We start from the raw sequence: 57,671 nt of genomic DNA, 5'->3' as shown, positions 1-57,671 counted from the left end.
TGCTCAATACGCAACCTTTGAAGGCTTGAAAAAGGCGGACCAGCGTCTGAACTACACCGTGACGGCAGCCAAGTCGGTGGCGGTCAATGCCATGGTGGATGCCCTGGCAGCCGATGTTCTGACTGACGAGCAAGACGTCATTAAAACCGTGGTCGCGGATCTGGTCAGTGCCCAGACTCGCAAGCAGGATGAATTGCTGCTGGCGCTGAAAGACATCGATGCGGGCGGTACGCTACTTGCTGATGGCGATGCACTTTATAACTCAGACCTGAGTTATCTGGTTGACGACGATAACGACGGTGACTTCTTCCGTTTGGTTGATACGCTGGATGCCAATAGCTTTATTCTTGACCAGACGATCATTGACGCCATTGACGTACAGTCTGGCTGGGACAGCAGCGAACACCAAGATGAGGTGGTGTTGATCCTGCAAGCGATGCTGGATGAATCCGGTGAAGTCTCAGTCGATTACAGCAACAATACTGGTGAAGGCGAAAACCGAGATGTGTTTGGCGATGCATTTTCCGACGTCGTACTGCGCGATGGTTATGAAACCGGACTGGACCTTTGGAACGACTTGCCAGGAACGATACGGTACAAAATACTCGAATTGCTTATTGATGACCTTACTGACTATGAGAGAGCGGTAGAGTATGTAGGTCTTTCGAATTCAGTCAATGGTGATGCAGTCGGTTTATATCAAGCGTTTGTTGAGCAAGCTCGTGATGCCAGTGGCAAAGAGACGCCGACTATTCTTGTCATGACATCATCTTCAGCAAACAGTTACGCCGCTGCCGATTATTATCAGGGTGTGTTCGAACAGGCGGGAGCCGAAGCCCGCTGGTTACCACTTGACCGTGCCTACCGCAAGGCACGCGATGAAGCCCAGTGCGACTGGCTGGCCGCCTACCACAGCGATTATGCGTCAGCGGCCCATCTGGATCTTCTCTATCCGGATTACTTCGAGTCACACATGACCGCTTGTGAACAGGGGCTGGCAAGTGAAATCGAAGCAGCTGATGGCATTTTCATCAATGGTGGTGATCAGGTTCGCAGCTTTGATGCACTGGTGACTTTCGATGGCGCCGTCCGCCAGGAAAGTGCAGAGCTGACTCAGATCCTGGCGCGCCAAGCCGCCGGTGATCTGATTATTGGCGGTACCTCAGCTGGTGCGGCTGTTCAGGGGGGTGGTAAACTGCTCAATGCTGAACCCGTGAATCCGATGATTACGGCAGGCTCGGCCTACGATTCGCTGGTAAATGGTTACGACAGCAGTAATCACGAACCTACGGGTGGTATGGGCACCTTTCCCTGGGGTGTGACTGACACGCATTTTTCGGAGCGCGCTCGCGAAACCCGCCTAATCCGACTGGTCGAGGAAGCCAATGTTCGGTTTGGGTTCGGTGTGGATGAGACCACAGCCTTGAATGTAGCCGAGCACAATGAAGAAGGTACTCACCGTGTTGTAATGCAGGTAACGGGTGCTGGTGGTGTCTATATCATCGACGCTGCTGAACTGGTGGCGACTGCCGATGCTCCGTTCGAGGCAAACAATGTCATTACTCACTACCTGACCGAAGGGGACCGGTTTGTCTGGTATCCGCAATCAGAAACGTATGACATCGAGTTTGCGGAAACGGGTACGGAGCTGACCCTGGATCAGACGCCGGCAGTCGGTGCCACCAACAACGATGTCTTGTATGAAGACAATTATCGGACCTGGGTTCGCAATACTCTGGTTGCTGGTGAGGCGAGTGCCACGGGAACCTCTTTTGTAGAAGATGATCCGCAATACACCCTGACAATCTCTGCCGATGTCAGCACAGTGGCGGTGCAGAAAGGTGATCAGGTGTCATATCAGAATCTGACGCTGGATATTGCCCACGACTGATTAGTCCAACGCTGACTTGAAAGCCGGGGCAACCCGGCTTTTTTTATGGGGTTGTAAACGCTAGGCGTTTACCCCGGTAAACCACGGAACGCCAAGCTCCGTAACGTCTATACGCCAAATGGATGATCTTTGTTTGGCGCTTTGTTCAAGACATTTGTTACAAAATCCGTATAATTCGCTGCGGTTGGCTTAACTGTTGGCGCTGCGGGTTAGCATACACTCGCTTTAATCCGTCGCCATGGTGGGCTCCCACGGTTTCAGGAAGTGGTTTGTTACTGAATGACGCTTGTACAAACCGATGTTCGCGGGTGTACCGCACATCGTAAAAGTGTCGCAAACGGCTTTCCAATGCTTACTTTTCAGCGGGCGAATATCCTAATGACTGCAATCACTACAGACGTTGTGTTAGTTGGTGCCGGCGCCATGAGCGCTACCCTGGGAATGATGTTGAAACAGCTGGATCCCAGTTTCGAGATCCTGATGCTGGAGAAGCAAAACAGCGTCGCGCAGGAAAGCAGTGATGGCTGGAATAATGCGGGCACGGGTCATGCCGCCTATTGCGAGCTAAATTACACGCCGGTCAAGGCCGATGGCAGCATCGACACCTCCAAGGCGTTCAACATCAATTCTGCCTTTGAAGTGAGTCTGCAGTTCTGGTCTTATCTGGTGGAGCAGGGCGCCTTGCCGGAACCGGCCCGGTTTATTAACACCGCGCCGCATAAAAGCTTCGTCTGGGGTGACGACAATGTTGCCTTCCTGAAAAAGCGCTATGAAACGCTGAAAGCCCATCACCTGTTCAAAGACATGGAATTTACCGACGACCCGGAGGTGTTGCGCCAGTGGATGCCGCTGATCATGCAGGATCGCGATCCGCACCAAAAAGTGGCAGGAACCCGCGTTCGGTATGGTTCTGATGTCGATTTTGGGGCACTGACCCGGCATTTGGTGAGCAATCTGGAGCAACAGCAAGGCTTCGAATTGAAGCTGTCCCACGAAGTGGTCGACCTGAACCAGAAAGACAATGGTCGCTGGGCCATTACCCTGAAAGACACTAAAACCGGCTCGATACAGGCCGTGGATGCCCGCTTTGTGTTTTTGGGTGCCGGTGGCGGTGCCTTGCCCCTGCTGCAGAAATCGGGTGTACCGGAAGGACACGGCTATGGAGGTTTTCCGGTCAGTGGTCAGTGGCTGGTATGCCGCAAGCCCGAGGTCGTTAAGCAACACCACGCCAAGGTGTATGGCAAAGCGCCTCTGGGTGCGCCGCCAATGTCCGTTCCGCACCTGGATACCCGTATCATCGATGGTAAAGAAGCGCTGTTGTTCGGCCCCTTTGCCGGGTTCACCACCAAGTTTCTGAAACAGGGGTCTTTCCTTGACCTGGTCAAATCGGTCCGGCCCAACAACCTGAAACCCATGGTGATTGCGGGCCTGGGTAATATGGACCTGACCCGCTACCTGATCAGCGAAGTGATGCAGTCGCACAAATCCCGGGTCGATGCCTTGCGCAAGTTCTACCCCAATGCGCGGGACGAAGACTGGGAGCTGGCCATCGCCGGTCAGCGTGTTCAGATCATCAAGAAAGACCCTGTCGTCGGGGGCAAGCTGGAGTTCGGGACCGAGGTGATCTCCACCGCCGATGGCAGCCTGGCGGCTCTGTTGGGGGCCTCCCCGGGCGCATCCACAGCGGCGCAGACTATGATCAACATCATTGAAACCTGCTTTGCAGAGCGCATGAGCGATGCGGGCTGGCAGCAGAAGATGAAGACGATGGTGCCTTCCTACGGCAAGTCGCTGATTAACGACGCCGACTTGCTGGCAGAGGTACGTCAGCGCACCCTGGAAACCCTGAAACTGCATCCTTGATATGTCTAATAAACCCAGCCTGCCTGTAGCAGGCCGGGTTAACTTCCTTGTGAATAACTCAAATTTCGGAGTTCGGGGCGGCTAAGTGGCATTGGCCCGCAGCGGCTACCGGGGTTGCCCCTGTGGGGTCGGTGTGGATCCGTCCATGGAGCCTAGACCGCAGCATCCCTGCTGCGGACTACCCCACAGGGGCAACCCCGGCACCCGCCGCTTGTCACCTCAGCGAACTCCGAAACTTGAGTTATCAAATAATCCTCCCTCCTGGCACGGCATCTGCTAAGTTAAATTCTGACCGAACGGTCCAGAGGTGCTTGCGCGTGTAAAGTCTGCGAAAATCGCCGCTGTTACAAAACACCACAGTGGTTACACACCATGACCGCTGTTACGGAAAACCATAAAAACAAGGCGACTGACCATTTGGCTGCGTTCGTACGGACGCCCGTTTGGGTTGCCTATAATAGGAATCATCATGCTGGAACAATTCTTCAAGCTGAAAGAACTCGGAACCGATGTTCGCACCGAAGTGCTTGCGGGTATTTCTACTTTCCTGACCATGGCGTACATCATCGCCGTGAACCCGGGCATCCTGTCGGCGACGGGCATGCCGTTCGACGCTGTGTTTGTGGCTACCTGTATTGCCGCTGCCCTGGGCACCGGCATCATGGGTTTGCTGGCTAACTACCCGGTGGCACTGGCCCCGGGCATGGGTCTCAACGCCTTCTTCACCTTTGGTGTTGTGATGGGCATGGGCGTTAGCTGGGAAGTGGCGCTGGGCTGTGTGTTCTGGTCCGGTATCCTGTTTGTGCTGCTCAGTGCCTTCAAAGTACGGGAGTGGATCATCAACGCCATTCCCGGGTCGATGAAAACCGGCATTGCCGTTGGTATTGGTTTGTTCCTGGCCATTATTGGCTTGCAGGGTGCGGGCGTGGTGGTCAACAACGACGCCACTCTGGTTGGCCCGGGCGATCTGAGCTCACCGCAGGTGATTCTGGCGTTTCTGGGTTTTGCACTGATCACAGCCTTGCACCACCGGGGCGTTACCGGCAGCGTCATCATAGGTATTCTGGCCACCACGGTTGCCGGCTTCTTTTTCGGTCTGGTTGAATACAACGGCCTGGTTTCGATGCCGACGGGCCTCAGTGCCACCTTCTTCCAGCTGGATATTCTTGGCGCCCTGGAACTGAGCCTGATCGCCGTCATTCTGGCGTTCCTGTTTGTGGATGTGTTTGATACCTCGGGCACGCTGGTGGCCGTTGCCAAAGAAGGCAAACTGCTTGACAAAGACGGCAAGCTGCCGCGGCTGGGCAAGGCACTGATGGCAGACAGTACGGCCTCTGTTGCGGGTTCATTGCTGGGTACCTCGACCACCACCAGTTACATTGAGAGTGGTGCCGGCATCGCTGCCGGTGGTCGTTCTGGCCTGACTGCGCTGACCGTGTCTGTACTGTTTCTGCTGGCGCTGTTCTTCTCGCCCCTGGCCCAAATGATCCCATCCTACGCGACGGCCTCGGCCCTGCTGTTCGTAGCGGTGCTGATGATTTCATCGATTTCCAGTGTTGACTGGAAAGACCTGACCGAAGCTGCTCCAGTCGTGGTGACAGCCGTCATGATGCCGCTGACTTATTCCATTGCAGAAGGTATCGCGGCCGGTTTCATCACTTATGCTGTGGTCAAAGTATTCGCCGGCAAGGCGAAAGACGTGAACATTAGCGTTTACATCATTGCCGGTGCTGCCTTGCTGAAGTACGTCTTCCTGTAACGGCCTGGCGGGCTGAGCTCGCCAGAAGCATCGCGAAAACAAAACGGGGCCGCTACAATGGCCCCGTTTTTTATGTGAAGTGGAATCGTCAGTGCTAAATAACTCTGTACAGAACACCGAAAATCAGGCCGGGTTGTTTGACCCAAAAGCTTACATTCGCACCGTGCCGGACTGGCCGAAGCCTGGGGTGCAGTTTCGTGACATCACCACGCTGTTGTCTGACGCTCGGGTGTTTCGTCAGCTGATCGATGCCTTCGTACACCGGTATTTCGATTATAAAATCGATGCCGTGGTTGGTATTGATGCCCGTGGTTTCATTCTGGGTGCGCCACTGGCCTATCAGCTTAATACCGCCTTTGTGCCGGTACGCAAGCAGGGAAAACTGCCGTTTGACACTCTGGAAGAAGCCTATGAGCTGGAATATGGCCAGGCGGTATTGCAAATTCATGCTGATGCACTTAAGCCGGGCCAGCGTGTGCTGGTGATCGATGACCTCATTGCCACCGGTGGCACTCTGGTTGCGGCCTGTTCGCTGGTACAGCGGCTGGGGGCCGAGGTGGTTGAATGCAGCGCCATTGTCGATCTGCCCGACCTCGGTGGCAGCCAGACGCTGAGGCGTACCGGTTATACGGTTCGTGCTCTGTGCGAGTTTGAGGGCGACTAAAGCGGTATAACCCATTCAACCAGTATGTGGGTAGACTGATTCTTTCCGGGGCGTCTCGGTTCCGGTATCCGCAGCAGACAGGCAGGGGGCAACCATGACCATTTATCGAGCATTACGAATACATCTCACCGATGAAGGGGTGACTCGCGCCATTGAAGATCGGGCAATGAGCGAACTGCCCGATCACGATGTCCTGATACGGGTGCACTGGTCGTCGCTGAACTACAAGGATGCGCTGTCTGCAAACGGCCACAAGGGCGTGAGCCGCTACTACCCCCATACGCCCGGCATCGATGCTGCAGGGGTCGTTGAACGCGACCGGTCCGGTCAGTTTCAGCCGGGGACTGAAGTCGCCGTCATCGGTTTTGATCTGGGCATGAACACCCAGGGTGGCTTTGCCGACTACGTCTGTGTGCCGGCCGACTGGGTGGTGACTCTGCCAACCGGTCTGAGCATGGCTGACAGCATGCGGCTCGGTACTGCCGGGGTAACTGCGGCCTATTGCCTTGAAAAACTGATTGAAACCGGTGTCCGTGCCGACGACGGGCCCATACTGGTTACTGGCGCAACGGGTGGTGTCGGCAGCCTGGCGGTGCATTTACTCTCGACACTGGGCTATAAGGTGACTGCCGTTACGGGCAAGACTGATGCCCACGATTGGCTGCGACAGCTGGGTGCAACCGACATACTGCCCCGGGAAGCCCTCAGCGAACCGGACCCGAAGGCTTTGCGACCGGCTCAGTTCGCCGGTGCCATCGATACTATCGGGGAACACACTCTGGTCAATATTCTCAAGAGCTTGCGTTTTGGCGGGTCAGTAGCGGCTTGTGGCATTGTGGGTGGCACGGCGCTTCCCGCCGATATATTCCCGTTTATTCTGCGAGGCGTGAACTTGCTGGGTGTCGCCAGTGCCGATGCGCCACTCGATGCTCGCACCCGGGTGCTGGCCAAGTATGCCGGTCTGTGGAAGCTGCCGCTGCTAAGCTCGATGTGTGACACCCTGACGCTCGATGAACTGGGGCCCCGTATCGACGCCATGTTGTCCGGCAAGATTCAGCGTCGCGCGCTGATCCGCATTGCCCAGGACTGACCCGGTGGTGCAAACGGATTCAACAGCATCGGGCTGGACCCTGGACCCCGACGTCGCCCTGACTGACCCGGGCTGGCGGGCAGCGCTTGCCCCCATTCTCGCCGAGCCGCAACAGCGCACTCTGGTTCAATGGCTTAACCGGCGTGCGGCACAGGGTGCACAGCTGTATCCCCCCGCCGAGTCTGTGTTCAGAGCGCTCAATGCCACCCCGGTCGAGCAGGTCAAGGTCGTCATTCTGGGGCAAGACCCATACCACGGCCCAGGCCAGGCACAAGGGCTGAGCTTTTCAGTCCCTACCGGGGTTCGGTTTCCACCCAGCTTGCGCAATATCTTCAAGGAGCTGGGCAGTGATGTACCGTTCAGTCCGCCTGACATCGGCGATCTGACGCCCTGGACGCAACAGGGCGTATTGCTGCTGAATGCGGTACTGACGGTTGAGCAGGGCCAGGCCAATGCTCACAAGGGAAAAGGCTGGGAAGCCGTTACCGATGCGGTGATTGATCACATTAACCGGAATCGGAACGACGTGGTGTTTATGTTGTGGGGCAGCTACGCCCAGAAGAAAGGTCAAATGATTGACCGTCAGCGTCACTGTGTTCTGACGGCTCCACATCCATCGCCTTTGTCAGCACATCGGGGCTGGTTTGGATCCGGGCACTTTTCGAAGGCAAATGCCTATTTACGTGGCACCCGTCAAACACCCGTCGACTGGCAGCTTCAGACGACGGTTTACGTCTGACTTGCACGGGTAAAAGCCCACCTGCAGCTTTGCTATCCAACTGTAAATTCTCAAAAAAATCCGCTATTTGCCTGCCATTGCACGGCGTCTGGACTAACCTTAAGAAGGTAAGAAGACAGAAACCTCCGGCTCGAAATGCATTCAGCCCGGGTTCATCTTTCTTCGCCTGTTCATTGCAAAAAACGGAGTACGCCGGGTGGCCGGTACCTCATCTTAACCTGTCTGGTTTCATACACTGGCGCGTACTTTGCAGCTAGGAAACCGGTGGATTGATAAACACTGAAGCATGATAGACATCGCTCATGGAAAGAGCCTAATTGATAGCGTTTTAGGGGGTCGTTCATGGATATTTTCAAGCACTTTCAGTCACGTTACGAAGCCAGGTTGCTGGAGGAGTATTCCCTCGAAGAGTACCTCAGTCTATGCAAAGAGGACCCGATGGCGTACTCATCGGCACCCGAGCGCATGCTCGCCGCCATTGGCGAGCCTCAGGTCATCGATACCGCCAAAGACTCGAGGCTGAGCCGCATTTTCTCCAATAAAATCATCCGGCGGTACCCGGCCTTTGAAGAATTCTATGGCATGGAAGAGCCGATCGAACAGATCGTTTCCTATTTCCGTCACGCTGCTCAGGGGCTGGAAGAGAAGAAACAGATTCTTTATTTGCTGGGCCCGGTGGGCGGGGGCAAATCGTCGCTGGCTGAGCGCTTGAAGCAATTGATTGAGACAGTCCCGTTCTATGCTATCAAAGGCTCTCCGGTGTACGAGAGCCCGCTCAGTCTGTTCGACCCGGATGAAGATGGCGCTATTCTCGAAGAGCGGTACGGCATCCCCAACCGGTATCTGCGGTCTATCATGTCGCCCTGGGCGGTTAAGCGCCTTCATGAGTATGGGGGCGACATCAGTCAGTTCCGGGTGGTGAAATTGTTTCCATCCATAACCGATCAGGTGGCGGTTGCGAAGACTGAACCGGGTGATGAGAACAACCAGGACATTTCAGCACTGGTCGGTAAAGTCGATATCCGCATGCTTGAGGATTTCCCCCAGAACGACCCGGACGCCTACAGCTTCTCTGGCGCCCTGTGTAAAGCAAACCAGGGCCTGATGGAATTTGTCGAGATGTTCAAGGCGCCGATTAAGGTGCTGCACCCGCTGCTCACCGCCACCCAGGAAGGTAACTACAACGCCACTGAAGGCATGAGTGCCATTCCCTTCTCGGGTACGGTGCTGGCGCACAGTAACGAATCGGAGTGGAAAGCGTTTCGTAACAACAAGAACAACGAAGCCTTTCTGGACCGGGTGTTCATCGTTAAGGTGCCGTATTGCACCCGGGTCACCGAAGAAATCAATATCTATCGCAAGCTGATCGAAAACAGTTCACTGGCGGAATCACCCTGTGCACCGGACACCCTGAAAATGCTGGCCCAATTTTCGGTGCTGTCACGACTCAAGGAACCCGAGAACTCCAACGTCTATTCGAAAATGCGCGTCTACGACGGCGAAAACCTGAAAGACACAGACCCCAAGGCCAAAACCATTCAGGAGTACAAAGATTCCGCCGGTGTCGACGAAGGCATGGACGGTCTCTCGACCCGGTTCGCGTTCAAGATATTGTCGAAGGTGTTCAACTTCGACGCCACCGAGGTGGCTGCCAACCCGGTGCATCTGCTCTACGTGCTGGAAGATCAGATTGAGCAGCAGCAGTTCCCTCAGGAAGTGCATGATCGCTATCTGGCGCACCTGAAAGAATACCTGGCGCCACGCTATGTGGATTTTATCGGCAAGGAAATTCAGACTGCCTACCTCGAAAGCTATTCCGAATACGGCCAGAATATATTTGACCGTTACGTCACCTATGCTGATTTCTGGATACAGGATCAGGAGTTCCGCGACCCGGAAACCGGTGAGATTCTGGACCGGGCGGCGCTGAACGAAGAACTGGAAAAGATCGAGAAACCTGCAGGCATCTCCAACCCCAAAGACTTCCGCAACGAGATCGTCAATTTTGTGTTGCGCGCCCGTGCCAACAACGAGGGTCGCAATCCGAGCTGGCAGAGCTATGAGAAGCTGCGTGCAGTCATCGAGAAGAAGATGTTCTCGAACACCGAAGATCTGCTGCCGGTGATTTCCTATTCGGCCAAGTCATCGACCGATGACGAGAAGAAACATCAGGATTTTGTGCGGCGCATGGTCAACCGTGGCTACACCGAGAAGCAGGTACGTCTGCTGAGCGAATGGTATTTGAGAGTGCGCAAGTCGTCCTGATCGTTATCGAACCGGCTGGCCAGCAGACAACACCCTTGCCCGCCAGCCGGCCAACCCGGTCAGCCCGACACACAGAGGTCACAGTATGATGAATTCCTACGTGATTGACCGTCGGTTAAATGGAAAGAACAAGAGTGCGGTTAATCGTCGGCGGTTCCTGGAACGGTATCGCAAGCACATCAAAAAGGCGGTGAACGAAGCGGTGAACAAGCGCTCAATCACCGACATGGAACACGGCGAATCCATTTCCATTCCCTCGGAAGACATTTCCGAGCCGGTCTTCGGCCATGGCCGGGGCGGCAAGCGCAACATCATCAACCCGGGTAACAAGGAATTCCGTTCCGGTGACCGTATTCGCAAGCCACAGGGCGGCGGCGGTGGCCAGGGGCAGGGTAGTGGAGAGGCTGGCAACAGCGGGGAAGGGCTGGATGACTTCACCTTCAACATCACCCAGGATGAATTTCTCGAGTTCCTGTTTGAAGATCTGGAATTGCCCAATCTGGTGCGCAAAGAACTCAAGGAAATGAGCGATCATGTCTATCGCCATGCCGGTTTTACCAGCCAGGGTGTGCCCAACCGCATAAATATTGTCCGCTCATTACGCAACGCCCATGCCCGGCGTATTGCCCTCAGCGGTAAATCCCGGCGTCGGCTGAAAGCGCTCAAAGCACTGGTTGAGCAAGAGATGGAGAAAGAGGAAGTTTTGCGCGATGGCCACTCTTTGCTGGCCTGGCAGGAGGAAATTGAACGACTGGATCAAAAGATCCGCCGAATGCCCTTTATCGATGATTTTGACCTGCGCTTTAACCGCAACGAACGGGTGCCGGTGCCCAGTAATGCCGCCGTCATGTTCTGCCTGATGGACGTCTCCGGCTCCATGACTCAGAACACCAAAGACATGGCCAAGCGCTTCTTTTTGCTGCTTTACCTGTTTCTGCGGCGCAATTACGAGAAAATTGAAGTCGTCTTTATCCGGCATCACACCAGTGCCAAGGAAGTGGACGAGGAGGAGTTTTTCTACTCCCGTGAAACCGGCGGTACCATTGTCTCCAGTGCGTTGAAAATGATGGGCGAGGTGATAAACGACCGCTACCCGTCCAATGCCTGGAACATCTACGCGGCCCAGGCATCCGATGGCGACAACTGGAATGACGATTCGCCCCAGTGCCGTGAGCTGTTGGCCAAGGCGATCATGCCGCTGGTGCAATACTACTCCTATATCGAAATCACACCGCGAGACCACCAGGCGCTCTGGCATGCCTATGAAGATGTTCAGGCCGCGTTTCCGGAACAATTTGCGATGGAGCAGATTATTGATCCGTCCGATATCTATCCGGTCTTCCGCCAGTTGTTTCAGAGGAAAACCACATGACACAGAAGCCTATATCGACCGGCAGTGAATGGACTTTCCCGCTGATACAGGAATACGATCAGGTGATCAGCCAGATCGCCCAGGAATACCGGCTCGATACCTACCCCAACCAGATCGAGATCATCAGCTCGGAACAGATGATGGATGCCTATTCATCCATTGGTATGCCACTGGGCTATCACCACTGGTCTTATGGCAAGCAGTTCCTGCAGACCCAGCAGAATTATCAGCGTGGCTTTATGGGCCTGGCCTATGAGATCGTGATCAATTCCAGCCCGTGCATCGCCTATCTAATGGAAGAGAACACCATGCCCATGCAGGCACTGGTGATTGCCCATGCCTGCTATGGCCACAATTCGTTTTTCAAAAATAACTACCTGTTCAAAACCTGGACAGATGCGACCGCCATCATCGATTACCTGGTCTTCGCCAAACAGTACGTGACCCAGTGCGAAGAACGCTACGGCGTGCGTGAGGTCGAGCGGATACTGGATTCCTGCCATGCACTGCAGAACTATGGCGTTGACCGCTACAAGCGGCCATCCCCGATTTCAGCAGCCGAAGAGCTCTCCCGCCAGGAAGAGCGCGAGGCCTATCAGCAACAGCAAGTGAACCTGCTGTGGCGCACCATACCGGTACCGGAGGGCAAGGAAACCCAGCAGGAGCGTCGCACCTTCCCGTCGGAGCCTCAGGAAAATATCCTGTACTTCATTGAAAAGAATGCCCCCTTGCTGGAACCCTGGCAACGTGAGCTGGTGCGCATTGTGCGCAAACTGGCCCAGTATTTTTACCCCCAGCGCCAGACACAGGTGATGAACGAGGGCTGGGCCAGCTTTTGGCACTACACCCTGATGAACGAGATGTACAATCGGGGGTACATCACCGAAGGTTTCATGATGGAGTTTCTGGCCAGTCATTCCGCCGTGGTGTACCAGCCGCCCTATGATTCAAAATACTATTCCGGGCTGAACCCTTACACCCTGGGCTTTAACATCTACCGGGATCTCAAACGCATTTGTGAACACCCGACCGATGAAGACCGCGAGTGGTTTCCGGATCTGGCGGGGAAGGACTGGCTCGATACGTTGCACTTTGCCATGGAGAACTTCAAGGACGAGAGCTTCATTCAGCAGTTCCTGTCACCCAAGGTCATGCGCGATATGCATCTGTTTGCGGTCTACGACGATGAAGACGAGAGCGAGTACGAGATCAGCGCGATCCACGACGAGCAAGGGTATCGCAAACTGCGGGCGATGCTGGCAGAACAGTACAACCTGAGCATGCGCGAGCCCAACATCCAGGTCGTGGATGTTAATTTGCGCGGTGACCGTTCGCTGACACTGCGCCACACCCGGCACAATAACGTACCGCTCGACAAAGACGCCGATAAGGTGCTCAAGCACGTACACCGGCTGTGGGGCTTCGACGTACACCTGGAATCGTGCCAGGGCGATGACGTACGCCAGCGGTTGCACATGCCACCCAGGGAGATGACGCCAGAGCAGGCTCTGGAGGAAGGCCTGAAGTATGTGTAGCACTAAGGCCATTGTGCACCGGCAGTGGCCTGAGTATGATTCCAGCAACCTGATTAACACGCTCACCCAGTGAGTGGAGGCGACAAACAAGCAGCGTAATACTCTGAAAATCAAACCACCGAGCCCTGGTGGTCTACGTCAAGTGTGATATGACGCCAGGGCCTTGTTCGACACCTACTGTGAAGAACAACAGGGTTGCCGCGGAAACGCGTCAGCCTCCCGACTTGGAAAGGTGATGCATGTTAGAAGACGCGATGGGCCGCCGGTTCTATTACCTGCGGCTTTCGGTAACCGATGTGTGCAACTTTCGTTGCACCTACTGCCTGCCGGATGGCTATCAGGGCAAACCTGATCAGTCTTTCCTGACGTTGCCCGAAATCCGCCAGACGCTGACGGCCTTTGCGGCCCTTGGCACTGAAAAGGTCCGTATTACGGGCGGCGAGCCGGGCCTGCGCCGTGATCTGCCGGAGATCATCAGCGCAGCTGCCCAAACGCCGGGTATCCGGACCGTGGCGCTCACGACCAACGGCTACCGGTTGGCGGAACGTATTGCCCGCTGGCGCCAGGCCGGGTTAAACCAGTTGAATGTCTCCATCGATAGCCTGAACCCAGCCGAATTTCATTCCATAACCGGACATAACCGCCTGCCGGAAATTCTGCGTGGGCTGGAAGCAGCGCTGGCAGAGGGCGTGTCGGTCAAGGTCAATGCTGTGCTGATGCGTGGCTTGCCCGATCAACTGGCTTCCTTTCTGGATTGGCTGAAGACCACTCCGGTCACCTTGCGGTTTATCGAGGTCATGGAGACTGGCGACCACCCGGCTTTCTTTCGCGAGCATCACATCAGCGGCCAGACCGTGAAACAGCAGTTGCTCGCCGCAGGCTGGCAAGCCGTGCAGCGGCGCCGGGATGCCGGGCCTGCCGAGGAATTCTGGCACCCGGACTATCAGGGTCGTATTGGCCTGATCATGCCTTACAGTCAGGATTTCTGCTCCAGTTGCAACCGGCTGCGCATTTCTTCAACGGGAAAGCTGCATCTCTGTCTGTTTTCAGACGGTGGGCTGGACGTTCGCCCCTGGATGCAACCCCATGTGGCCACGACGGAACTGCAAGACAAGCTGACAGCGTTGCTCAGGCACAAGGCGCCGAGTCATTTGCTGCACGAGGGCCAAACCGGTGGCACCCAGAATTTGAGCATCATCGGGGGCTGACGGCGGTGGACAGTCATGACTGAACAGGGGGCCGTGCTGATTCTGGCCGGCGGCCGCAGCCGACGCATGGGTACCGACAAGGCGCAGCTGCCGATGGCGGATACCACGCTGCTGAACTGGCAGCAACAGCGTCTGGCCGCACTCGACTTGCCGGTCTGGCACAGCGGGCCAGACGGCATCGCCGATGCCTGGCCCGATTTTCGGGGCCCCCTGGCCGGACTGTACAGCGCACTGAGGCACCACCCTGAAGCCTCATTCTGGCTAGTCATACCGGTGGATATGCCCGCGCTACCGCTGGACCGCTTGCGCCGGCTGGCGCAATGCATGAAGGCCGGGTCACTCCCCGTGGCTTACAGCAATGCACCGCTACCGCTGGCTGTGCCAGCCACAGAAGCACTCCGGGAAACACTGGCCACCTGGCTGAATCAGCCAGATGGTCCCAGGTCCCTGCGTGCACTGATGTCACATTTTAATGGGCGGTGGCTCACTGAGCCTTTGGATGAACGCGACCGCCTCAACCTAAATACGCCTGAAGACTGGGCTGCGTTTCAGGCACTGCCTGATATGAAGCGCAAACAGCCAGGCATGCCCAGAGGAGAGACCGGTGACTAAGCCGATAAACCCGGAGACAAACCCATCGTCGCAAGCCCTGAACGTGGTGGTGCTAACGGTGTCTGATACGCGCGGCCCGCACAATGACACTTCCGGTCAGTACTTGGCAGACGCCGTTGAAGCGGCTGGGCACCGGGTCATTGAAACGATGATCGAAAAAGACGAGGTATACCAACTGCGGGCCCACCTGTCCCGCTGGATCGCCTCGGTCGATGCCCAGGTGGTACTGATGACCGGAGGCACCGGCTTTACCGGTCGTGATTCGACGCCGGAAGCCGTGGCACCCCTGTTCGATAAGCACATAGAAGGCTTTGGCGAGCTGTTCAGGCAGCTTTCCTATCAGGAAATTGGCACCTCGACGGTACAGAGCCGGGCTCTGGCCGGGCTTGCCAACGGTACGCTGGTGTTCTGTTTGCCAGGTTCAACTGGCGCCTGCCGAACCGGCTGGGAAGGCATCATTCGCGAACAACTCGACTCTACGCACAAGCCCTGTAATTTCGTCGGGCAGTTGAAGGCGGTGGTCTCATGAGCGAATTCAGTCACCTGAACGACCGGGGTGAGGCCAACATGGTCGATGTCTCCGGCAAGGCGGTGTCGCAGCGTGAAGCCAGAGCTGAAGCCTTTGTGACCATGAACGAGGCCGCGCTGACGCTGATCGAACAGGGCGGTCACCACAAGGGCGACATCTTCGGAGTGGCCCGGGTGGCCGGTATTCAGGGCGCCAAACTGACGTCGCAACTGATTCCTCTGTGTCACCCGCTGATGCTCAGCAAGATCGGCGTCGAGCTTGAACTGCAGCGTGCGCAAGGGCGCGTGCGCATCGAAACCCGGTGCAAGCTCGATGGCAAGACCGGGGTCGAGATGGAAGCACTGACCGCCGCGTCGGTCACCGCCCTCACGCTGTTTGACATGGTCAAGGCGGTCGACCCGGGCATGTGCATTGAAGGCGTTCGGGTGCTGGAGAAACAGGGCGGCAAAACAGGTTACTGGACAGCGGACGAGGTTGCTGATGTCTGAACCGGTTCAGGTAAAGTTTTTTGCCCGTTTGCGAGAAGAGCTGGGGGTCTCCAGTCTCAACATTCCGGCTGAGGTAGTGCCCGACCTCGATGCACTGCTTGACTGGTTGGTCAAGGCGCATCCTCAGTGGCAACCGGCACTGCAGGGTAAGCTGATGACGGCAGTGAACCAGAGCATGACCTCGTCCAATGTAGCGCTTCAACCCGGCGACGAAGTCGCTCTGTTTCCACCCGTAACCGGAGGCTGAGTCATGCGAACAACGGCCATAGACGTACGCGTTGGCTCGGACGATTTTAACGTTCAGGTGGAATACGATGCCCTCTGTTCTCACAATACCGATGACGGCGCCGTGGTGTTCTTTGTTGGCCGGGTGCGAGACCTCAATGAGGGGGAAGCGGTTCACAGCCTCCATCTGGAACACTACCCGGGCATGACCGAATCGGTACTGCAGCAGCTGGCAGAGCAGGCGGCCGGGCGCTGGCCGCTGAACCGGGTTCGTATCGTGCATCGGGTGGGCGATTTGCACCCGGCCGACCAGATAGTCTTTGTCGGTGTCAGCAGCCCCCACCGGCAGGCAGCATTTGACGGTGCGGCCTTTGTGATGGACGTTCTGAAAACCGAGGCGCCGTTCTGGAAAAAGGAAACCGGACCAGACGGTACCTCGCGCTGGCTCGATGCGCGACAGAGTGACACCACCCTGGCCGAACGCTGGCGTTAACCCACCTGTTAGTTTGGCCGTTGATCGCTCAGGCAGGCGTCCATGAGCCGGTCTTTTCTAACCCAGATGGTCTGTACCCACTCCTGCACCTCCTGGCGAAGGGCATCGTCATTCTGGTAATCGCCCCGGCTGAAGTGATCGGGAATGGCGATTTCTTCAACTCTCATAATCACATGCTTCATGCGCCCGCACAGTAGATCCCAAAACGATGGGACGCCCTGGGGGTAGACGATGGTGACGTTGGTCAGGGCGCTGAATTTGCTGCCCAACGCCCTGATAGTAAAGGCGATGCCGCCGGCCTTGGGCCTGAGCAAATGCTGGAAAGGGGACGCCTGCTGCTCGTGTTTTAGCGGTGAAAAGCGGGTACCCTCCAGAAAATTCACCACGCTGGTCGGCATTTGGGAAAACTTCTCGCAGGCACGTTGGGTGGCCAGCAAATCCTGCCCGACTTTCTCCGGGTGTTTCTTCAGGTAGGCTTTGGAGTGACGCTCCATGAAAGGGAAGTCGAGGGCCCACCAGGCCTGTCCGACCACAGGAATTCGGGCCATTTGTTTCTTGATGAAAAACTTCAGCAGCGGAATCTTGCGGTGATAGGCCTGGAATAACACAAAAATGTCGGCCCAGGACTGGTGATTGACGGTGAGCAGATACCAGCCTCTGGGGTTGAGCTGGCCTAATCCCTGAATGTCCCAACGGGTTTTCTGCATTCGCCGCATCCACCATAAAATACCGCCCATCCACAGAGCGGCGATTTCAGTGATGCAAGGGTTTACCCAGCGTTGCCCGGCCGGAAACTGAAGTAACAAACGCAGCAGGATAAAGATATAAAGAAAGACCCCGAGAAACAGGGTATGGCCCAGCAGGGCCAGGGCAGCAACAGCGCCCATCAGGTGTGATGCAATGGCGTGAACCATGGAGCGACTCGGTTGATCGGATGGCCGCTCAGTTTATGAAAATGCCACGGCGCTGACAAATCAGCATCACGGTAGCCCGGTCAGAAAGGGGATTCCACCAGCAGGTAACCCTTGCCCCGCACGGTTCGTATTGCGTTCTCCAGCCCGAGCTTCTGACGAATGCCGGATACCAGAATGTCTACTGTGCGTGATACCCCATCGTACTCAATGCCGCGCAGTGCTTTCATGATGTCATCACGGCTGTGAATCACGCCAGGCTGATCGTATAGCAGGCACAGCAGGTTGAACTCGGGTTGGGTCAGTTCAACATCCCGGCCCTGGCAGGTGACTTTGAGATTGCGTTTATCGACGTTGAGCCAGTCGAGCACGGTACCGTCGCTGATGCCCGATGGCGCCTTGATACGGCGGCTGCGACGCAGATGTGCCTTAATTCGCGCCAGTAGAACCCGGGGTTCGACAGGTTTGGTCAGGTAATCGTCGGCCCCCAGTTCAAGCCCGAGAATTTCGTCCAGAGATTCGCCACGAGCGGTCAGAAACAGTATTGGCCCCTGATAAAAACGCTGGATCTGGCGGCAGACTTCCAGGCCATCCTGTCCCGGTAACATGATGTCCAGAATCACCAGGTCCGGTGCCCAGGCCTGAATACGGTCTGGTGCCTGAAGGCCGTCGGCGACGGTCTGCACCTCGAACCCTTCTCGGGTGAGGTATTGTCGGGTCAAATCGCTCAGGGCAACATCGTCTTCGACCAGAACCAGTCGGCCATAGCTGGCCTGATTCGCCTCGGGTTCGCTGGTCGTTGTTTTGTCACTGGAGTGGGAGAACGTCATGGTCGGGTTCCTATGGAGTCCATCGCAGGCTGATCGATGCAGCATAGCTCAGTGGATCGGTCTCAGTCAGGTCGGTAAGATCAACTCGCAGTCGCAGGCGCCAGTCGGGTGCAACTCGCCAGATGATGCGGTTCTCCAGACCAAGCTGGTCGCGGGTCAGCGATTGCACCAGGTTGAATTCCGTCTCCCAGGTGGCAAAGTCGCTACTGACGCCGACCCCAAGATCATGGTCTGTTGTGGTGTTTGCGTCCAGTCGGCGATGCTCGCCTTCCCAGAACAGGCTCGCCCGGCTGCGCGTACCCAACGCCGCCGATAGTGCCGCGCGACTGTCGCTTTCGAGGCCCTGATCGTGCCAGAACTGATCGTGAGCGAGGCGTACCCGAAACGCCCCCATGCTTTGTGCAAAGGCGGCCCGGCCGAGCCAGCCGTCCAGGGTGTCGTCGTGTTGCAAACCCAGGGTCAGTTGTACTATGGCGCTGGGGTTGCGCACCGAAAACCCGCCTTCCAGTCGCCCAAGCCAGGGCGAATCGGTTCTGTCCGGGTAATAGCGGGACAAGGCCGTCACCTGAATCAGCGGTCGCACGGTGTAGGATTGCCGGGTGGAATAGAACACGGTTTTAGGCAGCAGTAGCTGGCCCTGGCCGCCGACCTGAGCATAGCCACTGTTCGTCTGCTCAGTCTGCCCGGCACTGAGTTCCAGATAACTGCTGAACTGATAGTCGCTTACTGTCTGGGCCTCCTGTGCCTGTATCAGCAGCACCTGGGTGTTGATGCGCACCCGCACCGGTAAGTCGGGGTCGGCCAGAACGTCAGCCAGATAGCGTTCGGCGGTGTCTGGCTGGTTCAGTTGCAAGTATAGCACCGCCAGTTCCAGCTTCAGGCGGGCAGCGGTCGGGTTCTGGCTGTGCAGGGCTTCCAGGTCGATGACGGCTTGCACGACGTTGCCGTCGGCCTGCAGTTGTTGAATGGCGGTCAGTTCCTCCGACCAGTCGGTTTCAGCGATAGCAATGGCTGGCAGCGATAACAGCAGCCACAGTGCAGGTCGCAGATGCTTAAACAGTGTCATTGTCATCTTCGTCCTCTTCATCCCTGTCATCGTCTATTTCGCTTTCTTCCATCTCGGTATCATCGTCCAGATCGTCGTCGTCATCATCGTCATCAAGATCGTCGTCGATGCTATTGACCCCGGGGTCTTCACCCAGTGATTCATACCAGGTTTCAAACTGATCATCGGTCCAGTCTTCCGGCAGCGACAGCAGCGTATCGAGCGACAGCGATTCACGTTCACCGGGGGCAAGCTGGCTTAGCCAACGCTCCAGCAGACGCTCCTGAGTGGACCCTGAAGCGCCGGCCCGGTCGGCAATCAACTGGTCCAGTTGCTGCGACAGATCTTCCAGTGAACGAACATCGTTTTGCGATTCAAGCAGGTTGTCGGGCAGGTCGTCCCATTCTCCCCAGTCGTCTTCGGCCAAAACCGGGCCGAGGTTCAGCAGGAGCATGAACACCAGGGCCTCAAGCAGACGGGTGCACACGTTACAGCCCATCATGATGCCACCTCAGCCTGATGCGTCAGAGCAGGGAGTGACACCGTTACCGAGGCACCCCCCAACTCGCTGCGCCCGAGCGTCAATTCACCCTGGTAATGACGCACCAGGGTGGCGACCAGGGTGAGCCCCATGCCATGGCCGTTATGGCTCAGATTGCGCGCCTTGTCGCCACGCACGAAGGGTTGAATGGCGTCATCGAGGCTCATGCCCCGGAACCCCGGGCCGTTGTCTTCAACGGTGAGCACCAGCAGTGGCGGCTGGGCGCTCAGCGTGACACGCGTCTGTCCCTGACCGTACTGAAGGGCGTTACTGATCAGGTTACGGCACAGACGACGCCAGTGGTGGGCAGCGATACTGCCGCGATTGATGGGGTCGAGTACCCGTTCAAGAGTGCCACTGCCCGGTTGCATGCGATCAACCAGGTCGCTCAGTTCATCGCTGACAAAACAATAGGCCGCGTCTGCATCGCTACCGCCGGCTGGTTTTTGCTGGCTCAGTTGATGGTACAGCAACAATTCATCAATCAGTTGATTCAATTCGCGGACGTCGGCTTGCAGTTGCGCCGTCAGAGGGGCGTCCGGGTCGAGCATCGCCAGCGCAAACTGCATTCTGGCCAGTGGCGTTTTCAGATCGTGGGAGACCGCCTGGTTCAGCTGCTGGCTTTGTTCGGCTAGCTGAATCAGACGATCAGCCATCGACTGAATGTGACGCCACATCTCGGTCAGTGCGTCGTTCTGTTTTTCCGGCAGGTCGGGCGACGTCCCCGTTTCGGCGATGGTGTCGATGGCCTGGTTCATGCGAGTCAGACGATATTGCAGTGGCCTCAGCACTCGCCAGAGCGCGAGAGCCGTAATGCTTAGAAAACCCATCAGCAAGATCAGCGTCATATCGGGCGTTAGCCAGACAAACTCCTGAAATGGCCCCAACCTGAGCGCTTGCTCGGAACCGGCCGGTACATAGACAAAAAACTGTTTCAGGGTGTTATTCCGGTCGACCACTACCTGTCCGTTGTCCAGATCGCGTTCCAGCACGAACCCCAGGCCTTCATTGCGCCAGCCCAGGCGCTGAATGCCGATACCCATATCGGCATTCAACTCGGCCAGGCGTTGTTCCCGTTGCGCAGCAGGGACCAGCGACAGCTCGTTGGTCACTAGGAGGCCGAGACCGGTGGCCAGGTGCTCCCAGTCACTGATGGTGACGCTAACGGCCTGCCGGTCATCAAGCGGATGGATGAAGCGGGCCGTTTCGCTGCCCCAGTCAACATCACTGTACTGGGCTTGCTGCAGCTGATTGTCAGCTGCAAGCCAGTTGGTACCCGTCAGCGTTGATACCAGATCCAACCAGGACTGGCGGCGTTCGTCCGTATCCTGGCGCTGGTACCCCTGTTGCACAAACCGGGCGGCAGAACTCAGCAAAGGGTCTGAGAAATGTTTGAAGCGGGCATCGTTGACCAGTGTGACGGCCACAAACAACGCCAGGCCGGCTATCAGTAAGATGCCAACCCAGGTGCTGTAAATTCTGGCGAATATCGAAAACATCAAATGCCCTCAGTGAGACGCCACTATAACGGTCCGGGCGCCGGCTGAGAACGCTTGCCAACAATCCCGGTACAGTATTGAAACATGTCATACAAAGCTGGGGCGTAGGCTTGGTTGCGAGTCAAATCAGCCCATCGGGCATCACATTGATCGTGAGTGGCAGACAGCAGAAGGTGATAACTATGACTAAACCATCACACTTGAAACAGACACAACACAGCACGCCAACGCATCGCGGTATCCGGTCTTACCGCCCCCGTCCGCTGACGATGGCCGTTATTGCCGGTACAACTACCTTGCTCGCAGCCTGCAACCCGGGAGGTGATACCAGTTTGGGACGCGCCACTTTGGATATTCAAGCCACGGCACCCAGCTACAGTGCGAACACAGCGCGTTCTCTGGCGGTGCGGGATGCGGGCGAACCGGTTGTATTGCCCGTCATCAACCCGGACAGCAGTAAAGCGGGGGACCTGACCCTAACCAAAGCCTGGATCGTTGTGCGCTCCATTGAGCTAGAGCAGGATGACGACGACGATGATCAGGATGACGATGACGACAGCGACGACGATGAGATCGAATTTGTCGGACCCTTTGTGGTTAATCTGCTCACCAATGAGGTGACGCCCAACTTGCCAGAGCTGAGTTTGCCCCGGGGCCGATACGACGACATCGAGATCGAGTACGGTCCGTTGCGCAGTAATGACAAGGGTGCAGACGGGCAGCCACTGATGGATCGGTTCGAAGACCTGGGCGCAAATTACAGCCTCTATCTTGAGGGGCAATATACGCCAGTAAACGGGGCAGTGAATGAGTATGACTTTAAACTGACCTACGACGATGATGACGATTTCGAGTTGTCGGGGCTGGATTCCAGTCTGGGCTTTGACGTTGATGGCTCAGTGGATTTGATCGTCGCGTTCCGCATGGCACGCTGGTTCCGGTTTGACGATGATGACACCAATAGCGATGGCGTTCGTTTTGAAGATGGCATCGCGCAGGGAAGCAATGAGATTTTTCTGGACGATGATGACAGCTCAAATGACGCGTCAAAGGTGTATGAAGTTATCGAGGAAAACATCGAGGAATCGGCCGATTACGGTGAAGACGATGACGACGACGGCGACCTGGATTCAGACGAAGATGACGACGATGATAGCGACGACGACTGGGATGACTGGGACGATGACGACAACAGTTGAGCCCGTCTTTGTAACCGAACCCGTGTAAGACCCTTGGCCAGACTATTGTCTGGCTTTTTTTAGCAGGTTGTTGAGAAAGGCTTCCTGCCTTTTTCAAAACACGAGAACCAAAAATTGCGATTTTTGAATCTCTCACAAAATCAATGATTCTACAGTCATCAATTTTGCCGGAACGTCCTTGTTCCGGTAGCAGGCGACTGAAATTCTTCGAATTTCAACAGCCTGTTAGGTGGCAGGAACGTCTGCATTCCGGTAGCAAGCAGTAACCGCTTGATGACTTTAAGCCGCCTTAGCGATTGGTCAACTTGATCTCAATGCGCCGGTTATTCTGAAAGGCCTCTTCGGTGAAAGCCGGGTCAACCGGGTGATGTTCGCCAAAGCCTGCTGCCGCCATGCGGTTCTGATCGATGCCCTGTTGTGCCAGATAGCGAACAACCGACACCGCCCGGGCTGTGGAAAGCTCCCAGTTGGAGGGGAAACGCTCGGTGTTGATTGGGCGCTGGTCAGTATGGCCGTCGATGCGCAGTATCCAGTTGATGTCGTCGGGTATGTCAGCGGCGATTTCTTCGAAAATATCGGCTAGTTTGTCCAGTTCGCCCTGGCCCGCAGCGCCCAGCGTCGCCGAAGCCGACTCGAAAAACAGCTCGGAAGGCAGCAGAAAGCGATCGCCCTCGATCCGGATGTTGGGGTTGTTGGCCAACGCCTGACGCAGCCGGCCAAAGAAATCGGAACGGTATTGTTCGAGTTCGTTAACGCGCTGTGCCAGTGCCGTATTTAAACGCTCGCCCAGGTCTGCCAGCAGAATCTCTTGCTCGGCAGTCAATTCCTGTTCCAGTGCCAGAGCGGTGCTGATCTGGTTGAGCTGGGCTTGCAGGGCATCAATTTGCTGACTCAAGCGGTCAATCTCAGCCTGGGCCCGGGCCGACAGGCGTTTTTCCTCTTCCAGGGCTTCCTCGCCTTCGCTGGCGATGGCGACCAGGTCTTCAATGCGCAGTTCCTGTTCCTCGATCTCACGCTGGGCGAGTAGGGTGCGCTCCTCTTCGGTCGCCAACCTGGCTTCCAGGGCCTGGCTGCGATCGCGCAGGGAACCGACCAGCTCATCCCGGGCGGCCAGTTCGACTTCCAACTGATCGACGGTTTCCTCGCTTTGGTTCAGGCGGGTTACCAGGCCGGCAATTTCCTGTTCCAGTTCGGCCCGCAATTCGCGCAGGGTCACGATATCCTGCTGCAGTGCGGCTTTTTCCCGTAGCTGGACTTCAATGGTTTCCCGGTCGGTCTCAATGGTTTCTTCAAGCGCGGCTACCTGCTCCTCTAACCCGGCCTGGCGTTGCAGGCTCTGGTTATACTGGGCGCGCAGTGATACCAGCCGTTCGTTCAGTGCTTCATTGCTTTCTTCCTGAAGGCGCAAGGCATTGCTGATTTCGGCAAGGCGGGCATTGAGCCGGTTCAGTTCGGCATCCCGGTCCGAGACGGTTTCAGCCAGAAATACCTGCGCCAGCGTGAAGATCAACAACATAAAGATGACCAGCAACAGCAGCGCCGACAAGGCGTCGACGTAGCCGGGCCAGACATTGACGGTGGATTGAGCGCGTCTGCGACTGCCTAACATCAGCGGGGCTCCGTTCAGTCGTCGTCAGAAAAGCCCAGCTTTTCTTTCAGCTGGCGATTTTCTTCTTCGAGGATCAGAAGTTCTTCGGCCAATTCTTCACGGGCTTTCTGGGTCCGTGGCAGGCCGGGCTCTTCGGTCAGGTCGCGCGCGTCAATCAGGTTGGTCAGGCCCGTCAGCCATTCTTCGAGACTGTCGTAAAAACGGTTCTGGGCATGGCCGGCTTGAATGTCCAGAAAACCCAGCACCAGTGAACCACCGAGGCCAAGCAGGGAGGAGCTGAAGGCTGTGCCCATGCCATCCAGGGGCCGCAACAGGCCGGCCTGGAGTTCGCCGAAAACCTGTTCAAAATCCTGATTGCCGATGTCGAGGTTGATGATTACCCGGCCCACCGCTTCAATGGTGCCCAGCAGACCCCAAAAGGTACCCAGCAGCCCTAGAAACACCAGCAGGCTGATCATATAGCGGGAAATCTCGCGGGATTCATCGAGCCGTGAGCGAATGCCATCGAGCACGGTGCGCAGCGACAGCGCCGACAGGGTAAAGCGGTCGCGCTTGAAGTCTTCACCCAGCTGACGCGCCAGCGGCTTTAACAGTCGCGGTTCTTGCTTGACAGACAAGCCGCTGCGGCCGGTTCGAAACAGGGCAATCCACTGCAATTCGGGGCGCAGAATCAGGACCTGACGGTAGGTCAGGCCAATACCAATCAGCAAAACGGCCAGAATGAGGGCATTAAAGACCCAGTTGGCCATAAAGGCGGACTTGAGAGGTTCATAAATCAGAGCACAGACGGTAGCGACGATCAGCAGGTAGACCGTCATCCAGAAAAGGGTATGTTTGGGGTTGCTCATGAACACTCCTAGATGCGACAGCAGACGAACGGAAAGTACCTTAGCACACTGTTCTTAACGTTGTCCTACCGACTTTCTGCCTGATATTCGGTTTGAGTTTTTGATGGCCTGTTACCACACTGTTCCGGGAATCCGCTTTGATGGGTGACGTGTTCGGCTACTTAATAAGGAGGTTGGTTCTGCTTGGTAGGAATGAGTGCGTTCAGGCCACCGGGTAGGCTTACCCGGGGTCGGCGTGAACCCATCCATGGGGCCTAGACCGCAGCATCCTTGCTGCGGACTTCCCCGGATAAGCCTACCCGGCAGCCTGTACTTGATTTTCGCAACACCTATATCTAGGCAGAAAGCACAGAAAAACACTTTAAAGTTCGTTTATGCGCGGATAAACTTCAATATCGAACAAAAAAGAAAATAACGGCGTTACAGAATCCGGGGTTCCTATGACAGATTTACTGCTAGCCATTGATCAGGGCACGACCAGTACCCGCACCATTCTCTTCAATCGGCAGGGCGACAGCCTGGCCAGTGCGCAACAGGAATTTGAACAGCACTTTCCAGATGACGGCTGGGTTGAGCACAATCCAGAAGACATCTGGCAGTCGACGCTCGATACCTTGAAAAAGGTCGTTGCCAGGGCTGGGGAACACGATGGCACGGTTCGGGCGCTGGGCATTACCAATCAGCGGGAAACCACCCTGGTGTGGAATCGCAAGACGGGTGAGCCGCTGTATAACGCCATCGTCTGGCAGGACCGGCGCACAGCCCGGTACTGTGAGGAGCTTCAGGACCGTAAAACCGAAGGCTGGGTGCATGAAAAAACCGGGTTGCTGCTGGATCCGTATTTCTCCGCCTCGAAAGTCGCCTGGATTCTCGACAACGTCAAAGGCGCCCGGGCCCAGGCAGAGGCCGGTGATCTGTTGTTCGGCACTGTTGATACCTACCTGATCTGGAAAATGACCGGAGGCAAACGCCACGTCACCGATGCGACCAATGCCTCGCGGACGCTGCTGTTCAACATTCATACCCAGCAATGGGATTCCGCGCTGTTGGATCTGTTCCGTGTGCCCCGTTCAATGATGCCGACGGTGTTGGATTCGGCCGCCGATTTTGGCACTACCGATCCGAAGGTCGTGGGTATTGAGCTGCCCATTGCCGGTGTGGCCGGCGACCAGCAAGCCGCGCTGTTCGGTCAATGCTGCTTCGACAAGGGCATGACCAAGAGCACCTATGGGACCGGCTGTTTTATGGTGATGAACACGGGTTCGCAACCGGTCAATTCAAAGCACCGCCTGCTGACCACCGTTGGCTACCGGATCGATGGCCGGGTGACCTACGCACTGGAAGGGTCGATCTTCATGGCAGGGGCCACCATGCAGTGGCTGCGGGATAAAATGGGCTTCATCAAGCACGCCGCTGACAGCGAAGCCATGGCCGAAAAAGTAGGGCCGGATCAGCATGTGTATCTGGTCCCGGCGTTTACCGGACTGGGCGCCCCGCATTGGGATCCGGATGCACGCGCCGCTCTGGTCGGGATGACGCGGGATACTGGCATTGAGCACATCGTGACGGCGGGTTTACAGTCAGTCGGGTACCAGACCGCCGATCTGCTGGGTGCCATGCTCGACGATGGCGCTATTGACGAAGTTGAACTGCGTATCGATGGTGGCATGGCGGCGAACAACTGGGCGATGCAGTTTCTGTCGAACGTGACCGACTCTAAAGTGACCCGCCCGGTCATTACGGAAACCACCGCCCTGGGTGCGGCGATGCTGGCCGGGTTGCAGACCGGAGTTTACAAGTCGACCCGGGAATTGTCTGAATTGTGGCAGGCAGACCGCACCTTTGATACCGACATGAAGTCGGATCAGCGCAAGCGACTGGTGTCTGGCTGGCAGCGCGCGGTTCGATCAGCGTTGATGGATTGAACCAGGCATTGAGTTCAGGCCCGGTATTTGTAAACGGTATTGCGGCTGACCCCGGCCGCTTTTGCGGTTTTGGAGACATTGCCGTGGTGCTCTTTCAGCAACCGGGGTATTAGCCGTTCCAGAGGTTCTACCTCTGGCGTGTTCCCCGGCTGGTGCGGGCTGTCGAGCTCATCGAAAAAGTCGTCGGGCAGGTGCCAGTCTTCCAGTTCATCCCCGTCGGCCATGGCCATGCCCACTTTCAAAACATGAACCAGCTGGCGCATGTTGCCGGGCCAGGGGTGTTTGACCAGCATCTTAAGCAAGTGCTCACTCAGCGGCTGGGCGGGTTCTTCCAGGCGCAAACGCTCGAAAACGTAGCGGATCAGTTCGGCCTTGTCGGCCCGGTCGCGCAGCGAGGGCAGTTCGATATTGAGGCCGGAAATTCGGTAATACAGGTCTTCCCTGAACCGGCCTTCGGCGACTTCGTCCTTCAGAATCCGGTTGGTTGCTGAAATCAGCTTGATGTCGACTGGAAACACCTCGGTTGAGCCCAGCGGGGTAACCATGCGTTCCTGCAATACACGCAGCAGTCGCGACTGAACCGTCAGTGGCATTTCCCCAATTTCATCGAGAAAGAGGGTGCCCCGGTGGGCGCGACGAATCAGGCCGATCGAGCCCTTGTTCTGAGCGCCGGTGAAAGCGCCGCGCTCGTAGCCAAAGAGTTCAGACTCGACGAGTTCCGACGGGATGGCGGCGCAGTTAACCGCCACCAGCATCTCACTGGCCCGGCTGCTGTGATAATGAAGGCTACGCACCAGAATTTCCTTGCCGGCGCCGGTTTCACCGTGAATTAGAATTGGAATGTCCTTTTCCATGATCTTGTGCGCCTGGCGCACCGTCCGCCGTACCCGCACGTCCCCATGTTCCAGTTGCTCCAGTGGTATGACATTAGGCGGCAGCGGGTATTGCGGCTGGGCGGCCTCTATTTCCCGGGCTGGAAATTGTACTTCCTGGCGCTCTGTCGCCTCTGGCCCTGTGTCTGGTTCGGTGTAGGCCGTCAAATCAAAAGGGGCGGTCTGTGCCTCAGCATCAAGTGGGGTGACTGGTGGGCTATAGTCGGCCCGGTTGCGGAAATCGGGCACCCGCATGACCGGTGCCAGGGGTGGGATGACTTTTACATAGATCTGAAACCGGCCCATGGCACGCAGTTTCATCGGCGCGTTGGGCGGGTGGTGCTTGATTTCCCGCATGGAGCAGTCAAAGACCTGGTTGATGTTCAACAAGGCGAGATCCTGCGCCAGGACGACCTCGGCCCGCCGGTTGGCCGAGACGATGATGCCATTCTCATCGAGCACCAGAATGCCGGACCAGTGGCTGTCGAGACTGACGACATTGGTATTGAAGGTGAGTATAAAGTGGTCTTTCTGAAACGCCGAATAAATCAGCCGGTTTTCGACACTCAGCGACATCAATTTAACCATGCCCAGGGTGTGGTCCTGCGGCAGGTAGGCATCGGAGGAAATATCCAGAACCCCCACCAGGTCATTCTTGGTGTCGTAGATGGGGGAGGCCGAGCCCACCATGAAGCGATTGGCACGCAGGAAATGCTCGTCCCGGCCTACCTGAATGGCGTGGCCGGTGATCAGGGCGGTACCGATAGCGTTGGTGCCAACCCCCACCTCTGTCCATTGATTGCCACCCACCAGCCCGTGTTCGGAAGCGGGTCCGAAACGCGATTGCCCCCAGGTATTGAGGACATGCCCTTGCCGGTCGGCCAGAACAATCATGCAAGATGAGTTGCTCAGGATGTTTTCGTAGTACGGAAGGACTTCTTTTTCCGTTGTCTCCAGCAAGCTGTGATGCTGTTCGACCCGGTCCTTGAGCTCCCCTTTCGGTAAGGTGGCAAAGTTGGGCTGGCTACCATGCTCCAGACCATACTGCTCACACCGGAACCACGATTCCTGAATCACATCTTTGTGATCTTTAGTGTTCGTATCGAGACTCTCATGTCCTGTGAAATCAGGACTTGGTTGTGCGTTTTGTTGTTGTTTAGACAGACTTGAATGTTCGTTTTTGTCCATTTCCGGCTCCGGTACCACTGATTACCAGGGTGGAGCGACAAGCCATGCGCAACATTCTGCATTGGTTTGCGGGCAAGTCAACTGTGAAGCAGTGTTCATAGGCGTCTATCGGCAGATTCAGGCTGACGTTCTCCCAGCATTGAGGGCCAGCTTCGACAGGGGGCTCACTGCCAAGGTAACGCCGAGGTGTGGTCAGTTGTTCACAAAAGTGTTCATTTTTACGGTCAGTCTGAACACTTTGAACAGTTTTGAACACTGGTGATGCAGGGTCAGGTCGTCTGCTTTTCCGGGCTTATTGCGGTAAATAGGGCGCGAAGCACCATTAGATAAGGGTGTTGGAAAATATTCGATAATTTTCGTTTCTTCTGGCACGGGTCTTGTAACACTCCTATCACAGTATGTCGGAATCTGATCTGTCCGCGGCAAGCCAAAAACGCAGTGACCGGATTCCGGCCAGCAACAGCGGTTTCAGACCGAAATAACAACAAAAGGCCGATAAGGCTATCCACCCCGCTCAACCTGTGAGTGGGGTTGCAAGACCAAACAATAACGACAAAGGGTAAGTAGCATGTCATTGACGCTGCAAAACGTGTCACGGGTCGTCGATGGAGAGACCTGGATTTCGGATGTCGATCTGACACTGGAACCGGGTTCCTTCAACGTATTGCTGGGGCGAACGCTTTCCGGCAAAACCACTCTGATGCGTCTGATGGCCGGACTTGACCGGCCAACCAAGGGCAAGGTTCTAATGAACGGCGTGGATGTCACCGGCGTGTCGGTGCGCGAGCGGAACATCTCCATGGTGTATCAACAGTTTATCAATTACCCGAACCTGACCGTTTACGAAAACATTGCCTCGCCGCTGCGCCTGGCCAAACTGGACAAAAGCACGCTCGATAGGCGGGTGCGTGAAACCGCTGAAATGCTGGGCATCGAGTCCATGCTTGATCGTCTGCCACTGGAACTCTCCGGGGGGCAACAGCAGAGAACGGCGATGGCTCGTGCTCTGGTGAAGGACGCCCAGGTGGTCCTGTTCGATGAACCCCTGGTCAACCTCGACTACAAATTGCGCGAAGGGTTGCGCGATGAGTTGCGCAATCTGTTCAAGGAACGCAATTGCATTGCCGTTTACGCCACGACCGAGCCCAATGAGGCCCTGGCATTGGGCGGAAATACAGCGGTATTGCATGAGGGGCGCTTGCTGCAAATGGGCCCAACGGCACAGGTGTACCACAAGCCGCGCGATATCATCACGGCAGAAATGTTCTCGGAACCGCCCATTAATGTGGTGCCGGGTGAGGTGACAGAAAATGAAGTCACCTTTGATCAGGATGTGCACTTTCAACTGAACAATGATCTGAAAATGCTGCAGCCGGGGCATTACCAGTTCGGGGTCCGGGCCTCGCACATCGGTCTGGTGCCTCATTCCGACGACGACCTTGAACTGCCGGTAAAAGTGGATCTGGCCGAGCTGTCCGGTTCGGAGACCTTCCTGCACGTGCGCAACCCTCACTTCGAGCTGGTGCTGCATTTGTCCGGAGTCCACGAATACGAGGTTGATCAGGAGATCAAAATCTATTTCCCGACCCACAAGTTGTATGCCTTCGATACCCAGGGCTCGCTTGTTCACTCGCCCGCCCGACTTGTGGAGGCCTGATCATGGCGCAAATTACCTTGAAGTCACTGGCGCATACTTACAGTGCCAACCCCAAAGGTCCGGAAGACTATGCCATTCGTGAAATGCAGCATGTCTGGGAGCAAGGTGGGGCTTATGCCTTGCTGGGCCCATCCGGGTGCGGGAAGTCGACGTTGCTGAACATCATTTCCGGCCTGCTGGAGCCTTCTGATGGTGACATCCTGTTCGACGATATCCGGGTTAATAAACTGAAACCCGAGCAGCGCAACATTGCTCAGGTGTTTCAGTTCCCGGTGGTGTACGACACCATGACGGTGTTCGAGAACCTCGCTTTTCCACTGCGCAACATCGGTGTGCCTGAGCATAAGGTCAAGTCCAAGGTGTATGAAGTGGCGGAAGTGCTGGAGCTGACTGAACAGCTGAACCGCAAAGCCAAAGGGCTAAGTGCCGATCAGAAGCAAAAAGTATCGATGGGTCGTGGCCTGGTAAGGGACGATGTATCCGCCATTTTGTTCGACGAACCGCTGACGGTCATTGACCCGCAACTGAAATGGAAGCTGCGGCGCAAGCTCAAGCAGATCCACAAGCAGTTCAACACCACCATGGTGTATGTAACACACGATCAGTTGGAGGCATCGACCTTCGCCGACAAGATCGCGTTGATGTTCGAAGGTCAGATCGTTCAGTTCGGTACACCCCGGGAATTGTTTGAAAGCCCGAAGCATACCTTTGTCGGTTACTTCATTGGCAGCCCGGGCATGAATTTCATCACGCCGGAGCTGACTGATCGCGGTCTTGAATTTGAAGGCCAGCTGATGCCGGTAGCGGATGAGATGGTCGCGCATTTGCGCCAGTCCGGTATTAACAACATCAAACTGGGCATTCGCCCCGAGTTTGTCCATGTCTGGACAGAAGCCAATGACGATGCCTTTGAGGTCACCATTCAGGATATCGAAGATCTGGGTACCTACCGGATCATGTCGTTCCGCTTCGGCTCGATTCCGATGAAGGCACGATTGCACGAAGATCAGAAAGTGCCGGATAAAAAAGCACGCGTCAGCTTTCCCGAGCAATGGCTCAAAGTCTATGCCGACGAATATTTGTTGGAGCTTCCCCATGAATAAGATTGAAAGTAACAAGGGGTGGTTGTTTGTTCTGCCCGTCTTCATTGTCGTCGCATTTTCAGCGGTTATCCCGCTGATGACGGTGGTGAACTATTCGGTTCAGGATGTGTTCGACGCTAATACCCGTTTCTTCACCGGTACAGAATGGTACCGGACGATGTTGAACGATCCGCAATTGCAGGGTGCGCTTGTCCGGCAATTTATTTTCTCCTTCACCATTCTGGCCATTGAAGTGCCCCTTGGCATTCTGGTGGCGCTGATGATGCCCAAGAAGGGCTGGCAGGCATCACTGTCGCTGGTGCTGGTGTCGTTACCACTGCTGATTCCGCTGAACGTAGTGGGCACTATCTGGCAAATATTTACCCGCACAGACATTGGTCTGATGGGCTGGGGGGTACGTGAACTGGGGTATGCCTACAACATTTCACGAAATTCAGGCGATGCCTGGGCGACCATTATTTTGATGGATGTCTGGCACTGGACACCGCTGATTGCCTTGTTGTGCTACAGCGGCCTGCGCGCCATCCCTGAGGCTTATTATCAGGCTGCCCGTATTGATCGCGCCTCACGCTGGGCCGTGTTCCGTTACATCCAACTGCCCAAGCTGACCAATGTGCTGGTTATTGGCGTGCTGATTCGCTTTATGGACTCGTTCATGATCTATGCCGAGCCTTTTGTGTTGACAGGGGGCGGCCCTGGCAGTTCAACCACCTTCCTCAGCCAGGCACTGACTGCGATGGCCATCGGGCAATTTGACCTGGGCCCTGCGGCCGCTTTCTCGATCATTTATTTTCTGATCATTCTGGCGGTGAGCTTCGTGTTCTACACCACCATCATGCACATGCAAAAAGATAAGACGACGCAAAAGACCGGGGATAGCTGAGATGACGATGACCACGACAAACGGTGCTTCGATGCCAAAGTCGAAATCTGCCCCCTCATTCGATGTTCGTGCCCGGTACAAAGGAGACTCTGCCATGAAGTCACGCATTGGTCTGACCATCTATTTGGTACTGTTGATCCTGCCGATCTACTGGCTGGTCAACATGTCGTTTAAAACCAACCAGGAAATACTGGGTGCGCTGTCATTCTTTCCCAATAATTTCACGCTGGATAACTACCAGCGCATTCTAACCGACCCTAGCTGGTACAGCGGCTACATCAACTCCATGACCTATGTGGCCATGAACATGACCATCAGTTTGCTGGTAGCACTGCCGGCGGCCTATGCGTTCAGTCGCTATAAGTTTGTTGGTGACAAGCATCTGTTTTTCTGGCTGCTGACCAACAAGATGGCGCCACCGGCGGTGTTCGCTTTGCCATTCTTCCAGCTGTACTCCTCGATCGGCTTGTTCGATACGCACATCGCCGTAGCACTGGCTCACTGTCTGTTTAACGTGGCTTTGGCTGTCTGGATTCTGGAAGGGTTTATGTCGGGCGTACCCATCGAAATTGATGAGACGGCTTACATCGACGGCTACAAGTTCTGGAACTTCTTCCTGAAGATCTACATTCCACTGATTCGCTCGGGCATTGGGGTCACCGCCTTCTTTCTGTTCATGTTCTCCTGGATAGAACTGTTGCTTGCACGCACCTTAACGGCAACGGAGTCACAGCCCATTCAGGCGATCATGACGCGCACGGCCGGGGCGTCTGGCATTGACTGGGGGCTGTTGTCGGCTGCCGGCGTTCTGACCATCTTGCCTGGCATTTTTGTTATCTACTTTGTTCGTAACCACGTCGCCAAGGGCTTCGCTCTTGGCCGTACCTGAGGAGACTTCCAATGAACTGGATGGTCTGGACTTTACCCACAGCCGGCTTTTTCTCTGCAATAGCGGTGATTCTGGCGGGTATGACGGTGTGGCAGTATTTCTCGCCGTCGATTGAACGCAAGGGTTTTTTGCCCATCAGTACCACCCGGGGTGATCGACTGTTTATTGGTCTGCTGACCAGTGCTTTCTTTCATCTGGGTATGGTTGGGTTTACGGAGTTTCACGTGTTGGTAGCAACCGCTCTGTCAGTCGTCTGGGTAGTCGTACTGATGCGCTGGGGTTGACCCGAAGCAATGTGAAACAAAAGGAAAGGACGATGTTAGTAAAGGGATGTAATTCGAGAACCAAGAATGAGGTCATCATGAACAATAAAAAAATGAAGTACCTATCGCTAGTTATGTCAGGTTCTTTCCTGATTGCTGCCCACACTCAGGCCGAAGACCAGTATCGTCAAGCGGCCGAGCGTTGGGTTGATAACAACTTTCAGCGCTCTACGCTCAGCCGTGAAGAGCAGATTGCTGAACTTGAGTGGTTCATTCAGGCCGCCGAACCGTTCCGGGGCATGGAGATCAGTACCGTTGCTGAAGGGCTGACAACACACGAATATGAATCGAGCGTGTTGGCTGAAGCCTTTGCCGAAATTACCGGTATTGAAGTCACGCACAACATCATCGGCGAGGGTGACGTTGTAAACACCATGCAAACGCAAATGCAGTCCAACCGAAGCATTTATGACGGCTTCGTCAACGACTCGGATGCGATCGGCACGCACCTGCGCTACGGGAAGACCATTGCCATTTCAGATGCAATGGAAAATGAATGGCGCGATTTTACCAACCCGGGCCTGGATCTGGATGATTTTATCGGCATCCAGTACACCACCGGCCCGGACGGCAAGATCTACCAGTTACCTACGCAGCAGTTCGCCAACCTCTACTGGTTCCGTGCCGACTGGTTCGAGCGTGAAGACCTGAAGGCGGCGTTCCGTGACGAGTACGGCTATGACCTGGGTGTGCCATTGAACTGGTCGGCCTATGAAGATATCGCTGAGTTCTTCACTGGTCGCGAAATCGACGGCCAAACCGTTTATGGCCACATGGACTATGGTCGTCGTGATCCGTCACTGGGCTGGCGCTTCCACGACTCCTGGTTCTCCATGGCCGGCATGGGCGACCCGGGTCTGCCGTTCGGTAACCCTGTCGATGACTGGGGCATTCGTGTGAATGCAGAGGGCAACCCGGTTGGTGCCAGTGTTACCCGCGGTGGTGCTACCAACTCGCCCGCGTCTGAATACGCGCTGCGTAAAATGGTTGACTGGTTGCGTGACTATGCACCACCAGAAGCACAGGGCATGACCTTTGGTGAAGCAGGGCCGGTACCGGCGCAGGGCAATATCGCCCAGCAAGCGTTCTGGTACACCGCCTTTACGGCAGACATGACGGATCCGTCATTGCCGGTAACGGAAGACGACGGAACGCCGAAGTGGCGAATGGCTCCATCGCCAGTCGGTCCGTACTGGGAAGAAGGCATGAAAGTCGGCTATCAGGACGTAGGTGCCTGGACCTTCTTTGATTCCACGCCGGAAGACCGTCGTACCGCTGCCTGGTTGTTTGCCCAGTTCACTGTGTCCAAAACGGTGTCGCTGGAAAAAACCATCCGCGGCCTGACACCCATTCGTCGTTCTGATATCAATTCCGATGAAATGACTGAGCTGGCTCCCAAGCTGGGCGGTCTGGTTGAATTCTATCGCAGCCCGAATGAGAGCATGTGGACACCGTCTGGTACCAACGTACCTGACTATCCGCGGCTTGCACCGCTGTGGTGGCAGAACCTGGCACCGGCCGTTAGTGGTGAAATTTCTGCTCAGGAAGCACTGGATAATCTGGCCGGTGCGATTGATAACACCATGAGTCGTCTGGCTCGTGCCAATGTGTTTGAGCAGTATGCTCCAATCCTCAATGAAGAGCGTGATGCCCAATACTGGCTCGATCAGCCGGGTGCACCCAAGCCTCGTCTGAACAATGAAAAGCCGCAGGGCCGTACCCAGCCATATGATGAAATGATGGCTGAGTGGATGGCTGCCGGTACGATGTAACGGACTGGGGTTTGCTCGCCGTATGAGCAAACCCTCATTTTAACATTGTCAGACAGATCAACTAGACACGAGAGTTAATGCAAATGAGGCGGCCGGACTATTCACCCGGCCTGGGGTTTCTGCCTGAAACCCCCTCTCGTTTGTACCCACAAGTGCTGAGTCCTTGGGCTGGTTTCCAGCCCCTTTTTCGATAACACCAGAAGCCTGGTGTCGGTCGAAGGTAGTGATGGAAGCGCAAGTCTCAGGAAGCCTTAACCTAAAACGAACAATAAAAACCTGCATTGCCGTGCTAACAATACGGTGCGAGCGGGTACACAGTGAAGGTTATTCCCATGTTCAATTCTCATTCCTTTTTTCGGGCGGCCGTCCTGATGATGTGCTGTGCCTGCCAGGTAACCCTGGCCGATGTTCTGGATACCTGGATAGACCAGGAATTCACCCCCTCCACCCTGACCCGGGAGCAGCAGCGGGCCGAACTTGACTGGTTCAGATCTGCAGCCGAACCACTGCAGGGTATGATCATCAACGTATTGAGTGAAGGCATTGCGACGCATGAGTATGAATCGGAGGTTTTGGCCCGCGCGTTTTCAGAGATCACCGGTATAACGGTTAATCATGTCATCGCCCGTGAAGATCAGGTCATACACCAGCTTTGGTTGCAAATGATATCCGGTACCAATGAGTTTGATTTGTTCGCCAACGATTCCGATTCGATTGGCACGCATTTCAGATCCGGAAAAATTCTGTCACTCAGTGATTTTATGGCCAATGAAGGGGAGGCAGTGACCTTGCCGACACTGGATATCGAAGACTTTATTGGCCTCGATTTCGTGCGCGGCGCCGATGGGGAAATCTATCAGTTGCCGACCCAGCAATTCGCCAACCTTTACTGGTTCCGCTATGACTGGTTCGAACGCCCCGACTTGCAAGCCCGATTCGCCGAGCGTTATGGCTATGACCTTGGTGTGCCCGTCAACTGGTCGGCCTATGAAGACATTGCCGAGTTTTTCACCGACGACGTCGGACAACTCGACGGGCAGCGTGTGTATGGCCATTCAGACTACGGAAAACGGGATCCCTCGCTTGGTTGGCGTTTTACCGATGCCTGGTTTTCCATGGCGGGTGCCGGCGACCCGGGTCTGCCTAATGGATTGCCGGTCGATGAGTGGGGCATACGGGTGGAGGATTGCCGTCCGGTAGGCTCACACGTAGCGCGAGGCGGTGCCACCAATGCTCCGGCCTCGGTCTACGCGCTGACTACTTACATTGACTGGCTAAAGCGATTCGCACCCCCGGAAGCACAGAGCCTGACCTTCGAACAGGCCGGTTCATTGCCAGCCAATGGCAACATTGCCCAGCAGATATTCTGGTACACCACCTTTACCCACGATTTGTTGCAGTCCGGTCTGCCGGTTACTCACGCCGACGGTACACCCAAGTGGCGCATGGCCCCGTCGCCCCATGGCGCCTACTGGGAAGAGGGGATGAAACTGGGCTATCAGGACGTGGGTGCCTGGACAATTCCCCGCTTCATGAGCCTTGAGCGCCAGCAAGCGGCCTGGCTGTACGCTCAGTTTACTGTCTCGAAAACCGTCTCCCTGAAGAAGACCCTGACCGGACTGACCCCAATTCGTGATTCAGACCTGGCTTCCGGGGCGATGACTGAAATGGCCCCCAGGCTTGGTGGTCTGGTGGAGTTTTATCGCAGCCCGGCCCGGGCGTTCTGGACTCCGACCGGCAACAACGTCCCGGATTATCCAAGGTTGTCCGAGCGCTGGTGGCCCAACATTGCTGACGCCGTATCTGGCATCAAAACCCCACAGGAAGCGCTGGATCAGCTAGCCACCGAGCAAGACCGGGTGATGTCTACGATGCAGCGCACGGTACAGACCGAGGTATGTCGACCGCACATAGAGCGACTTGTCGATGCGGAAGGCGCTGACTACTGGCTATCTCAACCTGGTGCACCGAAGGCGGTACTGGCCAACGAAAAACCCCCAGGGCAGACCATCCGCTACGACGATTTACTGGAAGCCTGGAATGCCGGGCGCGCTCGTTGAGCCTGGGAGATGGTTATATGAACACTAAGTCGTGGTCCAGACTGCTAAGTGGGATTGGCGTGCGCCTCAGTGCATTGATTCTATTGGTGGCGCTCGTTATTTCCGGGGTATTCGGCTATGTGCAATTAGGCATGAGCCAGTCGCAAACTGACTATCAGCGCCTGGTCGTCGACATCAGGCTCGGTAATGAACAACTGGAAACGCTCAGAACCAATTACCTGAGAACCTCGGCATTGTCGACAACCTTGCTGTCTGCCGGGACCCTGGAAGAGGTTGACCGCTATGAGCAGGAGTTAACCGGTTTGTCAGGGCGTTTTGCTGACGTGACGGATCAGTTGCAGTCATTGTTCCCTGAAGCCGGCACGGTGATCGAGCCGTTGCGCGCCTCCCGGCGTCAACTGGATGAATCGGTGGCGTTGATCGTTCAGCTGCAGCGTCAGGTTTTGCAAACCCGACTGCAACGGGAGTATGGGCTGGCGGCATTTCGCGATGAAGTGGCCGGGCTGAGCGAGGCGTTGTCCGACCTCATTCAACTGATCAATATGACGCCCAATGATTACCCGGCCGTCATCGAAGCGCAACGGGTGGAACAGATGTTGTTGTCGCTGGAGCTTGAGATCATCAGTTATCTGGCGACGTCGGATATCGGTTTGCTGGAACGGCAGCGCATGTTGATAGAAGATACCATTCAAAATGTGGAAGCCACCTTTGATATTGTTATTCGAATGGAAGGTGACCCCTTTACCCGGGGTGATTTTGAATCCCTCAATGCAGGCTTTGATGACCTGGTGATCAATCACATTGTGCAACCTGAATTGCTGGACCGCCATGATGATTTTCTGCAATTGCAGTCGAGCGCTCTGGCGACCGTTAGGGAAGTGGAAGCGAGTGTTTTCGGTTTTGGAGAGAGCGTTGAAACCATTCAACGCCGGGTGGAGGGGATCATTGTAGCGAGCCAGGCCAGAGCACAGCGCATCAGCGACCAGGTTCGAAGCGCCATGTTGGCGGCCCTGTTGGTGGTGGTTGTCAGCTGCGGCGGGTTGCTGTGGATGACCCGGGTACTGGTGATTCGGCCCGTGCAACAGATCGCTGGGCGCGTAATCGATATCGCACAGGGGGGATGGCGACCTGACGCGAAGGCTGGATGTACAACGCAGCGATGAACTCGGCACACTGGCGGGGTATTTCAACGATTTCATTGGCAAGATAGTGAGCAGGTCGAACAGATGAGCCGGTCGATTGGTTCAGCGGCAGACACTCAACATCAGTTGGGGGTTCAGGTCTCGGATCGGGCGGCATCGGTGGCACAAAGCAGCGAGTTAACACTCGACGAGGCAGCTCGTAGCGAAGCGCTGTGTGATGCCGTTGATCAATTGAGTCGCGATTTAAACGAGCGGGTAGAGTTGTTTGGTGTGAGCCAGGTTTAACAGGCGTTAGGTTGGGGGCAATAACGCCCCCGGTATTCTTATTGCGCCGACAGTGTGCGTTCAAATAATGAAAGTACCCGAACGTCGTCGACCTCAACGGCGACCTTAACCAGCGGTCTGTTTTCCCAGCCTTCCGTTGGAAAGGTACGTCCTTCGGGTGCCATCATCGTCTGACCGATAGCCAGACCATCGGTCGCCACACGAATGGCACCATGGCGACAGCCGAACAGAGAGGAGTCCAGCACGTAGGCGATGGTAGCGGCGTCGTGGAAATAACAGCCATCGATGCCCATGGCCTCACGGTAAAAGCCGAAATAATGTTGTGCCGCCTTGTTCAAAAACCCGCCCTGTTCCGGATTCGCCGCTTCGATGCGTTCCAGCACCCCTGATTTGAGCAGAACCTGATGCGTCACATCCAGGCCAATCATGGTGACTGGCCAGTCGGCTCCAAAAACGGCGTCGCCAGCGTGCGGGTCGTTGATCAGGTTGGCTTCAGCCACCGGACTGACGTTACCGGTTTCGTGCACGGCGCCACCCATTAACACCACTTCTTTTACTTTACTGGCAATGTCCGGGTCCAGTTCCAGCGCCAGCGCCAGATTAGTCAGCGGCCCCAGTGCAACCAGGGTCACTTCGCCCGGGTTTGAATTGACGGTGTCGACCATAAAATGTGGGGCACTGCGCACATCACGTTCACAGGCTGCTTCTGGCCAGCCTATGTTGCCGAAGCCGTCCTGGCCGTGTACGTAGTCAGCATGTTTACGCGGCTCCATCATCAGCGGTGTGTTGGCCCCCTTGGCGACCGGAACGGGTTTGCCCGCCCACTGGCTCAATGTCAGTGCATTCAGGGTGGCACGTTCGGCACTGACATTGCCGAATACGGTGGTAAGACCCAGTACTTCGATTTCTGCAGCACCAAAGGCGAACAGGATGGCCATGGCATCGTCGATGCCCGGGTCTGTGTCGATGATGATTTTGTGCGTCATGCCGGGTCTCCGTCTGTGGGTTGGTGTGCTGTCTTGCGAACAAAGGCCTGGGTTTCTTCCAGCGTGGGGATGGAAGAGGACGCCCCGAGGCGGGTGACGCAGATCGCGGCAGCGGCCGACCCCAATGCCATGGCCTGTGCCGGGCTATTGCCTGCGGCAAGCGCCGACAAGGCATAACCAATAAAGGTATCACCGGCGGCTGTGGTATCGAGGGCCTCGACCGAGTGTGCAGCAACGCTGTCTCTGTCAGTCTGGTGCAAATACACAACGCCCGCTTTGCCCAGCGTTAGCAGGGTATGCAATTGCGGGTAGGTGTTAACCAGGGCCTGCTCGGCATCGGCAACGGTCTGGGTTTCGGTCAGGTCCATCGCTTCGACTTCATTGACGATCAGCCAGTCGACCTGGCTCAGCAACGGCCTGACCCGTTGCACATCCATAGGGGCCGGGTTGAAGGCGATGGTCAGCCCTTGCTTGCGCGCTTGAGCAATGGCAGTTTCGAGGCCATTGGTTTCATTCTGCATCAGCAGCCAGTCGCCGGCTTTTCCGGTGTCCAGTGCCTGTTCCAGTTGGGCTTCCGTCAGCCGGTGGTTGGCACCCGGATATAGAATGATGGCGTTTTCGGCAGCTTTGGTCAGCTGGATGATGGCATGGCCACTGGCCTGGGGCAGCAGAACGACCTGGTCGGTATTGACCCCGGCCTCCTTCAGCTGTGTCAGGGCCCAGTCATCCTGCTGACCCAACGCGCCAATGTGCCGTACGTCGGCGCCGGCGCGAGCTAGCGCAATGGACTGATTGGCACCCTTGCCACCCAGTACGGTCTGGTAATCGGTTGAACCCAGGGTTTCTCCGGGGCGGACAAAGTGGTCGACCTGGTACAAATGATCAATATTAATGGAACCGAGGTTGTAGAGGGTCATAAAGGCATTCCGGCCGTCTGAAAAAGGGAGGGTTTGGCACCGCCGTGATCCAATAGTATGGCAGTGGTTTAGCTTGACTGTGAAGTTCGCTAAGATTAGATCAAGAACAGTAAACCAATCGGTCAGGTTTTTAAACCACCAGGCCGACACCAGGAGTCTGATATGGCCTACGATCCGAACAACATCTTCGCCAAAATGCTGCGCGACGAAATTCCCTGCATCAAGGTCTATGAAGACGACTACACCCTAGCGTTTATGGATATCATGCCACAGACCGATGGCCATACCCTGGTGATTCCAAAAGAGCCCGCCGAGACCTTGATGGACTTGTCCGATGAGGCGGCAGCACACTGGATTCAAACTACCAAGAAAGTCGCGGCTGCGGTAAAAGCAGGGCTAGAGGCCAATGGCGTGGTGTTGTTTCAGTTGAATGGCAAGGGAGCGGGTCAAACCGTCCCTCATGTTCACTGCCATGTTATCCCGGGCTCCATCGCCGACCTGCGCCAGCCTCACGCCACCAAAGAAGCGGATTTGGAGCATCTTAAGTCGCTGGCTGAAAAGATCCGGGCGGCGTTGTAATACTGCTGAGCGGTCAGGCCGGAGCCGTCAGGGTATCCGGCTCATCGGCCAGATTGGCCAGCCAGTAGCGGCGGCGAACACGCCAGTAGACGCCCGCCGCCTTGACGACTTCTTCGCTCAACACCAGAGCGTATACCCAGATAAAGGGCAGCTCCCAGATAAAGGCCGCTATCCAGGTCAATGGCAGGCCAATCAGCCAAAGCGCTACCATATCCATGCCCAGACAAAACTTGCTGTCGCCGCCGGCGCGCAGAATGCCCTGAATGGCGGTCATGTTGAACACCTTGATCCAGAAGCCCAGGCACATGATGACCATGGCCCATTGTGTCTGGCGAAGGGTTTCGCCGTCCTGGGTGGCCAGTGTTGCCAGTAGAACCGGAGAGCCGATCAGCAGCAATATACCCACCATCAGAGAGCCCAGTGGTGCCATCCACATAAAGCGATTGGCCAGCCATTGTACTTCGTCGAACTGGCCGCGCCCGAGGCGCTGACCAATCATGATGCCGCAGGCGTTGACCAGGCCAAAAAACAGCGAGTGATACATGCCTTCAATGGGTGCCAGCAGGCTCATCACCGCCAGCGGTACAGTGCCCATGCGGCCGGCGATCAGGGTGTAACCCAGTGAACCCACTGACCAGAGCGTAAAATTCAATACCAGCGGCCAGGTCAGCGTGAAAAACCGTCTGGGCAGGGTAGAGTGGCGCAGATCAGCAAAGGCGCTGACCGACAGATGCAGGGTTCGGGTGCGTTGAACGTCAACGGTCATCCAGCCGATCTGAAATACGCGCGCCAGTACTGTCGCAACCGCCGCGCCGGTGACACCCAGGGCAGGCACGCCCAGCCCACCGTTAATAAACCAGTAATTCATGACGATATTCAGCACGATGGCTACGATCGCGTACTTCAGCGGCCAGCCAGTGCGGCCGATGGCGCGCATTGCTGATTCATAAACGATGATGCCCTGGGTTGTGAATAAGGTCAGGCCGAGCAAAGCCATGTAGGGAGTGCCCAGTTGGATAACCGCAGGGTCCTGTGTTCCCAGGCGCACCAGAAACTCAGCGTTTAGAATTACCAGCAGGGTAAAGGGCAGCATGATCAGGGCGCCGACACACTGCGACAGTGCCAGTGTTTGCCGGACTTTCTCATGGCGACCGGCGCCAAAATACTGGGCACAGAGAATGCTGCACCCAGTCCCCAGCGCGGCCATGATCAGAATCAGTACGAAATTCAGCTTGGCCGCCAGGCCGACGGCCGCTACCGCCTCACTGCCCAGATGCCCGACCATCAGCACGTCAGCCATGGCCAGCGCGGATACCAGAGCTGACTGAAACGCGACTGGTAAAGCCAGTGCAAAAACCTGTTGCCAGAATGCCCGATAGCTCATCGATTCTCCATATGCACCCGAACGGGTGCAGTCAGGTTGATACTGTGAAAAAGAATGTTCCGATCGAATGGCGGTTGCTTAGTAGCGTCGGCGGTTGTTCAGGAATCGATGGAATGGGCTTGTAGTGAGCTATATTCTAGGGTCAGCTAACCCCAAGGACTATGTGCAGATGAATCAACAACCTGTGAATATGAATCATGAAGATTTTCAGGACATTCTGATTCTTGGCCCAGAATGCCGAGAGCGCTTTCTGATTACTGAGGAGATTCCTGAGCTTAGAGATCATGACATGCACATGGGTGGGGTCAGTTGGCTGCGTGGGCATTATCACGTCGGACGAAAAGATCCCGACATACATACCCTGCTGTTCACACTCGGAGGTGGCGGACAGGTTCTTTTGCCGGGTCGATCAGAGGTAATTACCCCTGGCAGCGTTACCCTGCTGCCTGCCCATCAACCTTTCCTGTTTGAACTGGGTACCGCAGAGCAGGAATGGCGAATGGCCTGGCTCCTGCTGGACGACTCCGAGGTCTGGTCTGCCTTGCGCGGTCATCCGGCAGATGTGTTTCAGCATGATCAGGTTTGGGCTATTTCGCCGATGATGGACGCACTTTATCACCAGATTAAGACACCGCGCCGGCGCCGCATGGTCGGGCTGATCAGTGAAATACTGACCGACGTGTTGCTCAGAGAGTCGGGCTATAGCCGGCTTGAAATGACAGTACGTCAATTGTATGCCCAGCTCGAAGACCAGTTGCATCATCCCTGGTCTCAGGCGCGATTGGCCGAGCGGGTACATTGCTCGGTACCGCACCTCAACCGGGTGTGCAAGAAACTTTATGGTCAGGGGCCCATGTCGCGCCTGGCGGATCTCCGGTTGCAGCGCGCCGGTGAACTTTTGGCGAGCAGTAACTGGCAAGTCAGTCAAATTGCTCAGCGGGTTGGCTATGCCGATGCCTTCAATTTCAGTCACTGGTTTCGTGGCCGAACCGGAATGTCGCCGACCCAGTTCAGGCGCTATTCGCGCAGCCGCTCCTTGCAGGAAAAGGAGCAGGTATCGCTGAAGTAGAAGGCCATGCTGATTATTAATTAGCCACCTGGCTGGCTAATAAATGTTCAGCATGGAATGACTTTCTAGCTCAATTAATTAGCGAATTATCCGCTGGTTTTCAGGTTATCTGGCGTTTTTAAGCCTTTTTTTAGGCGCCAGGAAAAACCACCTAATGCACATTGGTTGTCTGTTCGTATGTAAGACATTGCCGACAATTTTTGGGTATGACGAGTCAATCACAAAAAAAAATATTGGCAAATATCCCCGATTGACTTGGGTGGCCCGAAACCGTTTCATACACGCGCCGAATGCGAGCATGTCGTCGCGGCACACTGAACATGAAGTTCAGTAGCACGATCCAACCTCCGGAGTCCTGATCAGCTCCGCACGGGTTGCGAAGGGAACAGCTACAGACAGGGAAAGACAAGGACGATGCGTCTTTGATCTATTTTAAATCCTACGCCTGCGGGCGCAGCGATCCTCTATTTCCCTTTCTGTCTGTGACTCTCGATAGCGTATCGCGCTGAATTCGTACTGCGTGAAGGAATGCAGTACGACACCTGAAAAGTCATAGGAGAAGGAAATGTCTGAAGGCATTTGGATTAAAAAGTCACTGGTTGCTGCGGTCGCAGCAGGTACTCTGGTTCTGGTTGGCTGTGGTGAAGATGATTCCAACAGCAGCAACAGCTCCACCAGCAATGAATCTTCACAGTACGTCAGCGTCAACAACCCGCGTGGTTCCATTACTGGCCTGGTGACTGACACTAACGGTATGCCAATCGAAGGCGCCACTGTCTACCTTGGCAACCAGTCTGTTGTAACCAACGCCGGCGGCCAATACTATTTCAGCGATGTGGCCGTCAGCCAGACCGTTCGCAACGACAACGATTCCTACGCTCAGGCATTGGCACTGACCATTGTTCCGCCAGCCCAGTACCTGAAAGCGAGCGTTACTGTTAAGCCGCAGGCGCAACTCTTCAATGGCTCTGAAGCCAATGCAGACACCAGCGAAGTCACCAACCCGGTAACCACCTTCATCGATGGCTTCAATGCCTCGGCCGGAACCGCAGTGTTGCCAGAGAAAATGGCGACGGTCAAAGGCGTGCTGCGCAGTGCAGACAGCGGTGAAGCTCTGGCTCAGGTAAACCTGGCGCTGGACATGATTTCGACTGCTTCTGAAGTCGACCAGGAACAGGAACAAGATGGCGTAGTGACCAGCTATGGCATTGAATCTGTCACTACAACGACAACGGCCAGCGGTGCCTTTGAATTCTCCAATGTTCCTGCTGATGCCATTCTGAAACTGGCTGCTGATGGTTATGCGGTTGATGAAGATAATAATCTCGCTAACACTTCAGACGAATATACCCCGTTTGATATGGAGAATGTTTCAGCCAGTAAAGTGCAAAGCATTGATGACATTTCACCCTGGGTGAAAGCCGTTGCCGAAGTTGTTGACCAGACCGCCACTCGCGGTATGTTGAATGACGATGTGTCGACTCAGTTCACCATCGAATTCAGTGAAACCATGGCTGGAATCGACGCAGCTGGAAACTCCCTGCTGGTTCGAGATGTCGACGGCGGTGCTTACCTGGCACACACGGCTAGCCTGAATGGTAAGGTGTTGACAGTAACACTGGATACTCCTCTGGTTGCCGGTAACGAGATTGACGTCCTGTTGTTGCGTGATGATTTCCGCGATACCGCCTTGCCGTCTAACTCTGTTGGGACCGAGCTTGCCAATGGGGATAACTCTCCTGTTGGTTTTGATGAGAGCTTGTCCACCAGCGTCGGCAGCAACTATGTCCGCATCAAGCTGAAAGCCTACATTGAAGCAAACCAAAATGCCGAAGCTGTTGACCTGAATGACACTGATAGCCAGCAAAATAAGGACGATTACGGTTTTGGTTCTTTGCTGCAACTTCAAGAGAAAAATAGTGCCTTCCTGGATGTTGACGACGAACGTGTCGGTATTCAGCAACTGAACACTGCTGACGACAACGATTCCAGTAATGTCGCCGACGCGTCAGAGCGTATGGAAGATCTGGCCAGTGCCATTGCAGCGACTGTGGGTTACATTGATGACACCAGTGTTGAAGCCAATGCTGCTGGCATTGAGTTTGAAGCAACGGTTGCCGACTACTATGAAATGGACGTTATCGGCAGCAATGGCCTGTCCAAATTCAACGGTCTGGTTAACAAGCGTCTGGTCGGCGCGACATTCGACGATGGCGTTGCCAACCGTTTCGTATCCGATGTCGTAGAAGGCGAACCAATTTACCTGGTTGTTCAGGGCGTAGAACCTGAAGATATGATCACTATCACGCCATACGATCAATTCGGCTACAGTGGCCAGACAGCATCGGTAACGTTGAAAGACAATGTCGCGCCAACCACCGTGCTGCAAAATGCGTATGGCGTTAATGCAGACAACAACAACGGCTCGGTGACCAGCCTGCAATACGGTAATGGTGGCGAGCAGTCATCTACGCCTCTTGTTGATCCGGGCATCCCGTTCCTGAACATCACTCCGCGCATGTTGAGTGTGGTTGATGGCACCAGCGACGGTACCGAAGAGCTGGGCGTTGAAGGTCTGCTGACCCTGAAGCCTCTGTTTGACCTGAACCTGGTTAACGACATCGCCGACAGCAACGACCGTGGTGAATACTTCATCGACGAGCTGGACTTCGACGCCGCTAACATTTCGGGCTCGACGCCGGGAATTTACGATGCAGTAGCCTATACTGCATGGATGGCCGATGTTCAAGATCAAAATACCGGAGAACCGGGCGCACGCACCCGCACCATCGGCGTAGCAATGTCTGAAAATGTTGAGCTGACTGGAACGGATCCGGTTGTTGATACGCTGAACGCTGGCCTGAGCAACTTTGTTGCCAACAGCAACGTCAACATTGAAGACGATGGCGAATCAACAACGGCCGATCTGGTTCAATTCGACATCGACGATGTGGTGACCTTCGGTAACACCGATCACGGTTCCATCATCGACTTCCAGGCTTCCATCCAGGATGCAACCGGAAATGCCGGTTCAAGCAATGCCAAGGTTGTCGTTGGTGATGCACTGCCGCCGATGGTTGAAAGCGCCAGCTATGTAGGTAACGAACTGGTCATCAACTTCAACGAAGCGGTTGCCATCGATACCACGACTCAGATCGTTCTGGGTGGACAGACCATCACCATGGATCTGGACACGGTTAACGCTTTCAATGCACAGGCTGATCAGACTACCCTGCGTGTCTTGCCAAGCGCCTGGGGCGAAGACCTGAACCGCACCGCGACTTTCACACTGGCACAGTATGATGAAGCTGATGCAACTGAAGGGTCTTTCCCGTCGGATCTGTACCGTCACGCTCGTCTGGACTTTAGCGATGTGGAAGACGCGCTGGGCAACAGCTGGAATGATTTCTCGATCGGTAACGCTGCCGATGACAACGAGTTCTTCTTCCATCAGCCAGATTTCGCCGCGATTGATCAAACTGGTTTGTTCCGTGTAACCGGTGTCGACAACGGTACAACGCTGAACTCTGACACCATCTCGGTTCAGTTCACGGGTACCCACCCCATCGACCTGTCTTCCTGGGACGGCAACAACGACGGCACCATTGCTCAGAATGAGTTCGAAGGCCGGTTCACCTTTACTGATGCCAGTGGTGGCACGGCAGACATCAACGTAGCTGACGATACTCACTCTCTGGTGGTCAGCAATGGCGGACGTACTCTGACCTTCACCTTTGTGTTGGGCGGTGACAACGTTGAAGTTAACGATAACCTGATCGTTAACGCTGCCTGGGAAAGCCAGTGGGACGCGTCCGAGACTTCGGCTCCTGCCAACTCAGACGTTGATTTCGAGTAATCTCTCTCGAAACCATCAGGTAGTTTAGGCTACCTGACTTTGATGGCCCGAATCGTTTGATTCGGGCCTTTTTTTGTCTGCTATTTTTGAAACGTCGTTCTCAGGCCAAAAAAAACCCGCCGTAGCGGGTTTGATTACTATTGGCTTCCAGTTAACTGACTTCTTTTGCCAGAATCTTGGCCGCCCATTCTTTGGGCCCTGTCTGGTGTACCGAGCTGCCTTGGGTATCAACGGCAACGGTTACCGGCATATCCACCACATCAAACTCGTAAATGGCTTCCATACCCAGGTCTTCGAAGGCGACCACTTTGGCCTCGCGTATAGCTTTTGATACCAGGTAGGCTGCACCCCCAACGGCCATCAAATACGTTGCCTTGTGGCGGGCAATGGATTCAATCGCTACCGGGCCACGCTCTGCCTTACCCACCATGCCGATCAGACCCGTGTGCTCCAGGACGGTATCAGTGAACTTATCCATTCGGGTAGCTGTGGTCGGGCCGGCTGGGCCCACCGCTTCATCACCCATGGGGTCAACCGGGCCAACGTAGTAGATCATCTTGTTGGTGAAGTCGACGGGCAGGGGCTCGCCCTTGCTGATCATATCGACCATGCGCTTGTGAGCGGCATCGCGACCGGTGTACATCTTGCCGTTGAGCAACAGGGTTTCGCCGGGTTTCCAGTCGAGCATCTCGGCTTTGGTCAGGGTGTTCAGGTCGACACGGCGCGCTTTGGGGCCGGCATCCCAGACGATATCGGGCCAGTCTTCCAGCTTGGGCTCTTCGAGCTTGGCAATGCCGGAGCCATCCAGAACGAAGTGGGTATGACGAGTCGCCGCGCAGTTGGGGATGATGGCGACGGGTTTGTTCGCAGCATGGGTCGGTGCGTCCATGACTTTGATATCCAGTACCGTCGTCAGGCCACCGAGCCCCTGTGCGCCGATGCCCAGTTTGTTCACTTTTTCGAACAATTCAAGCCGCAGTTCCTCGCCCCGGTTGCTGGCTCCCCGTTGCTGCAGTTCCTGAATGTTGATCGGTTCCATCAGGGATTCCTTGGCCATCAACATGGCTTTTTCAGCGGTTCCGCCAATGCCGATCCCGAGCATACCCGGCGGGCACCAGCCAGCGCCCATCTCGGGCACCACTTTCAATACCCAGTCGACGATCGAATCCGAGGGGTTCAACATGGCAAATTTGGACTTGGCTTCGCTGCCGCCGCCTTTGGCCGCCACCTGAACATCGACGGTATTGCCGGGCACCACTTGGGTGTGTATCACGGCCGGGGTGTTGTCTTTGGTGTTGGTGCGCTTGCCGTCCGGGTCGGCCAGCACGGAGGCCCGCAATACGTTGTCGGGGTGCAGATAAGCACGACGAACGCCTTCGTTGACCATGTCTTCGACGCCCATGGTGGCGCCATCCCAGCGAACATCCATCCCGATCTTCAGAAATACGGTCACGATGCCGGTGTCCTGGCAGATGGGGCGATGCCCCTCGGCACACATCCGGCTGTTGATCAGAATCTGGGCCATGGCATCTTTGGCGGCCTGGGATTCTTCGCGCTCGTAGGCCTGATGCACGGCCTGAATGAAGTCTTTCGGGTGATAGTAGGAAATGAATTGCAAGGCGTCTGCGACGCTCTGAATAAGATCGTCCTGCTTAATGACGGTCATGAAGGGCTCCTCTGCCGGTCTGCTCGGTGGCGCGCAGTGTACAACACTTTTCCACGAATCGGTTCAGTACAAAAGCATTAGCCGGTTTCTCAAGCGTGGTGGCAATGGCTCGCATCGGATACCGTTGATGCCTCTGAGGGGTCGGCGTGAACCCTTCCATGGGGCCTAGACTGCAGCCGAGGCGTCGGACCGATCCGTACTGCGAACTTCCCCTCAGAGGCATCACCGGCACCCGCCGCTTTACTTGTGTCAGCCTCGACTTTAGCTATTTCGAGGTAGCCTGACTAACGGCACTTGCAAAATTCAAACGCTCGTTTAAATTGTAGGGTAACTTATACCGACAGGAGCTCCCATGAGCGAGATCATACAGCGGGTGCATAATGGTGTGCTGGAACTGACGCTGAACCGCCCCGAGAAACGCAATGCGCTGACCGAGGCTATGTACATCGAGTTGAAGTCCATACTCGATGAAGCCAAGCACAACCCGGAGGCTCGGGTGGTATTGTTGTCGGGTCAAAAGTTCTGCTTCACGGCGGGCAACGATCTGAAAGACTTCATGGAACACCCGATGGAAGATGATGATGCCCCGGTGCTGCGTTTTCTGCGCACCATGGCTGACTTTCCCAAACCCATCGTTGCGGCGGTAAACGGGCCTGCCGTCGGTATTGGCACCACCTTGTTGCTGCATTGTGATCTGGTGTACAGCGGCGACAGCGCGGTCTTCCAACTGCCGTTCGTGAATTTGGGTCTGGTGCCCGAGTTTGCGTCTTCCTTTTTATTGCCGTTAAAGGTGGGGCATGTCAAAGCCGCAGAGTGGCTGATGCTGGGCAAGAGCTTTGGCCCGCAGGAGGCGCTTGAAGCCGGGCTGATCAACGCTGTTTTTGGCGATGAAAATTACCTGCAAGCTGCCCATCAGCAGGCGCAGCTGCTGGCCGCGCAACCGCCTAAGGCGATTGAACTGACCAAGAAGCTGATGAAACAGCATTTTATGAGCATTACGCTGAATACCATCGACGATGAAGCCCGCCATTTTCAGACACAATTGAAAAGCGACGAGTTCCGCCGGGCGGTCAGTGCTTTTTTCGCCGCCAAGTCAGGCGCTGAATAAGCAGGACCAGGTAGCGGCGATCACGCACCAGGTAACCAAACACCAGCCCCCAGAAGGCCCCTCCGATTCCGAATAGAGTGACATTGGCCGCGGTGACCAGGAAGGTCACCAGGCTGGATTCGCGTTCTTGTTCATCCTGCAAGGCGATGACCAGGCTGTTGGCGATGGTCGGCAGCAATGCCAGGCCAGCCAACGTCATGATGTAGGCTCCGGGCAAGGCCCGGAATAGACCGATTACCGACGCAGCCAGCAAACCCAGTATGGCGTAGGTTACGCCAGCAGATACGGCAGCGGTGTAGCGTTTTTTGGGATCCGGGTGGGCATCCGAGGTCATGCAGATGGACGCGGTGATGGCGGCAAGGTTCAGCGCAAAGGCGCCAAAAGGCGCCAGGCCCAGGGTTGTCAGCCCGGTCCATTTTAATACCGACGAGGTGGGGGAGCGGTAGCCGGCAGCGGTCAGCGTCGCGATGCCGGGCAGGTTTTGCGAAGCCATGGTGACGATAAACAGCGGCAGGGTCAGGCTGAAGGCGGCTTGCCAGGTGAATTCTGGCCACTGCAGCACGGGTTTGGTCCACGACCAGTCCCAGGCATTGTCGGCGACCTGATTCAACGCCAGTGCCAGCATCAAACCAACAAGCGCTACCAGCAATACCGCGTAGCGCGGGATCCACAGCCGTGCCAGAAAATACACGATTGCCATGGTTCCGGCCAAAACCGGCGCTTCGGTCAGAGAGGACGCGGCATTCAGGCCAAAAGGAAACAGCACACCAGCTAGCATGGCACTGGCCAGGGCCGGGCTCAGCTTTTGAGTCAGTTTCTCGGCCTGTCCGGTAAAGCCGGCCAGCGTTATTAAAGCCCCGGTCAGAATAAAAGCACCGATCGCCTCAGCCAGTGAAAAACCCGAGAGACTGACAATTAATACAGCGGCGCCCGGCGTTGACCAGGCGGTTACCAGTGGCAGCCGGTGTTGCAGTGACAAGCCCACCGAGGTGATACCCATGCCAAGCCCCAGCGCCCATAGCCAGGAGCTGGCCTGGGCGGGGGTAGTACCCGCTGCTTCAGCAGCCTGAAAGATCAGCACGGCTGAGCTGCTGAAACCAACGAGTACGGCAACAACCCCCGCACTGACACTGCTGAGTGACAGGTCCTGCCAGAATTGACGCCAAAGCGGGGTGCGCATGGCCAGGTCTCCTGTGGTTTTACGGTTGTGCGTTATAACGTACAATGCGCGCAGACTAGCAGTGTGCGCTATAACGCACAAGTCTTTGTTGATCAGGAGAAGTCACCATGTCGGACATTCAGCAACAGTTTGCCGCCAGGCTGAAAAAACTGCGCGCACAGAGGCTCTGGAGTCTGGATAGGGCCGCGATGGAAACCGGTGTCAGCAAGGCCATGCTGGGGCAAATCGAGCGGGGGGAGTCCAGCCCAACGCTGACCACACTCTGGCGTTTGGCCAAGGGTTATGAAGTTGGCTTTTCAACCTTGATAGAGCCTGTCGAGACGGGGCTTAGCAAAGACGAGGCCGCTGTTGATTCGGTGCCCCGGGTAACGCCGGAAGACAGCGCATTGGCGGTAAAAACGATCCTGCCTTTTGCGGCCGACCTGCATACCGAGTTGCTGGACGTCGAGATTGAACCCGGCGGGCTGCGCGAGTCAGACGCTCACCGGGCCGGCGTTATCGAGTGCATCCTTGTCCAGTCTGGTGCGCTGTCGGTCTTCAGTGACGATCAGTGGCACCGACTTCGAACGGGCGAAGCTCATCGCTTTCGGGCTGATCAGTCACATGCCTACCGTAACGACTCCGCGGACAAACCAGCCCGGTTTTTGAATGTGATGGTTTATCCCTGAGGTCGGTTTCAGAACAACCCTAGCTGCGGCCCGTCATCAGAAGTGGGGTTATTGTCGTTGTTATGAGTGTCTTCGGCAGGTGCCTTGGCAGTCGTCTCTTTATCTGTATCTTTGGTTGCTTCAGGCACTGGTGCGGTTGGGTCTTTCAGCCATTGCTCGTCCAGTTGTTGCAGCCAGGTTAACACTTCCGGCAAGTCGTCCCGGTCAGGGTGTTCTGTCATCAATTGTTCTGTTGCTGCTATGGCGTCATTAAGTGTCAGGGTGCTGCCCCAGTCCGGGTCAGTCAGGTGGGTGCGTACATGGTCGTGCCAGTGTGATTGTTCAGCGGCGCTGAGGCTGTCGGGAAAATGCCGGGCGCGGGCCAGAAACACCAGGGCTTGCTGGCGGTCGTCTTGCAGGCCATCCGCCAGGCCTGGCCAGGTTTCAGGGTGGCGGTCTTTACGTCGAATCTGGTTCAGAATGCCGCGATCGTGATCACTGATGAACCCCTGGTAAAGCGCCTGCTGGGGGTCGGCCGGGGCAGGGCGGTCGGTGGTTTTGAACACCTCGCGCGCCAGTGATACCAGGTCGTGCCAGCGATCCAGGATGGCCAGGTGTTGCGCAATGCGGACCGGGTCAATATCGAACCGCTCGCAGGTGGCTTCGTCCAGCATGCGATAAGGGGCGATCATTGGGCACCGGTTTACATGCAGTGTTCTTAAGGGGGGTCTGACAATGCCCTCAGGTAATGAGTCAGTGGGGGTATAGAGCCAGTCGCGAACTTCATCGGCGTTATGATCCAATAGCCAGCTAGGGTCCTGCATTAGATCGAGCACGATGATTTCGTTGCGACGATCCGGGTGCTCCATTAGAGGCACCTCGACCGTCAGGCAGCCTTGCCGGGCTGGAATCTTGCCACTGACATGCAACATGGGCTGGCGCGATTCCAGCGGCAAGTGCCGGCGCACCTCATGCTTGAACCGCAACGACAAGGCATAGTCGAACAACTTTGGCTGTCGGTCTCGAATCAGTCGGGCCAGGGCGATGGTAGCCAGGACGTCGCTAACGGCGTCGTGCGCTTTTGCGTGCTCGATGCCATTGGCGGCCGTTAGCTGTTCAAGCTTGAACGAGGGGTCGCCATTGTCATGCCTGGGCCATTCGATGCCCTCCGGGCGCAGTGCATACGTCAGGCGAACCACGTCGAGCAGATCCCAGCGGCTGTTCTGGTTACGCCATTCCCGGCTGTATGGGTCGAGCAGGTTGCGGTAAAACAGGAACCGGGTGAACTCGTCGTCAAAGCGCAAGCTGTTGTATCCCACGGTGCAGGTACCGGGCTCTGACATAACGGCGTTGATGCGACTGGCCAGTTCCCATTCGCTCAGCCCTTCCTGTTGGCACAGGCCCGGTGTAAGACCCGTAATCATAACCGCCGACGGGTCGATGACGGCATCGGGTAATGGCTTGCATTTCCAGTCCATCGGCTCGCCGATGATGTTCAGGTCGGCATCGGTGACGACTGCGGCAAACTGGGCTATACCATCCCGGGCCGGATGAATGCCCCAGGTTTCGTAGTCGTACCAGAGAAATTGCCGGGGCGCTGTTGAAGTGGGTTTGGGCATGGATTCCGGTGTCCTGTCGGTGCAGTAGTGCTCGCTCCTGCATGGGTTTACACTGTAGCGTCAGCCCGCACAAACAGGCTGGCTGCGGTGATCCGCACGAGCGCCTAATCACGGCGCCAATTTCGTACAGCCTATCATTGATGGGCGTTTCCGGCACGGTGAACGCGCGTTCCCGGCCTGGCTCAATGGCAATCAGGGAGATCGTTACATGGTGCTCAGCAAATTCTTTGGCAAAAAATCCAAGGCCGCAAAACCCACTGCGAAATCACCCGGGAATACCCGAGCCGAAACGGTCAAGCCTGGCATTGATCAGTGGCTATTACAGGCCCGGGCAGACGACCCGAAACAGCGCAGGGAAGCCATGGTTGAGCTGGCCAGGTCGCTGGATGAGGGCAAACTGACTGCAGAGCAGCGTCAGCAGGTGCCTGCGGCCGAACAACTGGCGCTTAGCCTGCATGTGGATACACCGGTGTCGGATGTCAGTGATGATCTCTGCATCGAAGTGGCTCGTCACGGTTTTTCGGCACGGGTTCGCACCGCCGCCGCCAAGCTGGTCAGTGACATCGGTGCACTGGAACAACTGCTGAAGCATGCCAAAGGCCGCGATAAAGCTGTGTATCGACTGGTCAAAACCCGGCTGGATGTACACAAGAACGAGCAACAGGCGTTGCAATCCAGAGTTGATCACACCCGTCGACTGGTTGAGCAGCTCGAGCGTCATGCCAAAGCCCCGGTCGATCCACTCTATAGCGGCAAGTTACGCGCGCTTCAGGACCAGTGGTCTGGCAATAGCCCCTATGCCGACGAGGCGTTGATCGAGCGCTGGCACCAGGCCATCAGCGATGCTCAGGCCCGGCTTCCGGTGGAGTCTGATGGCGCCAGCTCCGAACCGGAGGCGGACACTGCAATACCGGCAACTGAGCCGGATGACGCAGGTTCAGAGAGTATTAGCCCTGCGGAGACGGAAGACGACGCAGCCCCGGATGTCGAAAGCACCGAAAAAGACCCGCATCGCACCCAATTGATTCAAGATCTGTGGCATGACCTGAAAGACCGGCTCGACCAGGCAGACCCTGACCAGGCTCAGGTACGCGATGCCTTGCTGTATCTGACTGAGCAACAACATCAGTGGCGGCAGACCGAGCAGTCGCAACGCGCCAGTCGCGAAGAGGAACGAGCCTTTCATCAGCTTTGCACCACCTATGAAACGTCCTTGAACGCACTGGTTCTACTGATTGAGCGGTACGGTCCGCTGGCTGACCTGTTGCCTGCCATCGAGGCCGATCCGGCTGGTCATGATACTGCTGCCCACGCGTTGGATGAATGGCTGCACAGTCTGGATTGGCCGGAAGGTGAACCGGAACCTGCCCTGAAAGGCAGGGTTGAACAGGCGGTTCGAGTCCATCACGACCAGCTGGCCGAGCATAGAAAACAGAGCATCCAGGCCGTTCGTCAGGCACGCGGGCTGATCCGCCGTTGCCAGGGGGCGATCAACGATGGCCACCTGAAGCGGGCTTCGGGTCTGTTGCAAGGCGTCCGCGATGCGGTGGTTGATTTAAAACCCGAAGAACATCATGGGCTCTTCCGCCAGTTTGAAGAGACTGAACAAGCTGTCGAGAAATTGCGCGACTGGCAGAGTTTTGCGGTACTGCCCAAAAAAGAAGCCCTGATCGAACGCATGCGTCACTTGCTCGACCAGTCGTTACCGCCAGAAGACCGCGCCCGGCAAATTCGCGACATGCAGGATGAATGGCGCATGTTGAGCCGGGGCCTGCAGAACCAGCATCAGGCCTTGTGGGAGACCTTTCACGATCTGGCTCAACAGGCCTATGAACCCTGCAAGGCGTTTTTTGAAGAGCAGGGCAAGCTGCGTTCACTGAACCTTCGCCAGCGCCAGGCGCTGGCCGAACAATTGGGTCAGTATGAGCAGTTGATCGACAGTAAGGGCCTGGATCTGAAAGAGCTGGACCGGGTGCTGACACTCGCCCGGAACGACTGGCGCCGGTTCTCACCGGTAGACCGGGCGGCCAACAAGGCAGTGCAAGCCCAGTTCGACGCCGTGTTTCAACGCTTGCGTGATCGGTTGCAGGGCGAACAGCAGGTCTTTCGCGAGGCCAAGCTGGCCATCATCGAGCAGGCACAAGCCTTGCTGGATGAACCCGATTCGCGCCAGGCTACCGAAAAAGCCAAGCAACTGCAGCGCGACTGGCAACAGGCCGGGCATCTGGCACGGCGCGACGAACAGGCGTTGTGGAAGTCGTTCCGGGCGATATGCGATGAGCTCTTTGCCCGTCGCGAAGCAGCGGCGGATGCCTTTAAGGCAGACCTGAACGCCCATAAGGCACAGGCTGACGTGATACTGGCGGATATGGAAGCCATTCTGGCCGACACGGACCCGCTGGCATCCAAAGGCCGGTTTGATGACCTTAAAGACCAGTACAGCGCTCTGGGTACGTTGCCTAAAGCCGACTATAAAAAGCTGCAGGAACGGCTTGAACGCCTGAACCGGGATTTCCAGGCCCGGTGCAAAGCCATCAAAGTTCAACAGCAGGATCAGCACTGGCAAGCCCTGTTTGACTGGAATCGTCAGGCCCGGTTCGATTGTGATTCAGCGGAAGCGGCGGCGACTGAGTGGCAGGCCTTGAACAAGATACCGGCTTCTGCTGCCGGATTGCTGTCCTCGCTGCCGAATTGGCAGGTACCCGATGCCGATGATAACGCTTTGCGCCGTAAAACCGTTGAACTGGAAATCCTGACCGGGGCAGAGACACCAGAGGCCGACAAAGCCTTGCGCATGGAACTGCAAGTACAACGTCTAACGGATGGTTTGGGCCAGCAAGTGGATCAGAATGACATTGATCAGGCCGTAGTCGCATGGTTGGCCACTCCCGCCAGCGATGCAGCCCAATTCGATGCGCTGATGAGTCGGATGAAGCAAGCCCGAGAAGCCTGGATGACGTCGGACTGACAGAAAAAACTGAAAAAAATCATAAAGTTAGTTGACAGCTACCGGGCTCGTCATTAATATGCGTCCCCGTTGAGAGGCGATGACCAAACGGTCAGCAAAGCACAGCATCCGAACCAGAATCGGGTGATGGTTTCTGAAAATTCTCGATCAGAAGCACTCTCTAAACAGGTTATTGCGGGGTGGAGCAGTCTGGTAGCTCGTCGGGCTCATAACCCGAAGGTCGTAGGTTCAAATCCTGCCCCCGCTACCAAACAAAAAAGCCCGAACAGCAATGTTCGGGCTTTTTTAATGTCTGGTAAAAAGTGGTATCAGGCTAGCTCGTCGGGCTCATAACCCGAAGGTCGTAGCCGGAGCGCCGGCCGGTTAAATCCCGCCCCC

At 56.0% G+C, this 57,671-nt stretch carries 46 protein-coding genes, 1 tRNA gene and 1 riboswitch (1 of these 48 running past the window's edge); of the genes, 33 read left to right on the top strand and 14 right to left on the bottom strand.

Annotation, left to right across the window (positions count from 1 at the left end):
* The 15 genes from ABJT94_RS13695 to moaE all read left to right on the top strand — a co-directional run.
* Window positions 1-1,891 carry the 3' portion of a cyanophycinase gene (locus ABJT94_RS13695; protein WP_348476089.1) on the top strand. It extends 536 nt beyond the left edge of the window, so only the last 1,891 of its 2,427 coding nucleotides appear in the window; the start codon falls outside the window, past its left edge; its stop codon occupies window positions 1,889-1,891.
* Between the two features lie 378 nt (window positions 1,892-2,269).
* A complete protein-coding gene (gene mqo, locus ABJT94_RS13690; protein ID WP_348476088.1) occupies window positions 2,270-3,754 on the top strand; it encodes a malate dehydrogenase (quinone) in 1,485 nt (494 codons plus the stop codon).
* A gap of 469 nt (window positions 3,755-4,223) precedes the next feature.
* On the top strand, window positions 4,224-5,513 hold the full coding sequence (locus ABJT94_RS13685) for an NCS2 family permease (protein ID WP_348476087.1): 1,290 nt from the start codon (window positions 4,224-4,226) through the stop codon (window positions 5,511-5,513).
* A 91-nt stretch (window positions 5,514-5,604) separates the two neighbouring features.
* Window positions 5,605-6,177, top strand: a complete 573-nt coding sequence (locus ABJT94_RS13680; protein ID WP_348476085.1) for an adenine phosphoribosyltransferase — start codon at window positions 5,605-5,607, stop codon at window positions 6,175-6,177.
* Between the two features lie 94 nt (window positions 6,178-6,271).
* Window positions 6,272-7,267: a YhdH/YhfP family quinone oxidoreductase gene (locus tag ABJT94_RS13675; protein WP_348476084.1), complete on the top strand. Its 996-nt coding sequence runs from the start codon at window positions 6,272-6,274 to the stop codon at window positions 7,265-7,267.
* Window positions 7,268-7,271: 4 nt separating this feature from the next.
* On the top strand, window positions 7,272-8,006 hold the full coding sequence (ung, locus tag ABJT94_RS13670) for a uracil-DNA glycosylase (protein WP_348485185.1): 735 nt from the start codon (window positions 7,272-7,274) through the stop codon (window positions 8,004-8,006).
* A gap of 342 nt (window positions 8,007-8,348) precedes the next feature.
* Window positions 8,349-10,271, top strand: a complete 1,923-nt coding sequence (locus ABJT94_RS13665; protein WP_348476081.1) for a PrkA family serine protein kinase — start codon at window positions 8,349-8,351, stop codon at window positions 10,269-10,271.
* An 85-nt stretch (window positions 10,272-10,356) separates the two neighbouring features.
* Window positions 10,357-11,643 (top strand): YeaH/YhbH family protein, encoded by a 1,287-nt coding sequence (locus ABJT94_RS13660; protein WP_348476080.1) that lies wholly within the window; start codon window positions 10,357-10,359, stop codon window positions 11,641-11,643.
* Window positions 11,640-13,178: a SpoVR family protein gene (locus ABJT94_RS13655; protein ID WP_348476079.1), complete on the top strand. Its 1,539-nt coding sequence runs from the start codon at window positions 11,640-11,642 to the stop codon at window positions 13,176-13,178. Before ABJT94_RS13660 ends, ABJT94_RS13655 begins: the two co-directional genes overlap by 4 nt.
* Window positions 13,179-13,282: 104 nt before the next feature.
* Window positions 13,283-13,429, top strand: a riboswitch (molybdenum cofactor riboswitch).
* Window positions 13,418-14,386, top strand: a complete 969-nt coding sequence (moaA, locus tag ABJT94_RS13650) for a GTP 3',8-cyclase MoaA (protein ID WP_348476078.1) — start codon at window positions 13,418-13,420, stop codon at window positions 14,384-14,386. It overlaps the preceding riboswitch by 12 nt.
* 15 nt (window positions 14,387-14,401) lie before the next feature.
* The gene (locus ABJT94_RS13645) at window positions 14,402-14,998 is read left to right on the top strand and encodes a molybdenum cofactor guanylyltransferase (RefSeq protein WP_348476077.1); all 597 of its coding nucleotides are present in this window, start codon (window positions 14,402-14,404) and stop codon (window positions 14,996-14,998) included.
* Between the two features lie 4 nt (window positions 14,999-15,002).
* On the top strand, window positions 15,003-15,527 hold the full coding sequence (gene moaB, locus ABJT94_RS13640) for a molybdenum cofactor biosynthesis protein B (RefSeq protein ID WP_348476159.1): 525 nt from the start codon (window positions 15,003-15,005) through the stop codon (window positions 15,525-15,527).
* A complete protein-coding gene (gene moaC, locus ABJT94_RS13635; RefSeq protein WP_348476076.1) occupies window positions 15,524-16,015 on the top strand; it encodes a cyclic pyranopterin monophosphate synthase MoaC in 492 nt (163 codons plus the stop codon). Before moaB ends, moaC begins: the two co-directional genes overlap by 4 nt.
* Window positions 16,008-16,262, top strand: a complete 255-nt coding sequence (locus tag ABJT94_RS13630; protein ID WP_348476074.1) for a MoaD/ThiS family protein — start codon at window positions 16,008-16,010, stop codon at window positions 16,260-16,262. Before moaC ends, ABJT94_RS13630 begins: the two co-directional genes overlap by 8 nt.
* A 3-nt stretch (window positions 16,263-16,265) precedes the next feature.
* Complete coding sequence (gene moaE / locus ABJT94_RS13625) at window positions 16,266-16,733, top strand: molybdopterin synthase catalytic subunit MoaE (RefSeq protein WP_348476073.1); 468 nt, start codon at window positions 16,266-16,268, stop codon at window positions 16,731-16,733.
* An 8-nt stretch (window positions 16,734-16,741) separates the two neighbouring features.
* Here the strand turns inward: moaE and ABJT94_RS13620 are convergent, their stop codons facing one another.
* The 5 genes from ABJT94_RS13620 to ABJT94_RS13600 form a co-directional block, all read right to left on the bottom strand.
* Window positions 16,742-17,647 carry an acyltransferase gene (locus tag ABJT94_RS13620; protein WP_348476071.1) on the bottom strand — a complete coding sequence of 302 codons (906 nt, stop codon included), beginning with the start codon at window positions 17,645-17,647 and terminating at the stop codon, window positions 16,742-16,744.
* A gap of 80 nt (window positions 17,648-17,727) precedes the next feature.
* Window positions 17,728-18,474, bottom strand: coding sequence for a response regulator transcription factor (locus ABJT94_RS13615; RefSeq protein ID WP_348476070.1), 747 nt, complete (start codon window positions 18,472-18,474; stop codon window positions 17,728-17,730).
* A gap of 10 nt (window positions 18,475-18,484) precedes the next feature.
* A complete protein-coding gene (locus tag ABJT94_RS13610; protein WP_348476069.1) occupies window positions 18,485-19,540 on the bottom strand; it encodes a tetratricopeptide repeat protein in 1,056 nt (351 codons plus the stop codon).
* A complete protein-coding gene (locus tag ABJT94_RS13605; RefSeq protein ID WP_348476068.1) occupies window positions 19,527-20,021 on the bottom strand; it encodes a hypothetical protein in 495 nt (164 codons plus the stop codon). The genes ABJT94_RS13610 and ABJT94_RS13605 overlap by 14 nt, the downstream gene beginning before the upstream one ends.
* A complete protein-coding gene (locus ABJT94_RS13600; protein WP_348476067.1) occupies window positions 20,018-21,559 on the bottom strand; it encodes an ATP-binding protein in 1,542 nt (513 codons plus the stop codon). Before ABJT94_RS13600 ends, ABJT94_RS13605 begins: the two co-directional genes overlap by 4 nt.
* 182 nt (window positions 21,560-21,741) lie before the next feature.
* On the opposite strand from ABJT94_RS13600, the gene ABJT94_RS13595 reads away from it, so the two are divergent.
* Window positions 21,742-22,758, top strand: coding sequence for a hypothetical protein (locus ABJT94_RS13595; RefSeq protein WP_348476066.1), 1,017 nt, complete (start codon window positions 21,742-21,744; stop codon window positions 22,756-22,758).
* Between the two features lie 289 nt (window positions 22,759-23,047).
* Here ABJT94_RS13595 and ABJT94_RS13590 read toward each other — a convergent pair whose 3' ends face one another.
* Together ABJT94_RS13590 and ABJT94_RS13585 are read right to left on the bottom strand one after the other, a co-directional pair.
* Window positions 23,048-24,367, bottom strand: a complete 1,320-nt coding sequence (locus ABJT94_RS13590) for an OmpA family protein (protein WP_348476065.1) — start codon at window positions 24,365-24,367, stop codon at window positions 23,048-23,050.
* A gap of 14 nt (window positions 24,368-24,381) precedes the next feature.
* Window positions 24,382-25,215 (bottom strand): hypothetical protein, encoded by an 834-nt coding sequence (locus ABJT94_RS13585; RefSeq protein ID WP_348476064.1) that lies wholly within the window; start codon window positions 25,213-25,215, stop codon window positions 24,382-24,384.
* A 440-nt stretch (window positions 25,216-25,655) separates the two neighbouring features.
* On the opposite strand from ABJT94_RS13585, the gene glpK reads away from it, so the two are divergent.
* Window positions 25,656-27,140 (top strand): glycerol kinase GlpK, encoded by a 1,485-nt coding sequence (gene glpK / locus ABJT94_RS13580; protein WP_348476063.1) that lies wholly within the window; start codon window positions 25,656-25,658, stop codon window positions 27,138-27,140.
* 14 nt (window positions 27,141-27,154) lie between these two features.
* On the opposite strand, the gene ABJT94_RS13575 is transcribed toward glpK, so the two are convergent.
* Window positions 27,155-29,089, bottom strand: coding sequence for a sigma-54-dependent Fis family transcriptional regulator (locus ABJT94_RS13575; RefSeq protein WP_348476062.1), 1,935 nt, complete (start codon window positions 29,087-29,089; stop codon window positions 27,155-27,157).
* 679 nt (window positions 29,090-29,768) lie between these two features.
* Here ABJT94_RS13575 and ABJT94_RS13570 point away from each other — a divergent pair.
* The 9 genes from ABJT94_RS13570 (at window position 29,769) to ABJT94_RS13530 (ending at window position 39,314) form a co-directional block, all read left to right on the top strand.
* Entirely contained in the window at window positions 29,769-30,857 is a 1,089-nt protein-coding gene (locus ABJT94_RS13570) for an ABC transporter ATP-binding protein (protein ID WP_348476061.1), read from the top strand.
* Between the two features lie 2 nt (window positions 30,858-30,859).
* Window positions 30,860-31,960 (top strand): ABC transporter ATP-binding protein, encoded by a 1,101-nt coding sequence (locus tag ABJT94_RS13565; RefSeq protein WP_348476060.1) that lies wholly within the window; start codon window positions 30,860-30,862, stop codon window positions 31,958-31,960.
* Window positions 31,953-32,843 (top strand): sugar ABC transporter permease, encoded by an 891-nt coding sequence (locus ABJT94_RS13560; RefSeq protein WP_348476059.1) that lies wholly within the window; start codon window positions 31,953-31,955, stop codon window positions 32,841-32,843. The genes ABJT94_RS13565 and ABJT94_RS13560 overlap by 8 nt, the downstream gene beginning before the upstream one ends.
* A 94-nt stretch (window positions 32,844-32,937) precedes the next feature.
* Window positions 32,938-33,732, top strand: a complete 795-nt coding sequence (locus ABJT94_RS13555; RefSeq protein WP_127555746.1) for a carbohydrate ABC transporter permease — start codon at window positions 32,938-32,940, stop codon at window positions 33,730-33,732.
* An 11-nt stretch (window positions 33,733-33,743) separates the two neighbouring features.
* Window positions 33,744-34,016, top strand: a complete 273-nt coding sequence (locus ABJT94_RS13550; protein ID WP_348476058.1) for a DUF2160 domain-containing protein — start codon at window positions 33,744-33,746, stop codon at window positions 34,014-34,016.
* 77 nt (window positions 34,017-34,093) lie between these two features.
* Window positions 34,094-35,827, top strand: coding sequence for an ABC transporter substrate-binding protein (locus ABJT94_RS13545; RefSeq protein WP_348476057.1), 1,734 nt, complete (start codon window positions 34,094-34,096; stop codon window positions 35,825-35,827).
* A 371-nt stretch (window positions 35,828-36,198) separates the two neighbouring features.
* Entirely contained in the window at window positions 36,199-37,887 is a 1,689-nt protein-coding gene (locus ABJT94_RS13540) for an ABC transporter substrate-binding protein (protein WP_348476158.1), read from the top strand.
* 17 nt (window positions 37,888-37,904) lie between these two features.
* Window positions 37,905-39,050 carry a hypothetical protein gene (locus tag ABJT94_RS13535; RefSeq protein WP_348476055.1) on the top strand — a complete coding sequence of 382 codons (1,146 nt, stop codon included), beginning with the start codon at window positions 37,905-37,907 and terminating at the stop codon, window positions 39,048-39,050.
* A 63-nt stretch (window positions 39,051-39,113) separates the two neighbouring features.
* Window positions 39,114-39,314 carry a hypothetical protein gene (locus tag ABJT94_RS13530; RefSeq protein WP_348476054.1) on the top strand — a complete coding sequence of 67 codons (201 nt, stop codon included), beginning with the start codon at window positions 39,114-39,116 and terminating at the stop codon, window positions 39,312-39,314.
* Window positions 39,315-39,352: 38 nt separating this feature from the next.
* Here ABJT94_RS13530 and ABJT94_RS13525 read toward each other — a convergent pair whose 3' ends face one another.
* Window positions 39,353-40,300: a nucleoside hydrolase gene (locus ABJT94_RS13525; RefSeq protein ID WP_348476052.1), complete on the bottom strand. Its 948-nt coding sequence runs from the start codon at window positions 40,298-40,300 to the stop codon at window positions 39,353-39,355.
* Window positions 40,297-41,217, bottom strand: coding sequence for a ribokinase (locus ABJT94_RS13520; RefSeq protein ID WP_348476051.1), 921 nt, complete (start codon window positions 41,215-41,217; stop codon window positions 40,297-40,299). Before ABJT94_RS13520 ends, ABJT94_RS13525 begins: the two co-directional genes overlap by 4 nt.
* A gap of 162 nt (window positions 41,218-41,379) precedes the next feature.
* Here ABJT94_RS13520 and ABJT94_RS13515 point away from each other — a divergent pair, with 162 nt between their 5' ends.
* Window positions 41,380-41,796: an HIT family protein gene (locus ABJT94_RS13515; RefSeq protein WP_348476050.1), complete on the top strand. Its 417-nt coding sequence runs from the start codon at window positions 41,380-41,382 to the stop codon at window positions 41,794-41,796.
* A gap of 13 nt (window positions 41,797-41,809) precedes the next feature.
* On the opposite strand, the gene ABJT94_RS13510 is transcribed toward ABJT94_RS13515, so the two are convergent.
* A complete protein-coding gene (locus ABJT94_RS13510; RefSeq protein WP_348476049.1) occupies window positions 41,810-43,180 on the bottom strand; it encodes an MATE family efflux transporter in 1,371 nt (456 codons plus the stop codon).
* Window positions 43,181-43,349: 169 nt separating this feature from the next.
* On the opposite strand from ABJT94_RS13510, the gene ABJT94_RS13505 reads away from it, so the two are divergent.
* Both ABJT94_RS13505 and ABJT94_RS13500 read left to right on the top strand, forming a co-directional pair.
* On the top strand, window positions 43,350-44,249 hold the full coding sequence (locus ABJT94_RS13505) for an AraC family transcriptional regulator (RefSeq protein WP_348476048.1): 900 nt from the start codon (window positions 43,350-43,352) through the stop codon (window positions 44,247-44,249).
* 565 nt (window positions 44,250-44,814) lie between these two features.
* A complete protein-coding gene (locus tag ABJT94_RS13500) occupies window positions 44,815-48,105 on the top strand; it encodes a carboxypeptidase-like regulatory domain-containing protein (RefSeq protein WP_348476047.1) in 3,291 nt (1,096 codons plus the stop codon).
* A 151-nt stretch (window positions 48,106-48,256) separates the two neighbouring features.
* Here the strand turns inward: ABJT94_RS13500 and ABJT94_RS13495 are convergent, their stop codons facing one another.
* Window positions 48,257-49,771 (bottom strand): fumarate hydratase, encoded by a 1,515-nt coding sequence (locus ABJT94_RS13495; protein WP_348476046.1) that lies wholly within the window; start codon window positions 49,769-49,771, stop codon window positions 48,257-48,259.
* A 352-nt stretch (window positions 49,772-50,123) separates the two neighbouring features.
* On the opposite strand from ABJT94_RS13495, the gene ABJT94_RS13490 reads away from it, so the two are divergent.
* Entirely contained in the window at window positions 50,124-50,879 is a 756-nt protein-coding gene (locus ABJT94_RS13490; protein ID WP_348476045.1) for an enoyl-CoA hydratase, read from the top strand.
* On the opposite strand, the gene ABJT94_RS13485 is transcribed toward ABJT94_RS13490, so the two are convergent.
* Window positions 50,842-52,059, bottom strand: a complete 1,218-nt coding sequence (locus tag ABJT94_RS13485; RefSeq protein WP_348476044.1) for a benzoate/H(+) symporter BenE family transporter — start codon at window positions 52,057-52,059, stop codon at window positions 50,842-50,844. The two genes, ABJT94_RS13490 and ABJT94_RS13485, sit on opposite strands and share 38 nt — an antisense overlap.
* A 107-nt stretch (window positions 52,060-52,166) precedes the next feature.
* On the opposite strand from ABJT94_RS13485, the gene ABJT94_RS13480 reads away from it, so the two are divergent.
* Complete coding sequence (locus ABJT94_RS13480) at window positions 52,167-52,727, top strand: XRE family transcriptional regulator (protein WP_348476043.1); 561 nt, start codon at window positions 52,167-52,169, stop codon at window positions 52,725-52,727.
* Between the two features lie 8 nt (window positions 52,728-52,735).
* Here the strand turns inward: ABJT94_RS13480 and sbcB are convergent, their stop codons facing one another.
* Window positions 52,736-54,325: an exodeoxyribonuclease I gene (gene sbcB / locus ABJT94_RS13475; protein WP_348476042.1), complete on the bottom strand. Its 1,590-nt coding sequence runs from the start codon at window positions 54,323-54,325 to the stop codon at window positions 52,736-52,738.
* Window positions 54,326-54,533: 208 nt separating this feature from the next.
* Between sbcB and ABJT94_RS13470 the strand changes: the two genes are divergently transcribed.
* Window positions 54,534-57,293 carry a DUF349 domain-containing protein gene (locus ABJT94_RS13470; RefSeq protein ID WP_348476041.1) on the top strand — a complete coding sequence of 920 codons (2,760 nt, stop codon included), beginning with the start codon at window positions 54,534-54,536 and terminating at the stop codon, window positions 57,291-57,293.
* A 173-nt stretch (window positions 57,294-57,466) separates the two neighbouring features.
* Window positions 57,467-57,543: transfer RNA gene (locus ABJT94_RS13465), tRNA-Met, on the top strand.
* The last annotated feature ends 128 nt before the right edge of the window (window positions 57,544-57,671 follow it).

The sequence above is a fragment of the Saccharospirillum sp. genome, from assembly GCF_039982735.1.
GTDB lineage: Bacteria > Pseudomonadota > Gammaproteobacteria > Pseudomonadales > Natronospirillaceae > Saccharospirillum.
The sequence above is the reverse complement of the archived record's forward strand: the minus strand, read 5'-3'. Positions and strand labels throughout refer to the sequence as shown.

What these genes read in the sequence shown, in the direction of transcription:
- ABJT94_RS13585 (WP_348476064.1), bottom strand. Translation starts at nt 25,215, where the DNA reads ATGAGCAACCCCAAACATACCCTTTTCTGGATGACGGTCTACCTGCTG.
- ABJT94_RS13565 (WP_348476060.1), top strand. Translation starts at nt 30,860, where the DNA reads ATGGCGCAAATTACCTTGAAGTCACTGGCGCATACTTACAGTGCCAAC.
- ABJT94_RS13675 (WP_348476084.1), top strand. Translation starts at nt 6,272, where the DNA reads ATGACCATTTATCGAGCATTACGAATACATCTCACCGATGAAGGGGTG.
- ABJT94_RS13685 (WP_348476087.1), top strand. Translation starts at nt 4,224, where the DNA reads ATGCTGGAACAATTCTTCAAGCTGAAAGAACTCGGAACCGATGTTCGC.
- ABJT94_RS13610 (WP_348476069.1), bottom strand. Translation starts at nt 19,540, where the DNA reads ATGACACTGTTTAAGCATCTGCGACCTGCACTGTGGCTGCTGTTATCG.
- ABJT94_RS13600 (WP_348476067.1), bottom strand. Translation starts at nt 21,559, where the DNA reads ATGTTTTCGATATTCGCCAGAATTTACAGCACCTGGGTTGGCATCTTA.
- ABJT94_RS13525 (WP_348476052.1), bottom strand. Translation starts at nt 40,300, where the DNA reads ATGACGCACAAAATCATCATCGACACAGACCCGGGCATCGACGATGCC.
- ABJT94_RS13485 (WP_348476044.1), bottom strand. Translation starts at nt 52,059, where the DNA reads ATGCGCACCCCGCTTTGGCGTCAATTCTGGCAGGACCTGTCACTCAGC.
- ABJT94_RS13665 (WP_348476081.1), top strand. Translation starts at nt 8,349, where the DNA reads ATGGATATTTTCAAGCACTTTCAGTCACGTTACGAAGCCAGGTTGCTG.
- ABJT94_RS13500 (WP_348476047.1), top strand. Translation starts at nt 44,815, where the DNA reads ATGTCTGAAGGCATTTGGATTAAAAAGTCACTGGTTGCTGCGGTCGCA.
- ABJT94_RS13545 (WP_348476057.1), top strand. Translation starts at nt 34,094, where the DNA reads ATGAACAATAAAAAAATGAAGTACCTATCGCTAGTTATGTCAGGTTCT.
- moaE (WP_348476073.1), top strand. Translation starts at nt 16,266, where the DNA reads ATGCGAACAACGGCCATAGACGTACGCGTTGGCTCGGACGATTTTAAC.
- ABJT94_RS13645 (WP_348476077.1), top strand. Translation starts at nt 14,402, where the DNA reads ATGACTGAACAGGGGGCCGTGCTGATTCTGGCCGGCGGCCGCAGCCGA.
- ABJT94_RS13470 (WP_348476041.1), top strand. Translation starts at nt 54,534, where the DNA reads ATGGTGCTCAGCAAATTCTTTGGCAAAAAATCCAAGGCCGCAAAACCC.
- ABJT94_RS13630 (WP_348476074.1), top strand. Translation starts at nt 16,008, where the DNA reads ATGTCTGAACCGGTTCAGGTAAAGTTTTTTGCCCGTTTGCGAGAAGAG.
- sbcB (WP_348476042.1), bottom strand. Translation starts at nt 54,325, where the DNA reads ATGCCCAAACCCACTTCAACAGCGCCCCGGCAATTTCTCTGGTACGAC.
- mqo (WP_348476088.1), top strand. Translation starts at nt 2,270, where the DNA reads ATGACTGCAATCACTACAGACGTTGTGTTAGTTGGTGCCGGCGCCATG.
- ABJT94_RS13660 (WP_348476080.1), top strand. Translation starts at nt 10,357, where the DNA reads ATGATGAATTCCTACGTGATTGACCGTCGGTTAAATGGAAAGAACAAG.
- ABJT94_RS13535 (WP_348476055.1), top strand. Translation starts at nt 37,905, where the DNA reads ATGAACACTAAGTCGTGGTCCAGACTGCTAAGTGGGATTGGCGTGCGC.
- ABJT94_RS13495 (WP_348476046.1), bottom strand. Translation starts at nt 49,771, where the DNA reads ATGACCGTCATTAAGCAGGACGATCTTATTCAGAGCGTCGCAGACGCC.
- moaC (WP_348476076.1), top strand. Translation starts at nt 15,524, where the DNA reads ATGAGCGAATTCAGTCACCTGAACGACCGGGGTGAGGCCAACATGGTC.
- ABJT94_RS13480 (WP_348476043.1), top strand. Translation starts at nt 52,167, where the DNA reads ATGTCGGACATTCAGCAACAGTTTGCCGCCAGGCTGAAAAAACTGCGC.
- ABJT94_RS13555 (WP_127555746.1), top strand. Translation starts at nt 32,938, where the DNA reads ATGAAGTCACGCATTGGTCTGACCATCTATTTGGTACTGTTGATCCTG.
- ABJT94_RS13515 (WP_348476050.1), top strand. Translation starts at nt 41,380, where the DNA reads ATGGCCTACGATCCGAACAACATCTTCGCCAAAATGCTGCGCGACGAA.
- moaA (WP_348476078.1), top strand. Translation starts at nt 13,418, where the DNA reads ATGTTAGAAGACGCGATGGGCCGCCGGTTCTATTACCTGCGGCTTTCG.
- ABJT94_RS13570 (WP_348476061.1), top strand. Translation starts at nt 29,769, where the DNA reads ATGTCATTGACGCTGCAAAACGTGTCACGGGTCGTCGATGGAGAGACC.
- ABJT94_RS13530 (WP_348476054.1), top strand. Translation starts at nt 39,114, where the DNA reads ATGAGCCGGTCGATTGGTTCAGCGGCAGACACTCAACATCAGTTGGGG.
- ABJT94_RS13620 (WP_348476071.1), bottom strand. Translation starts at nt 17,647, where the DNA reads ATGGTTCACGCCATTGCATCACACCTGATGGGCGCTGTTGCTGCCCTG.
- ABJT94_RS13505 (WP_348476048.1), top strand. Translation starts at nt 43,350, where the DNA reads ATGAATCAACAACCTGTGAATATGAATCATGAAGATTTTCAGGACATT.
- ABJT94_RS13520 (WP_348476051.1), bottom strand. Translation starts at nt 41,217, where the DNA reads ATGACCCTCTACAACCTCGGTTCCATTAATATTGATCATTTGTACCAG.
- ABJT94_RS13490 (WP_348476045.1), top strand. Translation starts at nt 50,124, where the DNA reads ATGAGCGAGATCATACAGCGGGTGCATAATGGTGTGCTGGAACTGACG.
- ABJT94_RS13540 (WP_348476158.1), top strand. Translation starts at nt 36,199, where the DNA reads ATGATGTGCTGTGCCTGCCAGGTAACCCTGGCCGATGTTCTGGATACC.
- ABJT94_RS13615 (WP_348476070.1), bottom strand. Translation starts at nt 18,474, where the DNA reads ATGACGTTCTCCCACTCCAGTGACAAAACAACGACCAGCGAACCCGAG.
- glpK (WP_348476063.1), top strand. Translation starts at nt 25,656, where the DNA reads ATGACAGATTTACTGCTAGCCATTGATCAGGGCACGACCAGTACCCGC.
- ABJT94_RS13560 (WP_348476059.1), top strand. Translation starts at nt 31,953, where the DNA reads ATGAATAAGATTGAAAGTAACAAGGGGTGGTTGTTTGTTCTGCCCGTC.
- ABJT94_RS13655 (WP_348476079.1), top strand. Translation starts at nt 11,640, where the DNA reads ATGACACAGAAGCCTATATCGACCGGCAGTGAATGGACTTTCCCGCTG.
- ABJT94_RS13605 (WP_348476068.1), bottom strand. Translation starts at nt 20,021, where the DNA reads ATGATGGGCTGTAACGTGTGCACCCGTCTGCTTGAGGCCCTGGTGTTC.
- ABJT94_RS13550 (WP_348476058.1), top strand. Translation starts at nt 33,744, where the DNA reads ATGAACTGGATGGTCTGGACTTTACCCACAGCCGGCTTTTTCTCTGCA.
- ABJT94_RS13510 (WP_348476049.1), bottom strand. Translation starts at nt 43,180, where the DNA reads ATGAGCTATCGGGCATTCTGGCAACAGGTTTTTGCACTGGCTTTACCA.
- ABJT94_RS13590 (WP_348476065.1), bottom strand. Translation starts at nt 24,367, where the DNA reads ATGTTAGGCAGTCGCAGACGCGCTCAATCCACCGTCAATGTCTGGCCC.
- ABJT94_RS13595 (WP_348476066.1), top strand. Translation starts at nt 21,742, where the DNA reads ATGACTAAACCATCACACTTGAAACAGACACAACACAGCACGCCAACG.